The sequence below is a fragment of the Pseudarthrobacter sp. H2 genome (assembly GCF_050157045.1).
Classification (GTDB): Bacteria; Actinomycetota; Actinomycetes; order Actinomycetales; family Micrococcaceae; genus Arthrobacter.
Genome location: NZ_CP189594.1, coordinates 1,927,695 through 1,984,453, shown reverse-complemented (window position 1 = coordinate 1,984,453; position 56,759 = coordinate 1,927,695). Strand labels below are relative to the sequence as shown.

Sequence of the window (56,759 nt, the reverse complement as noted above, 5' to 3'; positions counted from 1 at the left end):
GAGCCCGCACGCCGGTACGCGGCCCTCTTTGCCATGGCCGTGGAAAGCATGGCTACGGTCACCGACGAAATCATCGATCTGCGCGGTCCGGATCATCGGCCGGCTCATCCGGACCGCGCAGAACAAACAAAACCGCCACACTCTGGCGTCCCGCTCCACCGTCGCAGCCATGATGCGCATTCACTCGAGGCTGGGTGATGTCCTCTTTGAGGCCAAGGAAAACGGTGAAGACCCCTTCGCTGCGAACGAAACAGCCATCGGCTGGGAATCACTGGCCGAAAGCATCGCCCAGGCCAAAGAACTGACCAGGCCGGCCTTCGAGGACCACCTCGCGCTGGTTAGTGCCCAATTCGGCACGCTGCGTCGCTACACCCCAGCCTTTCTTGCCGTCCTTGACCTGCATGCAGCCCCAGCAGCACAAGACCTGCTGGCCGCGATCAATGTCATCCGCGCCCTGAACACCACCGGCGCCCGGAAGGTCCCCGACGATGCACCGGTCTCTTTCATCCGGCCCCGGTGGAAACCACTGGTCTTCACCGAGAACGGCATGGACCGGGGGTTCTACGAGTTCTGTGCCCTCGCGGAACTCAGGAATGCGCTCCGGTCCGGAGACATATGGGTCACCGGATCGCGTCAGTTCCGCGACTTCGATGATTACCTCCTGGCCGGTGCCGACTTCTCCGGCATGAAAAACGCCGGGAAGCTGCCGCTGGTCACGACCGATGGAAGCACCCGATACCTCGAAGGCAGGCTCGCTCTCCTTCAGGAGCGGCTGAAGGAAGTCAACGATCTCGCCGCCCGCGATGAACTCCCCGGGGTGCTGGTCACCGACAAGGGCGTGAAAATCACCCCGCTCGAAACGATCGTCCCCGCGCACGCGCAACCCTTGATCGACCAGGCAAGCGCCATGTTCCCGCGGATCCGGATCACCGACCTGCTGATGGAAGTGGACACATGGACCGGATTCACCAACCACTTCACCAGCCTCAAATCCGGCCACCCCTCCAAGGACAAGCAACTCCTGCTCACCGGCATCCTTGCCGACGGAATCAACCTGGGACTGACGAAGATGGCCGAGTCCTGCACCGGCGTCACCTACGCCCAGCTGGACCGCCACCAGGCAGCGTACATCCGGGATGAAACATACAGCGCCGCCCTGGCGGAACTGGTAAACACCCAGCACGGTCACCCCTTCGCCGCACAGTGGGGCGACGGGACCACCTCTTCTTCTGATGGGCAGCGCTTCCGTGCCGGCAGCAAAGCCGAATCCACCGGGCACGTGAACCCCAAGTACGGCGTCGAGCCGGGCCGGCTGATCTACACGCACGTCTCCGACCAGTACTCGCCCTTCCACAGCAAACTCGTCAACGTTGGTGACCGCGACGCGACCTACGTTTTGGACGGGCTGCTCTATCACGAGTCCGACCTGGCGATCCAGGAGCACTACACCGACACGGCCGGATTCACCGACCATCTCTTCGCCCTCATGCACCTGCTCGCACCTCGGATCCGCAACATCGGCGACACCCTCCTCTACGCACCCACCAACGATCCAGGACTCCCGGCCTTGGCCCCGCTGATCGGCGGAACGATCAACACCGCAACGATTGGCCTGCACTGGGACGAGATCCTACGCCTTGCCACGTCCATCAAAACCGGCACCGTGACCGCCTCCGTGATGATGCGAAAGCTCAGCGCCTACCCCCGCCAGAACGGCCTCGCCCTCGCCCTGCGGGAACTGGGCAGAATGGAACGGACCCTCTTCCTGCTGGACTGGCTCCAAGACCCCGGCCTGCGCCGCAAAGTCACAGCAGGCCTGAACAAGGGCGAGGCCCGGAACACCCTCGCCCGGGCCGTGTTCTTCAACCGCCTCGGAGAAATCCGTGACAGGTCCTTCGAGCAGCAGCGCTACCTCGCCAGCGGGCTGAACCTGCTCACCGCAGCCATCGTTCTCTGGAACACCGTCTACCTTGACCGCACCGTCTCCGCCCTCAACAGCAACGGCGACATGATCACGGACCCGGGCCTCCTGCGGTTCCTCTCACCCCTTGGCTGGGAACACATCAACCTCACCGGCGACTACACCTGGCCACGCACCAACCACATCAAACCCGGCAAATACAGGCCACTACGACGCCCAACAAAACCTTAGCGTCGGATATTTCACTTTTTCACAAGCCACCCCATCATCACCCTCGTCCTGATCGCCGCAGGCACCCAGCAGGCCGGTTCCGGGCCCCAGTGGTGGGTCATCACGGCCTGCGCCCTCGCCATCGCCCTCGGCACCTACTCCGGCGGCTGGCGCATCATCCGCACCATGGGAGCAGGCCTGACCGACGTCAAGCCCGTCCAGGGCTTCGCCGCCGAGACCAGCACCGCCTCGGCCATCCTCGCCTCCTCGCACCTGGGCTTCGCCCTGTCCACCACACAGGTGGCCTCCGGCTCGGTGATCGGTTCCGGAATGGGACGCCGGGGCACCTCGGTGCGCTGGGGCACGGCCGGCCGGATCGCCGTCGGCTGGCTCTTCACGCTGCCGGCGGCCGGGATCGTGGGCGCGCTGACCGCCCTGCTCGTCAAGACCGGTGTCATCGGAGTCGCCATGGCGGCAATGGCCGGCACAGCTGCGGTCTGCTACATGTTTATCCACTCGCGGAAGTCCCATGTGGGCCACCACAACGCGGTCCAGGTAGAGGAAGCGGGCCACGCCGTGCAGTTCCGCAAGAAGAAACCGGCCGGCAAGCCGAGCAAGAAGAATAAGGATGTCCAGCGATGAAATGGTTGGAAATTGTCACCGTGGCCGGCGCGACCCTCGTGGCGGCGGTGACGGTCGTCGTCCTGTACTCGCTCGGCGTCCGGCTCACCGCCATTGCCGGCGACGTCCGGGAAAGCAACCCGGCCTGGGTCCGTCCGCTCGCCTACGCGTGCTTCGGCCTGTGCGGCGCTGCCGTCCTCTTCGGGCTCTACCTGATCATTCCGTGCTTCAGTAAATAGGCGCCTCGTCGACGGGACCGTCCCCGCACCGCGGCAGGATGGGCACGCAGGCCCGAAATAGGTAGGCTGGGGCCATGCCGAGCCTCCAATACTTCGTGGCCTCCTCCCTCGACGGATTCATCGCCACTGCCGATGACAGGCTGGACTGGCTGCTCCAGTTCGACGGCTTCGCCGGCGGCAAGGAAAGCTACGATGCGTTCATGGCCGACGTCGGCTGCATCGTCATGGGCGGCGAAACCTACGCGTGGCTGATGGAGCACGAACCCGGCAACTGGCCCTACCCGGGCACCCCGTGCTGGGTCTTCACCCATCACGAACTCTCCGCCCCGCAGGGCACGGACATCACCTTCGTCCGCGGGCCCGTCCGCGAATTCGCCGAGGACCTGAAGGACGCGGCGGCCGGCCGGAACGTCTGGATCGTCGGCGGGGGAGTCCTGGCCGCTCAGTTCGCCGACGCCGGCCTGCTGGATGAGCTGATCGTCTCGATCATCCCGGTGGTGCTCGGCGCCGGCAAGCCGGTGCTTCCGATGGACGGCCCGACGCCGCCACTGGAGTTGATCTCCTCCCACACTTTGGGACGCGGGATTGTCGAGTTGCACTACCGCTTTGGCGGCAGGCCCTAGCGCGGTTTCCGGGCCGGCCGCGGTGCCGGCCCGGCCCTACAGACGATACCGCCTTCTACCCCGCGTCGTCGCGGATCAGGTTGGTGATCCGGGCGGTGGAGAGCCGGCGCCCCTTCTCGTCCGTCATGACGATCTCGTGCGTGGTGAGCGTGCGCCCGAGGTGGATCGCGGTGCAGGTTCCGGTCACGGTGCCTTCCGCGATCGGGCGGTGATGGGTCGCGCCCACCTCGATGCCGAGGGCGTGCCGTCCCGGGCCGGCGTGCATCCCGGCCGCGAAGGAGCCGAGCGTTTCGGCGAGGACCACATGTGCCCCGCCATGCAGTATGCCGGCGACCTGGGTGTTGCCGGCCACCGGCATCGTTGCCACCGACCGTTCCGGGCCCATCTCGAGGAAATGGATCCCCATCTTCACCACGAGGGCACCGATACCCCTCCAGCCGAGCCAATCGAGCAGTTCGTCGGGCACTCCCGCGGCTGCCAGTTCGGCCGCGTAGGGGGCGGGCGTGAAATTGTCCATCATGGCAACTAGGCTGGCACCTGTGAGCGAAACTACCAAACCGGCCCCTTCCCCAGCTTCAGCAGATCCCGCAGCAGTGGCAGACAACGCGTCCGTACTGGTCGCTGAGCCCGTCGCGAAGCCCCGCGGCCGCGCGGACGTGTCCGCCACGGAGGCGCCCGTGGTTCCCATCACGGACCAGCCCCGGCTGATGGTCCTCGACGGCCATTCCATGGCCTTCCGTGCCTTCTTCGCCCTGCCGGCCGACAAGTTCTCCACTGCCAATGGGCAGCACACCAACGCGATCCATGGGTTTACCTCCATGCTGATCAACCTCATCAAGGAACAGAAGCCCACCCACGTTGCCGTGGCCTTCGACGTCTCGGATGACACCACGCACCGCAAGGCCGAGTACAGCGACTACAAGGGTGGCCGCAACGAAACCCCCCGGGAGATGAGCGGCCAGATCGACCTCATCGACAAGGTCATGGGCGCCTGGGGTATCAAGACCATCAAGATGCCCGGCTATGAAGCCGACGACATCCTGGCCACACTCGCCACCATGGGAGACAAGGCCGGTTTCGAGGTACTCCTGGTTTCGGGTGACCGTGATGCCTTCCAGCTCATTACGGACAACGTGTTCGTGCTGTACCCCAAGAAGGGCGTCAGCGACATTCCCCGGCTGGACGCGGCGGCCATCCAGGAGAAGTACTTCGTGAGCCCCGCCCAGTATTCGGACCTCGCCGCCCTGGTGGGGGAGTCCGCGGACAACCTCCCCGGCGTTCCCGGCGTCGGCCCCAAGACGGCGGCCAAATGGATCAACCTGTACGGCGGCCTCGAGGGGGTCCTGGAGAACCTGGATTCAATCGGCGGGAAAGTGGGGGACGCCCTCCGCGAAAACGTTGAGGACGTCAAACGCAACCGGCGGCTGAACCGGCTCCATACCGACCTCGACCTCCCGGTAACGCTGGACGATCTCGCGGAACCGCGGCCGGATCAGGCCGCCCTGGAGGAGTTGTTCGACGCCCTCGAATTCAAGACCATCCGCACCCGGCTCTTTGCCCTCTACGGCAGTGAGGTTCCCGAAGCGGAGCGGGAAAGCCTGGAAACCCCGGATTTCGTGACCCCCTCGGACGCTGCCGAGCTGGCCGCCTTCCTGGCGGGAGGTTCCGCCGGGCAGCGATCCGCCGTCGCGGTCGATCTGGTCCCGGGCCGGATCGGGGAGGATGCCGCCGCGCTGGCGATCGTCCGCGACGGCGCCGCCGCTTACATCGACCTGGCCGGCCAGGACGCCGGTTCCGAAAACGTCCTGGCGGCGTGGCTGCGGGATCCCGGATCGCCCAAGGTCATGCACGGTTACAAGGCGGCCCTGAAGGCACTGACCGCCCGCGGCCTGGAAATCGGGGGCGTGGTGGACGACACCTCGATTTCCGGGTACCTGATCCAGCCTGACCGCCGCAGCTATGAGCTCGCCGAACTGGCCCAGCACCACCTCAACATCAGCGTCTCGACCGAGGCCGCCAAGGCCGGCCAGCTGGAGCTGGCGTTCGACGGCGATGACGCCGCCGCTGCCGGCGCGCTGGTCCAGGTGGCCGCCGTCGTCCAGGCCCTGAGCCGTTACTTCGAAACGGAACTGAAGGAACGCAAAGCCCAGGACCTGCTGACCACCCTTGAGCTGCCTGTCAGCCGGGTTCTTGCCGACATGGAACTCGCAGGAATCGCCATCGACATGCCGCGCATGGACGAGCAGCTGGCGGATCTCGCCAAGGTGATCGACAACGCCCAGGAGCTTGCCTTCGCCGCGATCGGCCACGAAGTGAACCTGGGTTCGCCGAAGCAGCTGCAGACGGTGCTGTTCGAGGAACTGGGCCTGCCGAAGACCAAGAAAATCAAGTCCGGCTACACCACCGACGCCGCCTCGCTCAAGAACCTGCTGGAAAAGACCGGGCACGAATTCCTGGTCCAGCTGATGGCGCACCGCGAGTCGTCGAAGCTGAGCCAGATGCTGGAGTCGCTCAAGAAGTCCGTCACCGACGACGGCCGGATCCACACCACCTACGCGCAGAACGTGGCCGCGACGGGACGGATCTCGTCCAACAACCCGAACCTCCAGAACATCCCCATCCGCAGCGAGGAAGGCCGCCGTGTGCGCGGTATCTTTGTCGTCAGCGAGGGCTTCGAATGCCTGCTGTCGGCGGACTACTCGCAGATCGAAATGCGGATCATGGCGCACCTCTCCGGCGACCAGGGGCTGATCCAGGCCTACCAGGACGGCGAGGACCTGCACCGCTTCGTGGGCTCCAACATCTTCCACGTGCCCGTCGAGGAGGTCACCAGCGCCATGCGCTCCAAGGTCAAGGCGATGTCCTACGGCCTCGCCTACGGGCTGACCTCCTTCGGGCTCTCCAAGCAACTGGAGATTTCCGTGGACGAGGCACGTACCCTCATGAAGGAATACTTCGACAGGTTCGGCGCTGTCCGCGACTACCTGCGCGGCGTCGTGGACCAGGCCCGCATCGACGGCTACACGGCCACCATCGAAGGCCGCCGGCGCTACCTCCCGGACCTCACCAGCACGGACCGGCAGCTTCGCGAGAACGCGGAGCGCATCGCACTGAACTCACCCATCCAGGGATCGGCTGCGGACATCATCAAGCGCGCGATGCTCGGCGTGCACTCGGAGCTGGCCGCCCAGGGGCTCAAGTCGCGCATGCTGTTGCAGGTGCACGATGAACTGGTGCTCGAGGTCGCCACCGGCGAGCGGGAGGCCGTGGAGAAGCTGGTCACTGAACAGATGGGCGCCGCGGCCGACCTCAGCGTTCCGCTGGACGTCCAGATCGACGTCGGTCCCACCTGGTACGACGCCGGGCACTAGGTTTCCGGCCCGGGTCTGCCGGGCCGCAGGATCCATTGACGGGTCGTTGACGCATAGGGGCAGCACGTGGCAGAAAAGTATGAGGTCAGGCGGTTCCGGGCAGCCGAAAAAGACGCCGCCGGCTACGCCGACTACGCAGGCTGTGCCGCATGGGTCAGGGCGGTCGGGTTCGGGTTCCACGACGCTCGCCGCAGCGACGAGTTCGTGGACAAGGTGCTCGCGAACTACCGGGCCGACGACGGCGAATTGACGGGCGTCTACCAGGCCGGGGACGTGGCGCCGCATTCCCTGGCCGCGGATGTTCCCGTTGCCACCTTCGCGTCCCTACGCAAGGACCTCAACATCGGTTATGGCCGGCAGCTCCGGGCCCAGCTGGTCACCGCCGTGACCGTCCGGGGAACGCACCGGCGGCGGGGCCTCCTGCGCAGGATGATGACCGAGGACCTGGCCGCGTCGAAGGCGGACGGCCTGGCGGTGGCCGCCCTGACCGCGTCGGAGGCGTCGATCTACGGCCGGTTCGGCTTCGGCGTCGCAACCTTTGAGCGCAGCGTCAAGGTCGACGCCGGGCCGCGCTTCCGCCTGCGCCACGCAGCGGCGGGAACTGTGGAAATCGCGGACCGGAAGGTCCTGCTCGAACTGGCTCCGCAGGTGTTCGAACGGGTCCACCGGGCCACGCCCGGTTCCATCGTGCGCCAGGAGGCCTACCGGCAGCGGAGCTCCGGCTCCTTCGGCCGGGACGGCGGCGAAGACGAGGCGATCAGGTGCGCCCTGCACTATGACGCCGCCGGGACGGTGGACGGCTACGTCGCCTACAAGTTCGCCGGCTGGGACACCAAGCCGTACACGGTGGAAATAGTGGACCTTGTGGCGGCCACGGACGATGCCCACCTGGAGCTGTGGCAGTTTCTCGGCAGCATCGACCTGATCGAACGGATCAGCTGGCAGGACGCGCCGGTGGATGACCCGCTGGCGTGGGCCCTCGACGATCCCCGCTGCATCGAGTCCTCGGACCACCGGGACATGCTCTGGCTCCGGATCCTGGACACCGGCAAGGCGCTGGGCGCCCGCCGCTACCCGGTGGACGGCTCGCTGGTCCTGTCGGTGACCGACGGCCTCGGCTTCGCCGCCGGGACGTTCCTCCTGGAGGTCACGGAAGGGGAGGCTGCCGTGTCCGCCGCGCCTCCCGGCGCGGCTCCGGAGCTGACCCTCGACGTCGCCGAACTGGGCTCGATCTACCTGGGCGCCGTCTGCCCGGTGACGCTGACGGCGGCCGGGAAGATCACCGAACACGCCCCCGGGGCGGCGCTGAAGGCGCGGCTCATGTTCGCCGTCGAACGCGCACCGCACTGCCTGACGCACTTCTGATGGCTCACGCCCGGGGGCGCCGTCTCACCGCCGGATTGAGGGCCCTTGCATGGCGGTGGCACGCGTCCGCCCCCATCGCGTGGTGCCCCGCGGTTTGTACACCGAGAGTACGGTGGCGACCAGCAGGGCGATTACTGCGGCTCCGGCGTCGGCCACGAGCTGGCCTCGCATTCCGGTCATGGCGGCGGGGGACAGGTCGGAGGCCGAGGCTATCCCTGCCATGTGTGTGACGGGCTGCAGGTGGAGGAGCAGCAGGGCGCTGGCCAGGGCAGTGATCAGTAGTTTGATCAGTACCCAGTAGTGGCGGAAGAGTCCCCAGACGGTTCCCAGCGCCTGGACGATGCCGGACAGCAGTGATGCCAGGCTCAGCGGGAAGATGATGAACCACCCGATGAGGTCCATGGCCAGGTACGCTGCCCTGACCAGCTGGGGATTGGTGCTGGTCAGCCCCGCGACGGCCAGAACGAGGAAAGACACCACAGCGCCGAGCCAGCCGACCGAACTGAGGACATGGATGGTCAGGGCGAGCTTGCGCAGACCTGGTGCCATCACCTTCACGGTGTGTGGCTTCCCATTCCGCCCCCGGCAAGGTGGATGGCGGCGAACGCCAGGACGAGGATCACGGCCGCAATCATGAAGGCTTTGACCCAGCGGGGAGTGCCGGGCTCGGGGCCGCGGACAGGCTTCCGGCCGGAGCCCTCGTCACGCGCGTCGGTAGGCTGGGGCCGCTCGGTCATCGCCGGTTCTTCTCTCGCTTGGCTGCTCCCTGCTCGTTCACGCAGGTTTTATAAGACACTATGTCTTAGTACGTCAAAGTGTCCAGTGCGCGGCGGGTTGTATACTTCGATCATGCCGAAGCTTTGGAATGCGACCATCGAGACGCACCGCAGCGCCGTGCGGACAGCCATTCTGGACGCGACGGCTGCGCTGGTGGCCGGGCACGGACTGGCTTCGGTGACGATGTCGCAGATCGCCCAGACGGCAGGCATCGGACGAGCTACCCTGTACAAGTACTTTCCGGACGTGGACGCAATCCTCTCGGCATGGCACGAACGCCAGATCCAAGCCCATCTGGAAGAGCTGGCCCGGGTGCGGGACCGCACCTCGGGTCCGGCCCGGCAGCTTGAAGCGGTTCTGGAGGCTTACGCCCTGATGTCCCACTTCGGTCACGGCGGTGCCGACGCGGCACGGCTCCATCAGGGCGAGCATGTCGGACGGGCCCAGCAGCACCTCATGGAATTCGTGACGGATCTGCTCCGGGAGGGAGCGGAGGCCGGGGTCTTCCGCAGCGATGTCGCCCCGGTCGAGCTCTCAGGCTACTGCCTCCATGCCTTGGAAGCCGCGGGCGGGCTGAGGTCCCGCGACGCTGTGCATCGGCTCGTCAACCTCACCCTGACCGGGCTGCAACCACCGCCGCCCCCTGCCGGGGTGGCCGGGACGCGGCGCCCGGGGACCAGCGGCTAGGACCAGGTGGGCGCCGTCGCCTGAGCGCCAGGTCCCGCCGCCCTCCGGCCGTCCCCACGGGCGGAGGCTGGCGGGTCAGGCCACTGCGGCCAGCAGGGCAGTGCAGGTGGCTTCGCAGCGGCGGCAGGCCTCGGCGCAGATCCTGCAGTGCTCGTGCATGCCGGCGTGCCGCTCGCACTCCTGGGCACACGCGGCGCAGGCGGCCCGGCAGGCCTCCGGCACCGTGCGGGTGAGGCCGGCGTTGGTTCCGGTCTGGCGGGACAGGATGTTGCCGGTGGCGGCGCAGATGTCAGAGCAGTCCAGGTCGGTGCGGATGCAGGTGGTGAGGTCGGCGACCATGTCCTCGGCCAGGCAGGCGTCAGCGCACGCGGTACAGGTTTGGGCGCACTGGAAGCAGGCGGCAATGCATTCGGCGAGCTTGTCCTTCCCGAGCGTTCCCGCACCCTGGGGGTGGGCATCGAGCATCGCACTGATGTGGTGGGACATGATGCACTCCTTGTTGCTGTGATGTTGCGGCCGGACGTTTCCGGCCGTGACGCCCACCCTAGTCGGGCACGGGGAACGCCGTCAGCCCCGGACGCTCTCGAGGCCGGCCCGCGGCTTCTGGATTCCACGGGATGCCCTCTGGGCGGCGTTCTGTGTGGTTAACCGTTGGTTCCGCCAGCACAGGGGGCCCCTGGTTCGGGCGCGTTCGGGGACTGGGCGTAGACGCGGATGAAGGCCGGGATGCGGGAGTCATCGGCGTTCTGCAACGTCAGCTGCGTGCCCCAGGCGGTGGCGGTGACCGGGGCGCTCTGCTCTTTGTCCGGGCTGAGCAGGACGTAGGGCTTGTCTTTGGCCAGGGCGGTGAGTCCGGTGATGTCGGCTGCCGGCAGGGCGGGGCTGTAGGTGATCCACACGGCGCCGTGTTCCAGGGAATGGACGGCGCGTTGTTCGCTGACGGGCTCGGTGTAGACGCCGCAGTTCGTCCAGGCGGGCGCGTGGTCGCCTCCGACGCCGGGCTGCTGCGGGTAGGCGACGGCGTTCTGGACGTGGTTGCGCGACAGGTCGGCGAAGGTCTGGATCCCGTCGATGGGTTTCTTGGCCGCTTCGGCGGCTGCGTTCCGTTCCTGGACGGATCCGGCGACGACCAGGGCCACGGCCGTGATGATGGCGGCCAGGACCACGCCGAAGCTGCCGTAGAGGAGGATGTTGAACCGGCACTGTTTTGCCTGTTGCCGGGTGCGGAGGGCGGCGACGATGGCCTGGTGTTCTGCGCGTCGGTTTCTCGTGTTGCTCATGCGGGTGTTCCTTTGCTTGGCGCGTCGGATTCCTGGATTAGCTCAGGGGATAGGGGTTGCACGGCGGACCGGCGCCGGGACCTGAGCCGCTGGAAGAGGGCAATGCCGGCCAGGAAGAGAAGTCCGGAGACCCAGGTGTTCACGCGCAGGCCCAGGATCGTGTTGGCGGGGTCGGAGCGCATCAGTTCGAAGACGAAACGGCCGGCGGTGTAGAAGACGATGTAGAGGGCGAACACCGATCCGGCGCCGAGCTTGTAGCGGCGGTCCAGGAACATCAGCAGCGATGCTGCGGCGAAACACCAGAGGGACTCATACAGGAACGTGGGCTGGAAGTAGCCGAGGATTTCCGGTGTGCCGTCGGGGGCGGTCAGGGCCTGGCCGGTGGCCTGGTTCATGGCGTGGATCTGCAGTTTCCACGGCAGATCCGTGGGCTCCCCGTAGAGTTCGTTGTTGAACCAGTTGCCCCATCGGCCCAGGCCCTGCGCCAGCAGCAGCCCCGGGGCGGCCGCGTCCGCGAAGGCTGCGAAGGGGACGCCCGCGCGCCTGGCGCCGATGGCGGCGCCGACCAGTCCGAGGGCGACGGCACCCCAAATCCCGAGGCCGCCTTCCCAGATCCGCAGCGCACCCCATGGGTCCCGGCCCGGCCCGAAATAGAGCTGGTTGTCCGTGATGACGTGGTAAAGCCTCCCTCCGACGATGCCGAGGGGAACGGCCCAGACCACGATGTCCAAGGTCTGGGCGGTTGTGCCGCCGCGGGCGCGGAGCCGACGGGCCGTGAGCCAGACGCCGACCACGATGCCGGCCAGGATGCACAGGGCATAGAGCCGTATCAGAGGCCCCAATGCGAAGGCGCTGACCGTCGGCGAAGGGAAGAAGAAGTCCGTCACTGCTGAAGGTCGCATGATACCGGTCACTTAATGTAGGAGAAGAGGGCCATCATGCCCCGTTCTGCGTGGTAGGCGTTGTGGCAGTGCGCGAGCCATTGGCCGGGGTTGTCGGCGTCGAAGATGACGGTGACTGTCTGTTTTGGACGGACGATGACCGTGTCCTTGCGGGCTCCGCCGGCACCGACCTGGAAGGTATGGCCATGGAGGTGCATTGGGTGCCACATGTCGGTGTCGTTGACAAAATTTACCTCGACCCGTTCTCCGGCCCTGATGTCGAAGGTCTGCTCGAAGGGCTTGCTCATGTCGAAGCGGTGCCCGTTGATGCCCCAGTCGTACTTGTCCATTCCACCGGTGAGTTTGAGTTCGTGGATCCGGTCCGGGGTCTTGGCCGCGAGCGTGACGGTGGGGTCGGCCTTGAGCTGTCCGCCGTCCACGACGGTGCCTTCCAGTTTGCCCGGCAGCACCGCCGGCAGGGGCTTCTTGCCGGTGCCGGTACTGATGAAGCCCAGGGCCTTGCCGGTTTTCCCCTCCGGCAGCGCCATCACGGGGGTGAACCCTTCCCCGACGGTGAGGAGGGCGTCGATGCGTTCGCCCATGCCGACCACGACGGCGTCGACGTCCTGATGCTGGACGGGGAAGCCGTCGGTATGGGAGAGCGTGAGCTTCTGGCCGGGGATGCCGACACGGTAGGCGGTGTCCCCGGCGGCGTTGATGATCCGCAGCCGGATGACCTGCCCGGCCGTGGCCGCCAGGACCTCTGCTTCATCCGGAGCCTTTGAATTGAACAGATGGAACGGGTAGCTGACATCGCCGGCGTCCCCGCCGAGGAAATCGCTGCGCGAGCCCATGAGCATGTGCTTCATCCCCATGCTCATCGATCCCCCCGAGGGGGCGGGGGAGGATCCCATGGAACCGTGGTCCATGCCGGACATGGACATGCCGCCGGAGAGTTCTTTCAGGACATCGTCCGGAGTGCCGGTGATGCCGTCCATCCAGTCATCCAGGACGATCACCCAGTCCTTGTCGTATGCGAGGGGCTCCTGTGGGTCTTCCACAATCAGTGCCCCGTAGAGGGCGCGTTCGCGCTGCATGTCCATATGCGAGTGGTACCAGTACGTGCCGGGGTGGGCGAGACGGAAATCGTAGTTGAACCCGGCGCCGGCGGCGATCGGGTCCTGGGTGACATGCTGGACGCCGTCCTGGTCGTTGCGCAGGGCCAGGCCGTGCCAGTGGATGCCGGTCGGGTCCTTGAGGTTATTGGCCAGCGTCACCTGGAGCCGGTCCCCGGCCGTGGCCCGGAGTGCCGGGGCGGTGAGGTTGCCGTTGTAGCCCCAGGTGGTGACGGGCTTCCCGGCGACTGTTGCCTCCACGGACGCGGCGTCGAGGGTCTGGGCGACGGTTTTTCCGGTGAAGGCCCGCCGGGCCTCGTAGTCCGCGACCACGGGGTCCGTGGGCATGACCCGGACCGGGCCTGTGGCGGGGGCAGTGCTGTTGGTGCAAGCCGCGAGGGCCGCTGCGGCCGTAGCGGCGACGGACAGGCCTAAAAAGCGGCGGCGGCCCAGGTTGTGATCGGGTTGGTTATTCATTTGAAGTCCTTTTGACGTGGTCCAAGCGGACGCTCGTGACCAGTGCGTGTCAGATGGGGGTGAGGAAGGTGCCGGAGAGGTTCTGGAGCTGGTAGATCCACGTCACCCAGACCCCGGTGACCATGAGCACGCCAAGGAGGATGAGCATGGAGGCGCCGGCGATGTTGACGATGCGGATGTGGCGGCGGACGAAGGCCAGAGCGGCGCTGACCCAGTTCAGGCCCATGGCGGTCAGGGCGAAGGGGATGCCCAGGCCCAGGCAGTAGGCGAAGGCCAGCAGCGCCCCGCGGCCGGCGCTGCCGGTGGTGACGCTCAGGGACAGCACCGCGCTCAGCGTCGGCCCCATGCAGGGCGTCCAGCCGAGTCCGAAGACGATGCCCAGCAGGGGTGCGCCGGCCAGTCCGGTCCTGCGGCCGAGCGTGATTTTGCGGGTCTGCTGCAGCCAGGGGACCAGCCCGAGCAGGGCTGCGCCCATCAGGATCACCACGACGCCGAGGCCGCGCATCAGGGCATCCTGCCAGCGCAGGAGCCAGGACCCGATGGCGCCGAAGGCGGCCCCATAGAGGGTGAACACGGCGGCGAACCCCAGCACGAAGAGTCCGACGCCGGCGAGCACGCGGCGGCGGTTGTGCGGCTGCGTCGGGTCAGTCAGCCCGGAGACGAAGCCCAGATAGCCGGGCACCAAAGGAAGGATGCACGGCGACAAGAAGGACACCAGTCCCGCAACCATGGCCAACGGAATGGCGATGACCAGCGCGCCGGAGGTAACCATGGATGCGAAGTACCCGCCGATGTCCATCGGCTCAGGCGGCGTCGGAGGGCCGGAACGTGGCCCCGCCGTCCGTGGAGACCACCAGTCCGGTGGAGGTGGCTGCCCAGATCCAGGGGTTCCCGTCCGAGCCGTCCGTCGCGGCAACGGCCTGGACCGCGCCGCTGATCTGGCCCTTCCTGGTCCAGGTGGCTCCGCCGTCGGCGGAGTAGTGGACGGTGCCGCCGGGTTCGACACCGACGGCTGCCGTCGCGCTGGCAAACGCGGCGAACTGGATCACCGGGGCGGCCTTGTCCAGCGCCCAGGTGGCTCCGCCGTCGGCGGAGCGCTGCACGCCGTCGGGCGTGGTGGCAAGAACGGTGTCGCTGTAGGGGTTCCCCGCCAGGGCAGCCGGGGCGAAGTCCGCGGTGGCTGTTTTCCAGGTCTTCCCGTCCGGACTGGTGCGGAGTGTCCCGTCAAAGGCTACGATCCCGGACTTCGTCGCGGTGAGGGCGTGGAAGTCGGATTCGCCCTGCCGGGAGAGCTGCTCCCAGGTCCTGCCCCCGTCACTGGTTTTGACCAGCCCCAGTGGGCTGGGAAGCGTTGAGCCCTTCCCGGGGTGGCCGGAGGCATAAAAGACGCCTTGGTCCATCGCGGCGGTGAAGCCCATCAGGTCGTTGGAGGGTCCGATTTTGACGGCGGGCTGTTTGGACACGTCGAACAGGCCCTCGTGGGTGGCCAGGAGGACCTGGCCGGTTTCGCCGTTGACGCTCAGGCCGTGGATGTGGGCGCTGGGAAGGCCCGTGGCGGCACCGGCTGATGACGGAGCACCGGCCGCCGGGACGGAGGCCGGGGTGCAGGCGGTCAGGGACAGGACCAGGGCGGCTGCTGCGGCTGAGATTGCTGCTGGGCGGAGACGGGGGGTGGGTGGGAAGGGCACGGGGAACTCCAGGTATCGGGAGGAACTAAAGGGGGTGGGGCCGGTCCCGTGGCGGGACCGGCCCCCTTGGGGGCTGGCTAAAGGCTGGCCAGCAGGTCCTTCATCTCCTGCATTTCCGCTTCCTGGGAGGTGACGATGTCCTTGCTGAGCTGCACCGCGTCGGGATTCTTGCCGCCGGTCGTTTCGGTCTTGGCCATCGCCACGGCGCCTTCGTGGTGGGCGATCATCTGAGTCAGGAAGAGCTTCGCCGCCTCGGTTCCCTGCGCGGCGTCAAGCTTCTTCATGTCATCCTCGCCCATCATGCCGTCCATGCTGTGCGTGCCTGACATCGTGGTGGCTTCATTCCAGCTGGTGAGCCACCCGGTCATCTTCTGAATCTCGGGGCCCTGCTCCGCCTTGATCCTGGTGGCCAGGGTGGTCACCGGGGCAGGGACGCCCTGTTTCTTGAGTATCACGTCGCTCATCTCGACGGCCTGGGTGTGGTGGGGGATCATCATCTGGGCGAACATGGCGTCGGCCGCGTTGTGTTCCGCCGCGGCTGCTGTTGCGCTGCTCGACGGGGAGCTGGTGGAGGAAGCGCCGGAGCTGCCGTGGTCCATGCCCGGCATGCTGCCGCCGCCGGATCCGGAAGAGCAGCCGGCCAAGGCGATGGCAGCGGCGATGGCGGTCGCGGAAAGGGTCAGAAACTTCTTATTCATGGAAAATCAGAGTCCTTCAATACATCAACCGGCGCGTGGCGCCGTGGGCGACTTGTACGACGCGTGAGCCGGCAGGGACCGGACGGGCACGTCGGATAGCTGGAGTGCTGCGCGGGCAGGACACGGCGCAGCTCAGCTCTCTACGTCCGGCTGATGCAGAGTTGGCCCGGAGAAGGACTTCCGGGCAGGTATGCGTAAGTGGTGAAACCGGACGAAGACCTGGTGGCGTCGTCGGCCGGGAGCGGCGTAGTGCCCGGCAACGGCGCCGCCAGCGATGCGTTGCCCGGGGAAGGGATGCAGACCGCGTCCATGGCCGACATCGTCGCGCACCCGCCCTTGTCCGCGCACGACCGCCCTGACAAGGACGCCGCCCCCGGAATGCCCTGCACTGCTGCGGGACCCGGTGCGGGCTTGACCTCCGCAGATGGCTGCATGACCTGCGGCATGGCAGCACCGTGACCTGCCGCGGACGCTGGCATACCGGGGGAACCGGTCATGATGTGCATGCCCAGAATCCCGGCAATGATGGCCAGCATTCCGGCCAGCAGGGCCGCCCACTTGAGGAAGGCCACGGCGCGCCCGGATCCGGTTGCTGTCATGGTGTTCCTCCTTCCAAGGGGATTATGTTCGCTTAAGGGTACCGGCTTCGTTTAAGGGTACCGGCCCTGATCGGGCCGGGTGTCTGATGCTTCCCGGGTCAACGAACCTGTTCCGGGTTGAGTTTCACCCGGCGCAGCCGCTGGGCGTTCAGGGCCACCACGATCGTGGAGACGGACATCAGGACCCCTGCCGCGGCCGGTGAGATCGTCACGCCGGCGGAGGCCAGCACGCCCGCGGCGAGCGGGACGGCGACGGATGCTTCCGTCCGCGGGCGGCGGGCCCGGATCAGCGGGGGATCAGGCTGTATCCGGCGGAGGTGACAGCCTCACGGACCGCCGCATCACCGGCGGATCCGGAAATAACCAGACGCGAACGACCGCCCGGAACGAGCTCCACGGAGGCGGCTTCCACACCATCCACGGCAGCGACGGCCTTCCGGACAGTCTGCACGCAATGCCCGCAGGTCAGTCCTACAACCGCGTATTCAGCATCTCCGGTGGTCGTCACGGAGTCCTCGGGGGTCCCGGTCGAGCAGCAACCGCACCCCGACGCTGATGAGGCGAGGCGCAATTCTGTCCGGGTTTCTGTTCCACACATGTCAGTTCCATTCCTTGAAAAAAGGTGCGATGGGCGCTGGGGTTGAACGGCTGTGACGGCGATGCGGGGCACCGGCCTGGACATACCACTTCACTGACAACAGCGCCAAGCATACCCCTCCGGGGTATAAAGCACAAGGCGGGAAGGCGGTCTCCGGCGAAGCCCGGCCTCGGCCCCCGCGGACGAGGGTGCGCTAGTTGTCCGGCTTTGCCGAGGGCGCATCGGGGCGTTAGCTGGATGTGAACCCGTGCCGGTTTCTCCGAGAGCGGCACTCCCGGGCTGATTGCCTAACTCTGCCGCTGCCCGGGATCCGTTCGCAGAATTCGTCCGGCAGAGACGGGGAAGCCACGTTTCTGGCCTGTTTCAGGGAGAGGCTACTTTTTCATGTCCACACGCAGAACTTCGGGCCGCCACCGCGCGGTCACTGTCCAGGTCAGCCCCCTCGCGACGATCTCCAAGGCCGTTGCCGACAACGCCGGGGGAGTGGGCCGGCAGGCCGCCGCCATTGCCGCCGCGTCAGGAATGGTGTTGACCAGCGGGATCGCCGCCCAGGCCGCCGAGGCCCCGGTGCAGCGCGACACCGCATCCGCTTCGAACCTGGATGTGTCCAGCCAGGCACCGGCTCCGCTCAGTGCCGACTCCAGTGTCCGGATCGCGTTCGAACGCCCGGCCGTCACCACCGCCCCGGCACCGGTCATTGAGGCACCCAAGCCCGCTGTCAACGCACCGGCTCCTGCGGCCGTGGCCGCGCGGGCCACGGCCGCCCAGGCGCCGGCGCAGGCCCGCATGACTGTCCAGCCCCAGGCCGCGGCGCCCCCGCTGCCCAGGCGGCGGGCGGGGTGAACGCCACTATGGTTTCCGGCGCCTGCGCGCAGCTGGGCCTGAACCAGGACTGCACGCGTCTGGTGGAAAAGGCCCTGGGGTCTGCGGGCATTCCCGTCGGTGACCTTGCCCGTATGCAGTTCATGAACTACGGAAAGGTTGTCGGTGACGCGCAGCCCGGCGACATGGTTGTCCAGTCCGGCTACATCGGAATGTATGTCGGCAATGGCCAGGTCCTCAGCTCCGGCATGAACGGCAAGAACCAGACGGTGGTGCATCCGCTGTCGTGGCTGACCGCTACCGGCCCCGTCACGTTTGTCCGCGCCGGAGCCTAAGAGTCTGTCGACGGGCCGGGATCCGCTGCCTTGGGGGCTGCGGATCACCGGCCCTTGGCATGCCTGCTCCTGGCCGGTCTGCGGAACGGAAGCAGCCGTCCGTGGCGAGCATCGGGGGTCCCCTCGCCGCCCGCCACGGTGGGCACCCGCGTGTGGTCTCACGTCACACCGGTGTGGTCGCCGGCAGCCGGGGGATGGAAGCGTCGCCCCTGCCGGGTCTGCCGAAGCGGCGCAGACGGAGTGAGTTGCTCACAACCAGGACTGAGCTTGCGGCCATCGCAGCCCCGGCGATCATTGGGTTCAGCAGCCCCAGAGCGGCGACCGGTATGCCGACGGCATTGTAGAAAAAGGCCCAGAACAGGTTGGTCTTGATCGTGGCCAGCGTCCTGCGGGACAGTTCGATGGCCTGGGCCACCTGGCCCAGGTCGTTGCCCATGACCGTCAGGTCGGCGGCGGCGATGGCCACGTCCGTGCCGCTGCCCATCGCTATGCCCAGGTCTGCCTGCGCCAGCGCCGCGGCGTCGTTGACGCCGTCGCCGGCCATCGCCACGGTGGCTCCGGAAGCCTGAAGCTTCCGGACCGCCTCGACCTTGCCTTCCGGCAGGACCCCCGCCATGACATCTTCGGCCGGGATCCCCACCTCGGCGGCCACGACGGCAGCGACCGCGGCGTTGTCTCCGGTCAGCAGGACCGGGTGCAGCCCGAGGGCCTTGAGCCTGCTGATCGCGGCCGCGGAACCGGCTTTGACCGTGTCGGTGAGGCTGATGATACCGGCGGCCACGCCGTCGATGCCCACCCAGATGACCGTGGCGCCGGCATCCTCCTGGCCCTGCAGCGCCGTGTAGTGGCCGGCCTCCGGCTCGATGCCGTTGGCCTGCAGCCAGCCGGCGCGTCCGGCGACGATCTGCCTGCCGTTTACGGTTCCGCGGACTCCTCCGCCGGGTGCGCTGTCGAAGCCGGAAACCGGCAGCAGCGGCCCGTTGGCCTGGGCGGCGCGGGCGATGGCGCGGGCGATGGGGTGTTCGCTGGCCGATTCAACCGCGCCGGCGTAGGTCAGGATTTCATCCTGGCTGGCCGGAGTGAAGCTGTGGATTCCCGCGACGGAAAGCCGCCCGGTGGTCACCGTGCCGGTCTTGTCCAGCACAATAGTGTCAACCGTCCGGGTGTCTTCGAGGACCTGGGGGCCCTTGATCAGGATGCCCATCTGGGCGCCGCGGCCGGTTCCGGTCAGCAGGGCCGTCGGTGTGGCCAGGCCAAGGGCGCAGGGGCAGGCGATAACGAGGACCGCGACGGCGGCCGTGAAGGAGGACTGCAGGTCCCCGCCGGCGAGCATCCACACGGTGAAGGTGGCTGCGGCAATGGCCAGGACGACCGGGACGAAGACGGCGCTGATCCGGTCGGCCAGCCGGGCAATCGGCGCCTTGCCGCTTTGCGCCTGGCTGACCAGTCTCCCCATCTGGGCAAGCGTTGTCTCGCTGCCGACGCGGGTGGCCTTGACCAGCAGCCGGCCGTTGGTGTTGATCGTGGCACCGACCACGGTGTCATCGACGTCGACCTCCACCGGGAGCGACTCGCCGGTGATCAGGGACGTGTCGACCGCACTGTTCCCTTCCACCACGTACCCGTCGGTGGCAATTTTTTCGCCCGGGCGGACGAGGAAGACGTCGCCGGGCTGGAGCCGGTAGGCGGGTACCTGGACCTCGACGCCGTCACGGACGACAGTGGCTTCCTTGGCGCCGAGATTCAACAGCTCCTTCAGGGCATTGCCGGCGCGCTGTTTGGCGTTGGCCTCCAGGTACCTGCCCAGCAGCAGGAAGGTGGTGACCACGGCGGCGACTTCGAAGTACAGGGTATGGGTACTCATCGCCATGCCCGTATGGGCCGTCAGTGACGGGTCGGCGAACAGCTGCCAGCTGGAAAACAGGAAGGCTGCGCTCACACCGATGGACACCAGGGTGTCCATCGTGGAGGCAAGGTGCCGGGCATTGATGGCCGCGGCGCGGTGGAAGGGCCACGCCGCCCAGGTCACCACCGGCAAACTGAGGGCGAAGGCCCACCAGCCCCAATGCGGGAACTGCGCAGCCGGAATCATGGAAATGGTGACCACCGGCAGGGTGAGGGCAACCGCCAGCAGCAGCCGCCGGCGCAGTCCCGCCGACGCGGCAGATGCAGCTGACGCGTCATCAGACAGGTCAGGAGCTACTGTCTCGTCGCTGTCCTGGGCCAGCCGGTCTGCGCCGGGGGCGGCCTTGAGCCGCGCCGTATATCCGGTCGCCGTGACGGTGTCGATGATCTGCTGGTCGGTGACGGTATCCGGCACCGTCACCTGGGCGGATTCCAGGGGCAGGTTGACGCTCGCCTGGACGCCGTCGAGTTTTCCGAGCTTGCGCTCCACCCGGGCCACGCAGGAGGCGCACGTCATCCCCTGTATATCGAGCTCGAGGACACGGGTATTGGTCAGGGTGACTGACTCCACTTTCACGCTCCGGCGGCCACGACGACGTAACCGGCCTCCGCGACAGCCTCGCCGATATCCTTCGGATCAAGCTCCGCGGCGGAGGTGATGGTGGCAACGGAAATACCGTCCTTGTTCAGGTCCACAGTGACGTTTTCGACGCCGTCGAGTTCCTGCAGTTCCTCGGTGACCGAGGCAACGCAGTGGCTGCAGTCCATCCCCGAAATGTTGACAGTCGTATTGATGCTCATGGTGATTCTCCCTTGTTCCTAGCGCAGCAGGCGCGCGATGGCGTCTGATGCTTCCTTGACCTTCGCGCCGCCTGCTTCTGCGGATTCGGCAGCCGCATTGACCACGCAATGCCCGATGTGCTCTTCGAGCAGCCCGATGCTGACGGCGTGCAGTGCCTTGTTAACGGCCGCGACCTGGGTCAGGACATCGATGCAGTACGCGTCCTCATCGACCATCCGGGCAATACCCCGCACCTGACCCTCAATGCGCTTGAGCCGCCGCAGGTAGGCAGCCTTGTCCGCGGTGTACCCATGTTGCGCCGGGAGGGCGAGGCTGGACTCGGCAGTTTCGCTCATGGCTTCTCCTTCTGACATGAACTCATTTTATACCCCCATGGGGTATCTGACAAACGCTTGGCCCACGGTCGCGAAGGGCCCAGCAATATGGCAGACAGGCCAGAGAAGCAGGCGGATGAACGCGCCGGCTACTCAGGTAGCCGGGAAGGGCAGTTCGCCTGGCAGGGGAACTGTGCTGACCGGATCCGGTCTGGGCGTGACCGGCGTCGTTACCGGGGCAGATCGGGAGCCCCTTGGGTTGCCGAGCACCTTCGTTTGAGAAGCGGCTTCAGCCCTTAGGGGTCCGAGCGGGTTCGCCCTGCGGCGCGGAGAGATGTGCGTTCCGCTGGCGTGTCAAGGGGGCGCTTAACGGCAGTGCGTCGCTCTCCTCGGGCAGGGCCGCAGTGCTTGTATGCCGGGCACGGTTTGGTCCATTGGAGGTAGCAGGCTGGACGGAGCCCCGGGTACCGGTTGCCTTGACTACCAACACGGCGATGAGGGTGGTGACGGGGATACCAAGTACCAGCCCTACGGAGCCGACCAGGGTCCGAACCACCTCCTCCGACATTTCGGCACTGGTCAGTGCCTCCCCCAGGGGCCGGTCGTAGAGCATCACCATGATCATGATGGGTAAGGCGGCCCCCGCGTAGGCGAACGCGATCGTGTAGACAGTGGAGGCGATGTGATCGCGGCCGATCCGCATGGCAGACGCGAAGAGCTTGCGCGCGGAGGTTTCCGGAGCGAGTTCGTAGAGTTCCCACACGGAAGATGATTGCGCGATGGTGACGTCGTTCAGCACCCCGAGTCCGGAAATGATGAGCCCGCACAGGATGATGCCGGAGATGGAGATGTTGCCCGAAATGTTGGACAAGGTGGCGGCTTCGGAGCTCGCCGCACCCCAAAGATTCGCGGCATCCGTTGTCCAGGCGGCCAGCAGTGCAGTGATGCCCAGCCCGAACATGGTCCCCAGCAGGGCCGTGGACGTGCGGGCGGAGAACCCATGGGCGAAGTACAGCATGCCGATCATGATCACGGTGGATCCCACCAGTGCCAGCAGCAGCGGGGGTTTGCCTTCCACCAGACCAGGAAGCATGAATCCCGCCAGCACGGCAAATGCGCCCACCAGTCCGATCAGTGCCCGGAGCCCGCGCCAGCGGGCCACGGCGATCACCACAACGGAATACAGGATGGCCAGCAGGAGAATCGGCACGGTACGAACGAAGTCCACAAAGATGTATAGCGGTGTGGTTTGGCTGGCGGCGGCGCCCGGGGATGCGGTCAAATCCAGGTAACTGATGTTGTCTCCGGCTTTTACACCATGGGACTTCGCGACGTCCGGGTTGATGATCACTTTGACCGGGCTGCCGCCCTTGTCCGGCTCGGTAAACGCAAACACGCATTCTGAGCCCCTCTGCACCTGGGTATCCTGGTTGGCTCCCTGCGTGCAGCTTTCCTGAACTACGCGCTGGATCTTGCCGCTCGCGAAGGTCGCTCCGGGCGCACCGGCGTACGGGTTGGCAAGCGTGATACCGTCCTTGTTGCCCGAGGGCCACATCAGGATCATGGCGGCCAATGTGAGCAGAGTCAGTGGCGCCAGGACGGCGAAAAGCAGCCGGTTTGCCCGCCGCCGCACGGCCATCGCCTTAGGTGACGGATCAGGCTCGGCATGGGAGTGGGCATGTCCATGGTCCATCAGCAGTTCAACCTCATCCGTTGTACTTTACGGTGCACGGCTCCCTGGCGCTGACCCAACAAGTGTCCGGGCCGCCCTCATCGCCGAGCGGCAATGGAAGAGCTATTTGCCCTCGATGGTGAAGGCATCTGTGAAGGTGTAGCCGTCAGCCGGGACAAACCTGGCGGAGAGCCGGCCGGCCGTGGCGGTCACGTCCAGGGTGCCCAGGGCCGGATCACGGTTCCTGCCGGACCAGGAGGCGAAATACCGTGCTTCGGGATCATCGTCATTTACTTCGTAGAGACCGACTCCGCCCGTTCCCACCGTGACAAAAACGGTTCCGGCTCCTTGCTCCATGCCTGCATCTGGATCGGCGATGCAGCCTGTCGAAAAAGTATTCGGGACCAGGTTGGGACAAGGAATGCCAACTCCCAGCTGATGGGTCCGCTGATAAGTGTGGTCATGGCCCGTCAGCACCAGATCCACCTTCTTGTCCATCAGCATATTCGTGAACTCCCTGCCGGCCTGGCAGTCGTATCTGCCCACGCCCAAACAGGGCGTGTGCATGCCCACCACTGTCCAAGGAATCCCCTTGGGCCCTGCCCCGTCCAGGGCTTCCTCGGTCCACCGCCACCGCTCGCTGTTCTCCGAATAATCCAAGGGTTTCCCGTCATGGAAGTCGATTCCCGGAGACACCATGATGATCCGCACCAGGGGATTCTGCTCCGGGTAATCCACGTACCACTGCGTTCCGTAATCCCCCTGGAGTCCGGGCAGCCTGTTGGGCAGGCACTTGACGATGTTCGCGATGTCCCCGTCGTGGCCGTCGCTTTCATGGTTACCAGTGACCACCTGGTAGGGAAAGTCGGCCCCCAGCTTGCCCGTGACCATGTCGCAGAACTCCTGCTCGATGCCGGCCTTGTAACTGAAGTCGCCGAGCGCGAGATTCAGCTCGGGCCGGAGGCCTGCGATAGTGTCGAGAACCTTCCGGGCGCCAGTGCTGACGCCGATGTCGCCCTGGGCGGTGAAATGGACAGAGCGTCCCGCCGGCTCAGAGGGGCCGGGCGGGGGACTGGACGTCCCGGTCGGACTGGACGTTTCCGGCGGACCGGACGTCCCCGGAGGCGTAGACGGCGGGGGTTGCGGCGGTCCCGGCTGGCAGCCGGCCAGCAACAAAGCCAGGGTCAGGGCGGCGGCCGGAATCAGGCCTGCCTTCCTCCGCTGTTTCGACGGTTCGGTCATGGCCCTCTCATCGCTGTACGGAACCTGACGCCGCGGATCAGGCCGTGGCCAAAGGACAACTGACAGGCCCAGAGTAATGCCCGGCTGAAGGATAGGGCCAGAGCCTCAACCAAGATGGCGAGCCCCTGTTCGCGTAGGTGCTTCCTCACCCCACGCCGTGGTCGGCCAGGTCGTGGATGAGATTCAGGGTGTCCCGGACGGTGCGGCCCAGCCGGTCCCGGGTGTGCACGACGATCACATCCCCGTCGCGGGCCTGGTCGAGGCCTTCGTGGAGTCCCGGCTGGTTGGTGGTGGACCCGGATTTCTTATCCACGTAGATACATTTGGCAGGGGTGGACGTCGGCGAGGGCCACGCTACCGCCATGAACGCCGCCGAGGATTGCGTGCCGCACCGCCTGAGTCACTTCTGAACGCAAAGTCGCTGATTTCGAAGGTCAGCGCTTTGACCGGCGTTGCGGGATACGACTAGAATGAACGGGCGCGTACTACGTGCGCGCAGCTGGAATCCATAATTAATCCACAACCAGGATGACCTGGCCGATCGCCATTTGATCTGCCGTGTTCTTGGCCTGCATTCCATAATGCGGGCGATGCGGTTCTCCTGACCGACTTACTATCCACAACGGAGCCCCTACTACATGACCATCACCTCCACCGAGAAGCCCGGTACCCCCGTCGTCGCGATTAACGACATCGGTACCGCTGAGGACTTCCTCGCAGCAGTCGACGCCACCATCAAGTACTTCAACGACGGAGATCTCGTCGAAGGTACCGTCGTCAAGGTCGACCGCGACGAAGTCCTGCTCGACATCGGTTACAAAACCGAAGGTGTCATCCCCTCCCGCGAGCTTTCCATCAAGCACGACGTTGATCCCGGAGACGTCGTCTCCGTCGGTGATCTGGTCGAAGCCCTGGTGCTCACCAAGGAAGACAAAGAAGGCCGCCTGATCCTCTCCAAGAAGCGTGCTCAGTACGAGCGTGCCTGGGGCGACATCGAGAAGGTCAAGGAAGAGGACGGTGTCGTTACCGGTACCGTCATCGAGGTTGTCAAGGGTGGTCTTATCCTCGACATCGGTCTGCGCGGCTTCCTGCCCGCATCCCTCGTCGAGATGCGCCGTGTGCGCGACCTTGCTCCGTACATCGGTCAGAAGATCGAAGCCAAAATCATCGAGCTGGACAAGAACCGCAACAACGTTGTGCTGTCCCGCCGTGCCTGGCTCGAGCAGACCCAGTCCGAGGTCCGCTCCACGTTCCTCAACAAGCTGGAAAAGGGCCAGGTCCGTCCCGGCGTCGTTTCCTCCATCGTCAACTTCGGTGCCTTCGTGGACCTGGGCGGCGTAGACGGCCTGGTGCACGTTTCCGAGCTGTCCTGGAAGCACATCGACCACCCGTCCGAGGTTGTCGAAGTCGGCCAGGAAGTCACCGTCGAGGTTCTCGAGGTCGACCTGGACCGCGAGCGTGTTTCCCTGTCGCTCAAGGCCACGCAGGAAGATCCGTGGCAGACCTTCGCCCGCACCCACGCCCTCGGGCAGGTTGTTCCGGGTAAGGTCACCAAGCTGGTTCCGTTCGGCGCGTTCGTTCGCGTTGAAGACGGCATCGAAGGCCTGGTCCACATCTCCGAGCTCGCCGTCCGCCACGTTGAGCTGGCCGAGCAGGTTGTCTCCGTTGGCGACGAGCTGTTCGTCAAGGTCATCGACATCGACCTCGAGCGCCGCCGCATCTCCCTCTCCCTCAAGCAGGCCAACGAGGGTGTCGACGCCGACAGCACCGAATTCGATCCGGCTCTCTACGGCATGGCCGCCGAGTACGACGAAGAGGGCAACTACAAGTACCCGGAGGGCTTCGACCCGGAGTCCAACGAGTGGCTTGAAGGCTACGAGGCGCAGCGCGCCGCCTGGGAGCAGCAGTACGCCGACGCCCAGACCCGCTGGGAAGCCCACAAGAAGCAGGTTACCCAGCACGCCGCCGACGACGCTGCCGCTGCAACGTCCGGTGACGGCGATTCCGGCACCACCAGCTACTCCTCCGAGCCGGCCACGGCCGACGCCGGTGCAGGCACGCTTGCTTCCGACGAGGCTCTTGCAGCACTGCGCGAGAAGCTGACCGGCAACTGATTTGCCTGACCTTCTCCCGGAGTTCCGCTCCGTGAGATCAGGCGCTTAGTTCGCGGAACGCTCCGCACGCTGAAGGTGGCTGTCCCCGAGGGGGCGGCCACCTTTCGGTTGAGGATATTTCCTCAGGGCTGAGGGCATTGCCGGAAAGGCAACGCCCTCAGTGTGCCCCTCAATCACAGTTGGTCCCTGGGACGCGGGAACTACCGCTCAACTGCCCTGTGGCTGGCTGTGGTTAATGCCTCTACCGGTTCCAGTGCCAGCGACCGCCGTGGTCCTTCCAGCCGTCCCTGTTGTGCCAGCAGCCGTCGTCGCCGATCCACCAACCGCCGAAGTCGTCGTCCGAGCGCCAGTTGCCGTCGTTATCACGCCAACCATGGTCATCGTCCCGATCGTGCCAGCGCTTGTGGTTGTCAAACCAACCCTTCTTCCAGTCGTGGTTCCGCCAGGAGTCGCGGTCGTCACGGTCCTTGGATTTCTTGTGCTCCCACGACCTGTTGTTGTCCCTGGAGTCCTTCTTATGGCCCGAATTGCCGTTGCCCCAGGTGTTGTTATGGGCGACCGTGAGGGACCCTTGGCCCGTGTCTGCCGACGCTGCTCCCGCAGACACTGCGCCCCCGCCGACGGCCAGTCCTGTGACCAGCAGAGTGGAACCGACCAATCGAATCGACTTCTTCATGAGTTTGTCGTCGTTCATGAGTTTTCCTCGCTTGTGATTCATTCCTGATGGAAGTCACAGGCAGATCCGGGCATGCACCATCACGGTGGGAACCCGTTTTTTCGAGCACACGCGGGCACTCTGTGGCCGCGCATGCGGAACTGCGGGTTCCTGCCCAGTTGTCTGTCTGCGGTTATTGGCCCCAGCTTCGTGGGAACCTCCGCGCCCTGCCATTTTTGCCTTCACGGCCCCAGCCGTGCTGAGGGAACGGTGATTGAGTTGTGGGGGCGCCCCCGCGCCTGCCACAACGCCTACGGACCAGGTTCAGGAACGGTGATCCGTCGCCTGGCGTAGTGCCGGAACAACGCCCCGCCTCATCTCGCATCAACGGACTTCTACGGTGGGGCTTGCCCACACAAAACGATAGTCCGATGGTGCGAGCGAAAGAAGAGTCAGGGGTATATTTCGGCAAAAATTCAGGTAATCTCAAGTCGGGACGTGCTATGGGCATGGCTCCGCTGGCCATGTTCCGGGACCCGACAAAATCGGGCGGCCCGCACGCTTCAGCGCCGAAACAGGAACGTTTTGTTACGCGGGCCCGCGGATCAGCCCAGCCAAGGGGGACATGTCCAGTGCCCACGAGCAGGCCGGGGGGACATGTCCAGTCCTGGGCCCAGGCACTGGACACTTAGGGAATAAGTCCCGTGGCCGCGGGCAAGGCGGGGCATGTCCCGGGCGGGCGCCGGGCCTGCTCAGCTGCCGGGGACGTCGATCCATTCCGTTTCTCCGGGCAGCAGCGAGGCGCTCCCGGCCGACAGCGCCGCCAGCCGCTCCGCCGCCCCGGCCAGTCCCTCGGGGTCGTCAGGGAGGGCAAGCCGGAGGACCGTTGTCTGTGCCCCGTAGCTCGTTTCGGCCATGACAAAGCCGGCGGCGCGGAGATCATTCTCGAGCCGGCCCGCCGCCGCATGCGCCACAGCGACCGAACAGATGCGCAGGCGGCGGCGCTGCACGAGCGGTGCGCGGTCCAGGGCACCGGAAACCGACTCGGAATAGGCGCGCACCAGCCCGCCCGTGCCGAGCAGGATCCCGCCGAAATAGCGGACGACGACGGCGGTCACGTCACTGAGGTCCGCCAGCCCCGGGCCGGTTTCGCGTTTCAGCAGGGCCTCGAGCATCGGGATGCCGGCGGTTCCGGACGGCTCGCCGTCGTCATTGGAGCGCTGGACCTGACGGTCGGCCCCGAGTACGAAGGCCGAGCAGTGGTGCCGCGCGTCATGGAATTCCTTGCGGAGCCCGGCGACCACGGACCGGGCGCCGGCCTCGTCGCCGGTACGGGCGAGGACAGTAATGAACCGGGACCTCTTGATCTCGATCTCGTGCCGGAATGCGGGCCCGGCGGCCAGTGTGGTGTACACGGCGGCCCTGCTCCCGGGGGAAACCGCGTCTTCTGCCACCGGATCAGCTTAGTCTGGTGGAGTGTTGAAGATCGGGTTGACGGGCGGCATCGCCTCAGGGAAGTCAGTGGTGGCCTCGCGCCTGCGGGAACTCGGGGCGGTGCTCGTGGACGCGGACGCGCTGGCCCGGGAGGTCGTGGAGCCGGGGACGCCCGGACTGGCACGGGTGGTCGACGCGTTCGGCGCCGGGGTGCTGAGGGCGGACGGCAGCCTGGACCGGCCCCGGCTGGGGTCCGTGGTCTTCGGAAACCCGGAACGCCTGGCCGTACTGAACGGCATCATCCACCCGCTGGTCCGGGAGCGCGCCGCCGCGCTGGTCGCCGCCGCGCTGGTCGCCGCCGCGCAGGCCAGCCCTGCGCAGGCCACGCCCGCGCATGTCAGCCCCGCGCAGGCCACGCCCGCGCATGTCAGCCCCGCCGTTGGCGGAGCCGTCGTCGTCCAGGACATCCCGCTGCTGGTGGAGACCGGGCAGGGGAGCAGCTTCCATCTGGTCCTGGTGGTGGACGCGCCGGACGATGTGCGTGTGCAACGCATGGTGGAACACCGCAACATGACCGTCGGGGACGCCCGGTCCCGGATGGCCGCGCAGGCCACGCGCGAGGAACGCCTGGCCGCCGCCGACGTCGTCCTGGCGAACTCCGGCACCCGGGACGAGCTCCGGGCCGCCGTCGACACGCTGTGGGAACAGCGGCTGGCCCCGTTTGCCCTCAACCTGGCGCAGCAGCGGATCGCCGCCCGGCCGGGCGGGCCGGTGCTCAGCGCCGCCAGTCCGGAGTGGGCGGGCCAGGCCCGCCGGCTGGCCGCCCGGCTGCAGGCGGCTGCGCCGCAGGACATCCTCGCCGTGGACCATATCGGCTCCACCGCCGTCCCCGGGCTCGAGGCCAAGGACGTGATCGACCTCCAGCTCAGCGTGCGGGACCTCGGGACGGCGGACCGGATCGTGCCGCTCCTCGCCGCGGCCGGGTTTCCGCGCTGGCCCGGCATCATCTCCGACACCCCCCGGCCCCCACACCCGGACCCCGCGGACTGGGGCAAGCGGCTGCACGGCAGCGCGGACCCCGGCCGGCCGGTGAATATCCATCTGCGCGCCGCGGGTTCGCCGGGCTGGCGCTATGCCCTGTGCTTCCGGGACTGGCTCCGGGCCGATGCCGACGCCCGACGGGACTACGTGGCCGAGAAGTGGCGGGTTGCCGCGCTGCACGGGGAGGACAAGTCGACGGCGGGCTACGCGGCGGACAAGGAGGGCTGGCTCACCGGATACGCCGCCCCCAGGATGGAAGCCTGGGCGCAGCGTACCGGCTGGCAACCGCCGTCGTACGCGTGACCGGCGTCCCGCCGAAAGCGGAATCCCGCGTGGCTTCCGGCGGGCGGCGGTAGATTAGATGCATGAGTCTTGCCCAGGAAATCAACCGCGTCGTGGCGCCCTTCGAGGTCATCAGCGACTTCCAGCCGGCGGGTGACCAGCCCGCCGCGATCGCGGAACTCACCGAACGCATCAGGAACGGCGAAAAGGACGTCGTACTGCTCGGCGCCACCGGTACGGGCAAGAGTGCGACGACGGCGTGGCTGATCGAGCAGGTCCAGCGGCCCACCCTGGTGATGGTGCAGAACAAGACCCTCGCCGCGCAGCTGGCCAATGAGTTCCGCGAACTGCTGCCCAACAACGCGGTGGAGTACTTCGTCTCCTACTACGACTACTACCAGCCCGAGGCGTACGTGGCCCAGACGGACACCTTCATCGAGAAGGACTCCTCCGTCAATGAGGAAGTTGAACGGCTCCGCCACTCGGCCACCAACGCCCTGCTGACCCGCCGCGACGTCATCGTGGTCGCCACAGTGTCCTGCATCTACGGCCTGGGCACGCCGGAGGAATACATCGCCGGGATGGTGACGCTCCGCCGGGGCGCGGAAATGAACCGGGACGACCTCCTCCGCAAGTTCGTGGCCATGCAGTACACCCGCAATGACATGGACTTCCACCGCGGCACCTTCCGGGTCCGGGGCGACACCGTGGAAATCATCCCGATGTACGAGGAACTGGCGCTCCGGATCGAGTTCTTCGGGGACGAGATTGAGAACATCCATACTCTCCATCCGCTGACCGGCGAGCTGATCCGGGACGAGACGGAGATGTACGTCTTCCCGGCCTCGCACTATGTGGCCGGGCCCGAGCGGATGGCCCGGGCCATCAAGCGGATCGAGGATGAACTCGCCGAGCGGCTGCAGGTCCTGGAAAGCCAGAACAAGCTGGTGGAGGCCCAGCGGCTCCGGATGCGCACCAACTACGACCTTGAAATGATGCAGCAGATGGGCTTCTGCAACGGCATTGAGAACTACTCGTCACACATTGACGGCCGCGCCCGGGGGACCGCACCGCACTGCCTGATCGACTACTTCCCGGACGACTTCCTGCTGGTGATCGACGAATCCCACGTCACCGTGCCGCAGATCGGCGCCATGTACGAGGGCGACATGTCCCGCAAGCGGAACCTCGTGGACTTCGGCTTCCGCCTGCCGTCGGCCATGGACAACCGTCCGCTCAAATGGGACGAATTCCTCGACCGCGTGGGCCAGACCGTCTACCTGTCTGCTACGCCGGGCAAGTATGAGCTTGGCAAGGCTGACGGCTTTGTGCAGCAGATCATCCGGCCCACCGGCCTGATCGACCCCGAGGTGGTGGTCAAGCCCACCAAGGGCCAGATAGATGACCTGCTCGGCGAGATCCGCACCCGCACCGGGAAGAACGAACGCGTCCTGGTGACCACGCTGACCAAACGGATGGCCGAGGACCTCACCGACTACCTGCTGGGCCACGGCGTCAAGGTGGAGTACCTGCACTCGGACGTGGACACCCTCCGCCGGGTGGAACTCCTCCGCGAACTCCGGATGGGTGTCTTCGACGTGCTGGTGGGCATCAACCTGCTCCGTGAAGGCCTCGACCTGCCCGAGGTCTCCCTCGTCAGCATCCTGGATGCGGACAAGGAAGGCTTCCTGCGCTCGTCCACCTCGCTGATCCAGACGATCGGCCGGGCAGCCCGCAACGTCTCCGGCCAAGTCCACATGTACGCGGACCGGATCACGGACTCGATGGCCCACGCCATTGATGAGACCAACCGGCGCCGGGCCATCCAGGTGGCGTACAACACCGAGCGCGGGATTGACCCGCAGCCGCTGCGGAAGAAGATCGCCGACATCACGGACCAGCTGGCCAAGGAGGACGCGGACACCCGCGAGCTCCTGGCGTCCGCGGGCAGGAACCGCGGCAAGGGCAAGGGCGCCTCGACCATCCGGGCCGACGGGCTCGCCGCCGCCCCCGCCGAGGACCTCGTGGGGCTGATTGAGCAGCTCACCGAACAGATGCACGCCGCCGCCGGGGAACTCCAGTTCGAGCTGGCCGCAAGGCTCCGCGACGAGGTGGGCGAGCTGAAGAAGGAACTGCGGCAGATGCAGTCCGCCGGGCACGCCTAGGGTAAAGTAGTTCGAACGTAGGGGAGTATCCCAAACGCTACGATCGTCAACACGCACGGCGAAGTCGCCGTGCCGGGCGTAGCGGGCAGCCAGGCAGCACCAGGTACGCAGTACCGGACATGCGCGGGCAGTCGGAGAGACTTACACCGCTTAGCTGTACCCTGCGAAAGGTAGCTCCGTGCCTCCCCTTCCCCTCTGGTTCGAGATCGGCTCATTCGTCGTCCTCGGCATCATCCTCGCCATCGACCTGCTGCTGGTCCTCAAACGCCCGCACGAGCCTTCCATGAAGGAGGCCGGACTGTGGGTTTCCTTCTACGTGGCCCTGGCCCTGGTCTTTGCCGGCGCCATGTTCGCCTTCACCGGTCCGGAATACGGCGGGCAGTTCGTCGCCGGCTGGGTGACCGAATACAGCCTGAGCATCGACAACCTGTTCGTGTTCATCATCATCATGGCCCGCTTCTCGGTACCGCGTAAGTACCAGCAGGAAGTCCTCATGGTGGGCATCATGATCGCGCTCATCCTGCGCGGCATCTTCATCATGCTCGGCGCGATCGTCATCGAACAGTTCAGCTGGGTCTTCTACATCTTCGGCGCCTTCCTGCTCTGGACCGCCTGGAAGCAGGCGCAGGACGAGGGCGAGGACGAGGAAGACAAGGAAAACCCGCTGATCGCCCGGATCCGCCGGATCCTGCCGATGTCAGAGAAGTTCGACGGCGGCAAGCTGCGCACCGTCGTCGACGGCAAGAAGCTGTTCACGCCGATGCTGGTTGTCTTCGTGACGATCGGCATGACGGACCTGCTGTTCGCGGTGGATTCGATCCCTGCCATCTTCGGCCTGACGCAGAGCGCCTTCATCGTCTTCACCGCCAACATCTTCGCCCTGATGGGCCTGCGCCAGCTCTACTTCCTGCTCGGCGGCCTGATGAACCGGCTGATCTACCTGAAGCACGCACTGTCGGTCATCCTCGCGTTCATCGGCGTCAAGCTGGTCCTGCACGCGATGCACGTCAACGAACTGCCGTTCATCAACGGCGGCCGGCACATCGAGTGGGCCCCGGAGATCCCCACGTATCTCTCCCTCGCGGTGATCGTCGGCACGATCATCGTGGCCGTCATCGCAAGCCTGATCAGTTCCAAGGCCACCAAGTCCAAGCTGGACGCGCGGCTGGAAGAGGACGCGCGCACGAGCCTGAGCGACGCCGGATAGCAACGGGGCCGGCCGGCGTCCGGCGGCGCCCCCGGCACCTGCGAGGGGCTGGGGGCCGGGAGGCCGGTTTGGGCGTTGAAATGGCCATCTGGCGGTTAGCTGACGAAGGATCAGCCCTCTGCCGCTGGCGGACGGAGAGGCTAGTTTCCCTGCCGGCCGGGCAGGGAGCTTCCCTGGGGATGGCGCCGCCTGCGTTCTGGCCGACGAACTCGCCCAACAGCCCGGTATCGGCGGAGCCCTTGCCGGTTTTGAAACGCGGTGGCGTCCACAGGTGGAAGACCACCGGCGGTCCGGTACGGCACATGGACGGGCCAGCCGTTGGCGCACAGGCCGCGGCCGATCAGTGGACAGTGCCCGCCCACAGAGCTAATTTGACTCAATGTACAACAACAATAGTTCCTCCGGGCGCCGCATCGTCGATCTGGTGGCCGTGGCGGTGATCGGTGACGGGGCACTGGGACTGCTGGTGCCGGCCCAACACATGACGACGTGGATCTGCGGGCCGCAGCGGTGGCGCGATCTGGTCAAGTTTTTCGCTGGGCGGCCTGGGCTGACGCGCTTGGTCGGGGCTGTGGAGATTTGCTCCGCGTTCTGGTGGGTAAGCCGGTCCCTGAATGGGAGCACACAGGCTCCAGACCGTTAACGGGGGCTGAAGCTGCTCAGGCAAAGTGCTTCCGCTGTGGACGGTTACCGGGCCCTAAGGGCGCCACGTTGGCACCACACCCGAGGTGCCGTCACTCCTTGTCGGATCCGCCCTTGCCCTGGGGGCCCACGGTTCCGTCCGAACCATAGTCGCCCTCGGTATATTGGCCGATTTCCGTCCCTGCGGTTCGGCCTAGAGCCGTTCCGGCGGCACCGTAGTCGGCCTCCACAAAGCGTCCGGCTTCTTCCGTCTCTTTGTCAGTTGAAGCGGTCAAAGCTCCCTCGCTGCCGGCAGCACCATAGTCGCCTTCGGTGTACTGGCCTTCATCGTCGCCAGCCCGGCGCCCGGCCTCAGTGCCAGCCTCGCCGAAATTGCCTTCGACATAACGGCCGCGGACCTCTGCATCCCCTGAATCCTTCCCGCTACGCGGCTCGCCACCGCGCTCATCAAACTCGTTGCTTCGCGTCATGATCTTGCCTCCACGCAATTAGCGGAGCGGTCTTCCGGCTCTTCCAATTCTAGCGAGCGCAAGGGCACATATGTAGTTGCTGATGTGCGTCACGTTCCATGAGCACCCCTCACACGGGAAACTCCGGGCCTAGACTGTGGCTCGGAGGACAATCCGAGGAGGGGCGATGGCGCCATTGAGTATTCTTGACCGGTTCAGGCCCGTCGGCGCTCCGGGACCGGCGGGTCCGGCCGGCGTGCCGGCTGCTGATGACCAGGGCCCGGCCGCGGAACTGGCGCCGGTGTTCGCCGCGCTGGCCGGCGACGCCGCATCGTGCGCGGCACTCGTTGAGGAAGCACGCCTGAGCGCGGAAGGGGACGTGGCCCGGGCCCGCGCACAAGCGGCCGCGATCGTGTCCGCGGCCCGGCTTGAAGCCGGTGCCGAGCGCGCAAAGGCGGCCGCCCGGGTCGAACAGTCCGCCTCTGAGCGGGACATGCAACTGCTGGAACAGGCACGGCGTGAGGCCGCGGCGCTGGAAGAGTCCGGGCTGGCTCGCATCCCGGCCGTCGTCGGCAAGGTCATCGACACCCTGCTGGCTGCCCAGAGCACCGGTCCGAAATGAACGCAGACTGGGTCGCGGCGTCCGTTCGGGCCCGGTCCATGGCGCAGCGCCGCGTGGGCGCCGGGGCCAGCCGGGCGATGGCATCCCAGCCGACGCTGGACCGTGCGCTGTCCTTGCTGCAGGAATCAAGCTATGCGGAGCGTCTCAGCGGGGCGCCAGGACTGGCGGCCGCCGAACGCGCCCTTCAGGAGACCGTCCTGTGGCAACTGCGCGTGCTGGCAGGGTGGCTTCCGGCACCGGGCACCGCCCTCGCACGGGCCGCTGCGGGGATTTTCGAAATCGAGAACGTCATGGCCTTGGCCCGCCAGCTCGCCGGCGGGGCAAATGGCCCCGAGCCCTACCGCCTGGGTGCCCTGGCGACCGCATGGCCCCGGTTGCGCTCGGCCGGATCGAGCGAACAACTCGCCACGATCCTGCGCGCTACGGCCTGGGGTGATGTCGGCGCTGCCGGCCTGGGCCCGCTCCGGGACGCGCTGACCGTGGTTTGGGCGCGCCGCCTGGCTGATGTGGCACCCCCGGCGCGGCCGTGGTGTGGTGCGGTGTGTGTCCTTACCGCGGCCCGGATCCTGACTGTCGACGGCGTTGCCCCGTCGGAGCCGGTCCTTCACCTGTTGCGCCCAGTTCTCGGCCGCTCCTGGGAAGGCGCCACCAGTATCGCCGGGTTCTCTTCCGCGCTTCCGCCGTCCCTGCGGACGGTGGTTGTTGGCATTGCGTCACCGAAGGAGCTGTGGCGTGCGGAGGCCCGGATGTGCGCTGCGGTGGAGCAGGACGGTTTCCGGCTGCTCCGCGGTTCCATGCCCGGTCCGGACGTTGTGCTGGGCGCCATTGCGGTCCTGTCCATCGATGCGTGGCGGGTCCGGGCGGCGCTGACTGCCGCTGCTGCGGGCGCCGGGTCAAGCGAGGTGCTCGATGAAGCGGCGTGAATCCCTGGCTCCCGTCCGGATGGAGCGGGTGGCCCTGGTGGTGCCCGAGCAGGACCGGCGGCGCCTGCTCATCGAAGTGGCACGCAGCGCCCTCGTCGAACTGGACCTCCCGTACGAACCCGGTAACGGCGCCGAGGAACTGGACAAAGCGGTGGCGGCGGCTATCGTCTCCGGGCCGTCAGCGGCTCTGGTGGGGTGGATGCCCCGGCACGGGATTCCGTGGCTGACGGCAGCGCTCGCCCCGTTCGGGGCGGCGGTCGTCCCGCTGCCCCGGCCGAAGTGGATCCAACCTCCCACGATGCTCAGCGGCGGGGGCCGAACAAGCGTCTCCCGGACGCTCGTGGATACCTATGGAACCGTTCCCTACGCGGATCTGGATCCTTCGCGCCTCGCCGGGATCGCCTATGTCCTGATGTTCGGGATGATGTTCGGCGATGTCGGACACGGTGCGATCTTGCTGGCCGCCGGTCTGCTGTTGCGCGGCGGCCGCATCAAGAGACTGGCCAAACTCCAAAGAACCTGGCTTTTCGTGAGCGGAGCCGGGCTGACTGCCATGGTCTTCGGAGCGCTCTACGGGGAGGCCTTCGGCCCCACCGGGTTGGTGCCCGTGCTGTGGCTGGAGCCCTTGGCGAACCCGGTCCCGCTCCTGGTGGCCGGACTGGGGATCGGAGCGTTCCTGCTTGCCGGCGCCTATGCCATCGGCACTATCAACCGCGTCAGGGAGGGAGGCTGGGGATACGCCCTGTATGCCCGCTCCGGCATCGCCGGCTCCCTGCTATTCCTCGCCGTGGGGCTTCTCGTCTGGGGACTCGGCACAGGAACCGGGCTACTGACGGCGGCCGCCGTCATCGTCTCTCTCGCCGCGCTGGTCTTCATCTTCATCGGCCTCTTCGTTGCAGCCGGAGGAGGTGTCACCGCCGTCTTCCAGTCCATCATCGAACTCGTTGACACTGTGATCCGTCTGGGCTCGAACCTTGTCTCCTTTGCCCGCCTCGCTGCCTTCGGGCTGACCCACGCCGCGCTGCTGATGGTGGTCTGGAACGGGACGACGGCCTTGTGGGCACCGGATTGGCGCGCCGCCGCAGCCGTCCTGCTGTTCATTGTGGGCAATGCCGTAACCTTCGCGCTCGAAGCGCTGGTGGCAGGAATCCAGGCCCTGCGCCTTGAATACTACGAACTGTTTTCCCGCATCTTCCAGTCCGAGGGCCGCCCTTTCAAGCCGTGGTCACCCGAGCTCAGCACCGCCGGAGCCCCCGGCACCGATCCTTCGATTGTCCACTCCGGCACACCGGCTGAAAGGCAACTACCGTGAACCTCTGGTTCGGCACCATTCCCGTATTCCTCATCGCGGCAACAGGAGCCATCCTCCTCGTCAAGCGCTGGCGAAAGTCGGCATTCAAGATTCTGGCAGCCCTCAACGTCGCCGTGATGGGCGGATCCCTGGCCCTACTGGCCGGCGCGCTGAGTGCAGGCCCGGCGGCCGCATCGGGCGGGGTGGCTCCGGCTATCGCCGCAGCAGCCACGGAGACACCGGCCGGCGCCGGCGGCTCAGCGCTGATCGCGGCGGCGATCGCCGTGGCCGGTTCCTCTATCGGTGCGGCATTTGCCGTTGCCTACACCGGATCGGCGGCGCTGGCGGCCATGAGTGAACGCCCGGAAATCTTCGGCCGGGCGATGGTTGTGGTCGGTCTGGCGGAAGGGATCGCCATCTACGGCCTGATCATCGCCATCATCCTTATCGGCAAGGCGTGAGCGCGGGAGCTGGAACGATGCCCGAAACCATTGCCGCGATCGGTGAGGAGGCCCTTTTGGACGGGTTCCGTCTCGCCGGCGTCAGCGTCTTCGCAGGCTCCACCGATGAGGAAATCCTCCGCGCCTGGACGGCACTGCCCAAAAACACGGCAATCGTCATCCTCACGCCCCGCTCCGCGCGCGCACTGGACCCGGTTCTGGCCGATCCCCGCTCGCCCATGACCGTGGTGCTTCCCGCATGACCGGGCTGGCACGGGAATCCGACACCGCATTGGAGCCAGTGCGCACGGCACTCCGGGCGGCGGCCGAAAAGCAGGCCTCCGGGCTCCGCGACGACGCCAGCAGCCAGGCCAGCGCGTTGTTGGATGCCGCACGGGCCGAAGCCGCAGGGATGCTCGCCGCCGCGGCCACGGAGGGCGAGGCCGCCGCGGCCGCCGAGGCTGCACTGCGCTCAGCGCGGGCGCGCCGGCAGGCACACGAGCTGGTCCTGGCACAGCGCAGTTCCCTGCGGCTGGAACTCCACCGCCGGGTGCGGGAGGCTGCGGCGGGACTCACGTCAGATCCCCGGTACGCGGAGCTGGTGACTCGGCTGACGGACCAATGCCGCGAGCTGCTCGGGCCGGACGCCGTCGTCTCCGAGAGCTCCGAGGGCGGTGTCGTCGCGGAGGCCGGCTCGCGTCGGCTGGATCTTTCCCTTCCAATCCTGGCCGGGATGACGATGGATTCCATGCCTGAGGTGCGTGAGTTGTGGACCCGGTAGCAGTTCGGCGGGACGGCACCGTCGTGCGTGTGAACGGGCCGCTGGTCGAAATCGAGGGGGTGGAAGGGCTGTCCATGCTTGAGCTGATCGCCGTCGGCCCCCGGCGCATCAGCGCGGAGACCGTCGCCGTTGCCGGGACACGGGCAACGCTGCAGGCCTACGAATACACCGGCGGGCTGAAAGCCGGCGATGCTGCTGTCCCTACCGGCGGCGAGCTGTCTGGGCTGATGGGTCCGGGCCTGCTCGGGCAGGTCTTTGACGGGCTGATGCGGCCGCTGTCGTCGGCGCCGATGTGGCTGACCCCGGAACGCTCGGGATCCGCAGAGGACCCCACGGTCCTGGCCCGCGAATGGACCTTTAAACCGGAAGCCGTGGCCGGTGCCAGCGTCTCTCCCGGCGATATCCTTGGCATCGTGCCGGATTCCGGGTCAGTAGTGCACCGGGTCCTGGTGCCGGCGGGCGTGTCCGGTGAGCTGAGCTGGCTGGCGCCGGAGAGCCGGGTCCACGTGCTCGATACGGTAGCCGTGATCGGCGGCCACGCGGTGGCGCTCTCCGAACGCTGTCCGGTGCGCCGGCCCCGTCCTTTCCGGTCCCGACACAGCGGCACCGTGCCGCTGCACACCGGCCAGCGGGTCCTGGACCTGATGTTTCCGGTGGCGCGCGGGGCTGCTGCGGCGGTTCCGGGCGGATTCGGAACGGGCAAGACGATGATGCTGCAGCAGATTGCCAAGTGGAGCGATGCAGATGTCATCGTCTATGTGGGCTGCGGGGAACGGGGCAACGAAATGGCCGACGTCCTCGACGGGCTCTCGCAGTTGGAGGACGGACGCACGGAGGGCAAGCTGATCGACCGTACCGTCATCATCGCCAACACCTCCAATATGCCCATGATGGCTCGTGAGGCGAGCATCTTCACCGGGATCACGGTGGCGGAGTACTACCGCGATATGGGGTACGACGTCGTCGTGATCGCGGACTCGACCTCCCGCTGGGCCGAAGCGCTGCGTGAATTCGCCAACCGCAACGGGGACCTTCCTGCCGAGGAGGGATACCCTGCCAATCTTGCGTCCGAACTGGCCTCTTTCTACGAGCGGGCCGGCCGTGTCACGACGCTCGGTGGGAAGACTGCATCAGTGACAGTGATCGGGGCGGTTTCCCCGCCTGGTGGTGACATGACGGAGCCGGTCACCACGGACTCCCAGCGGTTCGTCCGGTCCCTGTGGATGCTGGACCGGGACCTGGCATACTCCCGTCATTATCCGGCCGTGAGCTGGACAGGCTCCTTTGCCCGCGATGCGGAAGCCCTCGGAATCTGGCATGCGGCCAACGGGGATCCGGGCTGGGCCGCCCGCCGGGCCAGGGCCGCCGCCCTGCTGGCCGAATCGGACCGGCTGTCCGAACTGGCGGAGATCATCGGGACCTCGTCGTTGCCGGGCCACGAACGGATGGTGCTGCTCGGCGGCCGCCTGCTCCGGGACGGCGTGCTGATGCAGAATGCGCTGAGCGCCAACGATGGGTTCTGTTCTGCGGGGAAAGGCGCCGCCTTGCTGGACCTCGTGCTCGACGTCGTCGATGCGTGCCAGAGACTCGTGGGAGGCGGCGTGGCAGCCACCACCATCGAGCAAGCCGATCTCGGTCCGGTCCTTCGGGCCCGTGAAGAAACGGGCCCCTCGGACGCGTCGGCTGTCAAAGCCCGCAGCGGCGAGGTGCTCAAGGCCTTGGAGGACCTGCAATGAACGATGTAATAGGCCCAGCGTCCGTCGTTGCCGGACCCGTGCCGCTGTCCCGGGGCATCGCCGCCCGGATCTCCCATGGAGACGTGCGGGAGCTCCGCGGGCCCCTGCTCATTGCGGGCGGGATCGAGGGGGTCGGCTGGGATGAATTTGCCACCGTTGACATGGACGGCGGCGAGCGCCGCCACGGCCTCGTCCTTGAAGTGGACCAGGACCTGGCCACCTTGCAGGTGCTCGAAAGCACCGACGGTATGTCGCTCGGAGGGATCCGGATCCGCTTTGAGGGCCGTCCCCTGCACATCCAGGTGGGAACGGAATGGCTCGGGCGGGTCTGCAACGGACGCGGCGAACCGCTCGACGGCGGACCGCCGGTGACTGGCACGGCAACCCTTCCGGTCAGCGGCTGGCCCCTGAACCCGGTCCACCGGGAACCCCCGCAGGAACCGGTTCTCACCGGCATTTCGGTCATCGATGGGTTGACCACCCTGGTCAGGGGGCAGAAACTGCCCATCTTTTCCGTACCTGGTCTCCCGCACCTGACGCTGGCGACCCAGATCGCGGCGCAGGCCACCTCCGGCGGCCAGCCGTTCCGGGTGGTGTTCGCTGCCATGGGTTTGACCCATGCGGACATTGCGTATGTCCGTGACCGTCTTGAAGAACGTTCGGCAGGGGGAGAGCTGGTTCTCCTCCTGAACGCCGCCGACGATCCGGTCATTGAACGGATCCTTACACCGCGGATCGCCCTGACCATCGCCGAGCACCTCGCCTACACCGAGGGCCACGACGTTCTGGTGATCATGTCGGATATGACGAGTTACGCCGAGGCGGTCCGCGAAGTGTCCGCGGCCCGGCGGGAAATCCCGGCCCGGCGGGGCTACCCAGGTTATCTGTACAGCGACCTCGCCACCCTCTACGAGCGCTGCGGGCGGGTCAAGGGCCACGCTGGCTCGGTAACGATCGTTCCGGTGCTGACGATGCCGGCCGGCGACATCACCCACCCGGTGCCGGACCTGACCGGCTACATCACCGAGGGCCAAATTGTCCTTGCACCCGAAATAGACGCCCGTGGCATCTACCCGCCGGTGGACGTCCTGTCCTCGCTGTCACGGCTGATGCGCAGCGGCGCGGGCAAGGACCGGACGCGTGAGGACCATCTCGACGTGGCAGCCCAGGTGCTGGCCGCCATGGCCCGCGCCCGGCAGGCCACTGAGCTGGCCGAACTGGTGGGCGCGGCGGCGCTGAGCGAAACCGACCGCAGCTACATCAGGTACCGGACACTGGTGGAGAACGGGCTCTTCAACCAGGGACGGGACGAAATCCGGTCCCTGGACGATACCCTGGTCCGGGCGTGGGCGGCGCTGGGTGCGCTGCCTGAACAGGAGCTGACCATGCTCTCGACCACGTTCCTGGACCGATACCTTCCCCACAGCGATGACCTGCCATGAGCGCCATGGGACGGGCCGCCAGGGTACGGGTCGAGCGCCGGTTGACGACGGCCCGCCACGGCGCCCGTCTGCTGGACCGTAAGCAGCACATTCTGGCGGACGAGCTGGAACGGCTTCAGCTCCGCGCGGAACTGGCCCGCTCGGAGTGGGAAGATCTCGCGAGGGACGCCGCGCTCTGGCTGCGCCGCTCTGCCGCACTGGACGGAAGCGGACACGCGGAGGCAGCGGCCCCGTCGGAGCCTGCCGGAGTCCAGCTGCGCTGGGGCAGCGCGATGGGCGTTCCGTATCCGGAGGATCCCCAGTGCAGGCTCCCGGCGGCGCCCCAGACAGGCGGGAGCTCAGCCCTGGCCTACACTGCCGTCGTTCATCGCGAGGCTCTCGAAGCCGGCGTGCGCTACGCCGCGGTCCAGCGTGCGGAACTGCTCCTGGCTGCCGAACTTGCTGCGACCCGGACCCGGCAGCGGGCGGTTGAAAACCGCTGGATTCCCAGGCTGGAAAATGAGCTGCTGGATATCAGGCGGCAGCTTGACGCGCAGGAACTCGAAGAAAGCCTGCGCCTGCGCTGGGCCGCTGACCGCAACTCCGGGAACGCAGGCAGGCCGGCGCAGGCTTCCGGCACGAAAGGGGTGTCATGAGCGATGTGATCCTGGTGGCCGTGAATGACTCCCGGGCAGCGTTCCGGGCCGCCGAAGTGGCGGTCGACTATGCGCGCAGGCTCGGCGCAAGTCTCAGGGTCGTGACGGTCAGGGAGCCCGGGGCGCTTGACAGGCATCCCGGCGCCATTGACCCGGCCACCCTGGCAAGACATGCCGATCTGGCAGCCGAAGCAGCGCTCAGCCACGTGGCCGCGCTGGGGGCCGCAGCGGGAGTTGACGTCTCGTTCAGCCAGCGCTCCGGCCGGGTTGCGGCCGAGATCCTGGCCGAGGCCCGTGCCGTTAAAGCGGCACTGGTCGTCGTTGCACTGGTGGACCGCCCCGGCAACGCGACGCCCTATATCGGCAGTCACACCCTCCGGGTTCTGGAGTTCTCAGGCGTCCCTGTGATGGTGGTACCGCTGCGCGGGGCATCCTGAGTACCCTGCCCGAACAGGGCCAGGGTCTGGCGTTCCTCAGGCGTTGGTCTGGTTCACACTGCGCCGCCTGCCGGAGCACGTTTCCGGTGCCGGACAAAGGCGAGTCGCAGGACGGAGACGGATGCCAGGGAAGCTCCGATCAGCAGCAAGGTGGCCTGGTCGTGGAGGATGAGCTGGATCACCAGGACGACCAGGGCGCCGAGGCAGGCCAGAAATCCGGTACCGCTGACCAGCCGTGGCCAGAACCCGATCAGGACGCGGGCTGCGAGAAGGTTTGCAGTTCCGAAGACGGCCAGGAAAACGGCCGATCCGAAGGTCAGCAGGGCGGTGATGTCCGGCAGCATGGCGAAGGCGGCACCGAACACCGCCAGGAAGACGAGTGCGGTGACGGGCAGCCCGGCCCGGCTTTTTGCGAACACGGCCGGCAGCTCGTGCGACAGCGCGATCTCGTGCATCTGGCGCGCCGTGGAGAACAGGGTGGCGTTGATCGCAGAGCTCGCCGCCAGAAGCGCCCCGAGGCTCGCGATCCAGTACCCCGCCGTCCCCAGGGCGGCCTGGCCGGCCGCGGCGAATGCCACTTCCTTCTGCGCGACAATGATGCCGTCGCTGACCAGCATTTGGGAGCCGATCGTCACGGTGACGTAGACCAGCGTTACGATCGCGACCGAGAGGTAAAGTGCCCGTGGCAGCGTCCAGCGTGGCCTTACGAGGTCATCGTAGTCGTAGGAGAGCAGCTCGAACCCCTCGTAGGCGACGAAGATGGATACCGATGCAACGATGACACCGGCCAGACCCTTGTCATCCAGCGGAGCCAGGCGCTCCGGGGAGAAGTGCGCGAACCCGATGGCGGAGATCAGGGCCAGAACAGCGACCTTGATCAGGACCACGAGGTCCTCGGACAGTGCCGATGCGCCCACGCCGCGCAGGTTGATCCCCAGAAACACCAGCAGGATCAGGACCGCGAAACCGTCCGCGAAAACCCAAGGCAAACCAAAAGCGTGGGCCGCGTAGTGGCCGAAGGTGAACCCATAGACCGCTAACGCGATCAGATAACCGAACATCAGCAACCACGAGATGTAGGAGCCGGCGCGCGGGTACCCGGCATTGTGCAGGTAGACGAAGAGGCCGCCGGAGCGTCCGGCCCGGGCCGAGAGCGCCGCGAAGGAATGCGCGGTCACCATGGCGATGGCCCCTCCGATGATGAAGCTTCCGACAGCCAGATGTCCGGCAAGCGCGACGGTGACACCCAGGACGCTGAAGATGCCCCCGCCGATCATGCCCCCGACCGCCATCGCCACAGCATCACGCAGGCGGAGCTTACCGAGTCCCTTGTCCCGGCGCGCGGCCGTCCGGGGATGGAACGCCGTCTTCGGTGTCGCAGGTCCCGCATTCATATTGTGCGCCCAATCTCTATGCCAGTGGCGGCTGGCTCCAGTGCCTGCGCCGACCGTAGCACTGACTTTGAACGGCGCGGGCACTTGAGGTCTAGGATGCTCATTGAGGCCAGTGAAGGGAAAGACAAATGACCAGTATCAGCGCATTCACGATTGTGGTGGGGTTTGACGGTTCCGAACATTCTCAGACAGCACTGAGCTGGGCCATGGATGAGGCCCGACAGCGCGACGGTCAGCTCCGCCTGGTCACTGCCTGGAACAAGGCGCCGATGGCCTGGTATCCGGCGGTGCTGGAAACGGCGGCGGGTGAAATCGCCGCCGAAGAGTCCCCGGAGCAGATCGCAGGGACGCTTCAGGCTGAGGCGCTGAAGTCCGCTGCAGATGAGGGCGTGACCGCCACCGGGCAGGTCGTTCCCAGTGATTCACCGGCTTCGGCAATACTCGACGCTGCCCAGGACGCGGATCTTGTCGTCGTTGGCTCCCGCGGGCACGGCGGATTTCCCGGTTTGCACCTGGGCTCGGTCACGACCCAGGTCATCAGCCACGCACCGTGCCCCGTCCTGGTCGTCCGGCCCAAGGCCACGTGAGGCGTGAACCGCCGGTAAACCACTACTGTGCCGGGGGAGGCTGGGCCTCGAATTGCCTCGCTACGACGACGTCGGTCGAGGAATGGGCCAGAATGGACAGCACAATGACCAGCGCCACGAGATGAAAGAGCTCATCCGAGCCTTTGCCCCCTGATTCGAGGACGAGAAGACCGTAGACGACCGAGGCGAAGCCTTTCGGGCCGAACCACATTGCTGCGAGCTGTTCCCTGGCCGGCAGCCGTGTGCCGAGGAAGGAAACGAGCAGGGCCACAGGGCGGGCCAGGACGATGGCCAGGACAGCGAAGACCCACCCGGTCCACTTGATCTCTCCGAACAGGAACGTCGGAGTGATCAGCGCGCCAAACACGAGGATGGCCGCCAGCTTAAGCAGCTCGGACACCAGTTCCCCGAATTGTTCGAATTCCTCCCGGAAGCCCGGGCCCGCGGTAGCAACCGTGATGCCGGCTGAGAACGCTGCGAGGAAGAGGTTGGCCCCGGTCACCAGGCAGATGGCAAGGACGAGCAGGCCGATGGATACCGCCACCAGCGGTTGCAAGCCCTTCGTTGCTTTCAAGAACGGCAGCCGCTCCAGCCAAATAACTACGAGCGGGACCAGGACGCCTACAAGCAGGCCCAGGGCGATTTCTTCGGCGAGCACCCCAAACCCGACATCCGTTCCGCCACCGAGGGCCAGCAGCACGAGGACTACGGGAAGGGCCAGCCCGTCATTGAGTCCTGACTCGACGTTGAGGAGGTGGCGTAAACGCCCGGGAACTTCCGGTCGCCCCACAATGGCGGCCGCGAACACGGGATCGGTCGGTGCCAGCACCGCACCGAGCAAGAAGCACGGAAGCCACGGCAGCCCGACAATGTAATGGGCCAGCAGGGCCGTCACAAGAAGCGTCAGTGGAAACCCGAGCAGCAGCGCCCGGCCGGGCAAACGCCACGCCCTCCGAAGATCGGATAACCCCACTTTCATTCCGTCGGTAAACAGGACTGAGAATAGGGCCAGTTGAGCCAGGACCCCGACGACGGGATCGCCGGGCGTTACGGGGACAACATCGAGTACGCCCTGTCCCAGGACGAAACCGCCCAGAAGAAACAACACCGCGGTGGAAAGAACCGTCCGGCTGGCGCGTTCAGAAATGAGAACACCCAACAGAAGCAGCACGGCAAAAGCCAGCGTCAGCATCGGGACCATCGACATCCCCCAATCGGCCCACGTGAGTCAGGATGCAGGAGCGGAGCCGCTCTGGCGCCCAGGGACCAGGTATGGCAGGCAGTGTCATTCTGTGCCCGTGGTGGGCGGGTGGTCAAGGCTGTCTTCGCTGCCGCCATGGGGACCACAGCGGCCTGCCGGATGGAAGGGGCCGGACGAGACCACGCGCTGGAAGTCAGCGGCAGGCGCCGCAAAATGCTTCTACGGCGACCTGACGGCGCAGGACACTAGTGTCCCGCGCCTGCGGCCCCGGCCGGGCGGGCCATCCCCAGCAACCGGGCAAAGATACCTTCGCCGTCGTCCGCGATGCCGTCATGGTGGAAGTCCGCAGACTCCCACACCTGCAGGCCGCGGACGGCGGCGGCGGTTTCGAGCGAGAGGTCCCGGTCCACGTAGATATCGTCGCTGTACACGGCGGCGGCCACCGGCACAGTGTTGCGGGCCAGCCGTTCGGGATCGTACAGCGGCTTCCAGTCGCTCTTCGCGGCCAGCAGCCGCGCCACGTCCCGCAGCGGACGGAGCGCCGCGTCCTGTTCGAAGTACCAGGGGTAGACCATCTCGCCGGTCAGCAGCGGCTCGGCCGCGTCCGGCCGGAACTCCGGGAAGTCTTCGAGGACCCGCCAGGCCGCCCAGTCCGTGGCCTGGCCCTGGCCGTAGATGGATTCATGCATGAGCGCGTACAGGGGGTTGGCCGCGCGGGACACGAGCCCGCGGACCTGCTCCAGGAAGGCATCCGAGAGGCGGATGCCGCCGGGTGCGCTGACGAAGGCGTCCTCCAGCAGGTGGTGCAGGGCATCGACCCGGGTGTTGCCGCCCAGGTGGGAGCCGGCCATCTGGAACCGCTCGACCGTGAGCCGGCCGCCGTCGGGCAGGAACTCCCGGGTGTCCCGGAGGTGCCGGGCGATCCGGGTGACCGTGGCGCGGTCCTCCGGATACCAGCCGAAGTATTCGGCGTTGCGGGCGGCGACGCGCCGGAAGGTGGCCTGGTAGACCCGGTCCGCCGGGCCCGTCAGCGGGGCGAGGCCTCCGGTGACCAGCGCCCGGCGGAGCCCCTCGGGCGCGAAGGAGAGGTAGCTGAGGGCGCAGAAGCCGCCGTAGCTCTGACCGTAGACGGTCCAGGGGCCGGAGCCGAGCGCCCTGCGGATGGCCTCGGCGTCGGCGACGATGGAGTCCGCCCGGAAATGCGACAGGTAGCCGGCCTGCGCGGCATCGTCCCCGTGCAGGGGCAGCGTGTGGCGGTCGATCGGGGAGGACAGGCCGGTGCCGCGCTGGTCCAGCATGAGGATCCGGAAGTCTTTGGCGGCGGCCTTGCTCCAGCCGCCGAGGGACGGGAACCTGTTGCCCCGGCCGCCGGGGCCGCCCTGCAGGTACAGCAGCCAGGGGAGCCGCGCCGTGTCGTCCTCGCTGTGGTCCGTGGAGACGTACTCGCGGGCGAAGACCGTGATGGTCCCGCCGCCGTCCCCGAAGTGGTCCAGCGGGACCTCGAAATAGTGCTCCGCCGTGCGCATCCCGCGGTATTCGTGCCGCGCCCGGACGGTGTGCGGGACGGTGCTCGCCCAGGTGCCGTCTGCCGGCGGCAGGTCCGCCGCGGGCGCGGTAACCGCCAGCTCAGCCACGGGCCTGCGCTGTGTCCGGGCTGCCGAACGCTTCCAGCGCTTCACCGGTGAGGCGGAACGTGGACCATTCCTGCATCGGGGCGGCGCCGAGGGCCTTGTAGAAGTTGATGGAGGGCTCGTTCCAGTCCAGCACGCTCCACTCGACCCGGGCGTAGCCGCGCTCGACGGCGGTGGCGGCCAGGTGCTGCAGGAGCGCCTTGCCGTGGCCCTCGCCGCGGGCCCCGGGCTGCACGTAGAGGTCCTCGAGGTAGATGCCGTGGACGCCTTCCCAGGTGGAGTAGTTCAGGAACCAGAGGGCGAACCCCCGCACGTCCCCGGACTCGTTTTCCGCCATCGCGGCGAAGATCCGGGGGTTCTCGCCGAACAGCGCGGCCTCGAGCATCGCGGGGGTGTTCCGGACCGCGTCCGGCTCCTTCTCATAGCTCGCCAGGTCGTGGATCATCTGCAGGATTGCGGGGACATCGTCCGCCGTCGCAGGCCGGATTACACTCATGATCCGAGTTTACTAGCGCCTACAGCCGGTTGACGTCCCTCACCCGGACGACGGCGGTGCCGGTCTCGTCCGAGGCCGCAAGGTCCACCTCGGCCGAGATGCCCCAGTCATGGTTGCCGGCGGGGTCGTCGAAGATCTGCCGCACCTTCCACACGCCCGGTTCCTCGGTGATGATCAGCAGGCCGGGTCCGCGCGCGTCGGGGCCGGTGCCGATGTCCTGGTGTTCGTCGAAGTAGTCGTCCAGCGCCTCTTCCCAGCGCCCGGCGTCCCAGCCGGAACCGCCGTCGAGCTCGCCGAGTACCGTGGCCGCCTCGTCGGCGAACAGCTCCACGCGGCGGAACAGCTCGTTGCGTACCATCACGCGGAAGGCCCGGATGTTGGACGTGAGCGACGGCGGCGGGGGCGGCGGCGCGTCGTGCGGCGTCGGCGCGGCACCGGAGGTGAGTTCCTCCCATTCGTCGAGCAGGCTCGAGTCGACCTGGCGGACCAGTTCCCCCAGCCAGGCGATGAGGTCCTCGAGGTCTTCGCGGAGGGCGTCCTGCGGGACGGTCTGGCGCAGTGCCTTGAAACCGTCCGCGAGGTAGCGCAGCACGATGCCCTCGGAACGGGCCAGGCCGTAGAACTGGACGAACTCGCCGAAGTTCATGGCGCGCTCGTACATGTCCCGGACGATCGACTTGGGCGCGAGCTCGAAGTCGCCGATCCACGGCGCGGCCCGGCGGTAGACCTCGAAGGCCTCGCCGAGGATCTCCGCGAGCGGCTTCGGGTAGCTGACCTCCTCGAGCATGGCCATCCGCTGGTCGTACTCGATGCCGTCGGCCTTCATCGCGGCAATGGCCTCGCCGCGGGCCTTTTTCTGCTGGGCGGACAGGATCTGCCGCGGTTTCTCCAGGGTCGACTCGATCACGGACACGACGTCCAGGGCGTACGACGGCGACTCCGGGTCCAGCAGTTCCAGCGCCGCGAGGGCGAAGGGGGACAGCGGCTGGTTCAGCGCGAAGTTGGCCTGCAGGTGGACGGTGAGCCGGACGGTGCGCCCGTCCGGTCCCTGCTCCGCCGGCGGGATCCGCTCGACGACGCCGGCCGCCAGCAGCTCCCGGTAGATGCCCAGGGACTTCTTCATCAGCTGCAGCTGCGAGGAGCGCGGCTCGTGGTTCTCCGTGAGCAGGCGCCGGGTGGCCTTGAACGGGTCGCCCGGGCGTTCCATCAGGTTCATCAGCATCGCGTGGGTCACGGTGAAGCTCGAGGTCAGCGGGTCGGGGACGGATTCGACCAGCCGCTTGTACGTCGGCTCGCCCCAGGACACGAAGCCCTCCGGCGGCTTCTTCCTGACCACCTGGCGCAGCTTCTTCTGGTCGTCGCCGAACTTCGCGGTGGCCTTGGCCATCGCCTTGACGTTTTCGGTGACGTGCTCCGGGGCCTGGACCACGACGGTCCCGGCCGTGTCATAGCCGGCCCGGCCGGCCCGGCCCGCTATCTGGTGGAACTCGCGGGAGTTCAGCAGCCGGGTGCGGACGCCGTCGTACTTGCTCAGCGCGGTGAGCAGCACGGTGCGGATGGGAACGTTGATGCCCACCCCGAGGGTGTCGGTGCCGCAGATGACCTTGAGCAGGCCGGCCTGGGCCAGCTGCTCCACGAGCCGCCGGTACTTCGGCAGCATCCCGGCGTGGTGGACCCCGATGCCGTGCCGCACGAGCCGGTTGAGGGTCTTGCCGAAGCCGGCGGCGAAGCGGAAACCGGCGATCAGCTCGGCGATCTTGTCCTTTTCCTCGCGCGTGCAGACGTTGACGCTCATCAGGTTCTGGGCGCGGTCGATGGCCTCCACCTGGCTGAAATGGACCACGTAGACCGGGACCTGCTTGGTGGCGAGGAGCTCCTCGAGCGTCTCGTGGACCGGGGTCTGCTCATAGTAGTAGTGCAGCGGAATGGGACGTTCGGCGGAACTGACCGTCGTCGTCGGGCGGCCGGTCAGCTCGGTGATTCCGGCTTCGAAGCGGCTGACGTCGCCGAGGGTGGCGGACATGAGCAGGAACTGGGCCTGGGGGAGTTCCAGCAGCGGGACCTGCCACGCCCAGCCGCGCTGCGGGTCGGCGTAGAAGTGGAACTCGTCCATGATGACGGCGCCAAGCTCCGCTTCCGGGCCTTCCCGCAGGGCAATATTGGCCAGGATTTCGGCGGTGCAGCAGATGATCGGGGCGTCCTGGTTGACGCCGGAGTCGCCCGTGATCATGCCGACGTTCTCGGCTCCGAAGATCTCGCACAAGGCAAAGAACTTCTCCGACACGAGGGCCTTGATCGGCGCCGTGTAGTAGCTGCGCTGCCCCCGGGACATGGCCTGGAAGTGCGCCGCGATCGCGACCAGCGATTTTCCGGACCCCGTGGGCGTCGCGAGGATGACGTTGGCGCCGGCGGCAAGCTCCATGACGGCTTCGTCCTGGGCGGCATAGAGGGCCAGTCCGCGGGTTTCGGTCCACTCGACAAACCGGGTATACAGCTCGTCCGGATCAAGGCCGGTCCTGCCGGGGACTCGGGCGGCCGGGACGGGGAGCTGATCAGCGAGTTTCATTGCTTCCCAGCTTAGTGCCCGTGCCTGCTTGGGCCTGGCTCCCGGCGGGGTTACGCTTCGAAAGGAGCCTGGAGGCCGGCGACTGGAGGAAAGGCGATCGGAGGAAACAGTGAAATGGGATCCCGCCAAGTACGTGCAGTTCGGGGACTACCGGGACAGACCCTACTTTGACCTGGCGGCCCGGGTCCGCGCCGATGCCCCCCGGCACGTCGTCGACCTCGGCTGCGGCCCCGGCAACCTGACGGCGACCCTGGCCGGGCGCTGGCCGGAGGCGGAGGTGCTGGGCCTGGACTCGTCGCCGGAGATGCTCGCGAAGGCCGCTGGCCATGCGGCCAAGGCAGCCAATCTCTCGTTCAGCCTGGCCGACATCGCCGGGTGGAGCCCGTCCCCGCGGACCGACGTCGTGCTCAGCAACGCCGGCCTGCAGTGGCTGCCCGGCCACCGCGGACTGCTGCCGCACTGGCTCGCCGCGCTCAAGCCCGGCGCGTGGTTCGCGCTGCAGGTGCCCGGCAACTTCAATTCCCCCTCGCACACGCTGATGCGCGGACTGGCCGGGTCCGCGGCCTGGGCGGGCCGGCTCGCCGGCGTCCTGCGCCACGATGACGCCGTGGGAGAGGGCGCGGAATACCTGCAGATCATGCTCGACGCCGGGTGCGACGCCGACGCCTGGGAAACCACCTATTTCCAGCTCCTCCCGGGCCCGGACCCGGTGCTGGAGTGGGTCCGGGGCACCGCGCTCCGGCCCGTCCTCGCCGCCCTCTCCGCCGGGGAAGCGCGCGAGTTCGAGGCCGAGTATTCAGCCCTGCTGGCTGAGGCCTACCCGGCGGGCCCGCATGGAACCGTTTTCCCGTTCCGGCGGATCTTTGCCGTGGCCCGCAAACGGGGTTGAGCGGCTGCGGGCGGTGCCACGGGGACCCACCCTGTGGCGGGGCTTAGAATGACGGGGCGGCATGGGGGCAGCCGGCATTCTGATCCTGGTTGGGGCTCTGGTCTAGCGATGGAGGTTCGGTGCTAATTCTGTGTTAATCGGACTGATGCGGCGTCTGCTGTCTGCCCATAAGATGACCGTGCTTGCGATCGTCCTCCTGCAGCTTGTCCAGACCACCGCAAACCTGCTTCTGCCGACCCTGAACGCCGCCATCATCGATGACGGCATCGTCGGCGGCGACACCCCGGTGATCCTGCACCTGGGCGCCTGGATGGCCGGAATCGCGGCCGCCCAGGTGGTGGCCGCCGTCGCCGCCGGCTACCTCGGCGCCGTCGTCGCCATGGATGCCGGACGCCAGCTGCGCGAGGAGCTGTTCGCCAAGGTGGCGTCGATGTCCTCGCAGGAAGTCGCGGCATTCGGCGCGCCCAGCCTCGTCACCCGGGCCACCAACGACGTCGCCCAGATCCAGAACCTCGCGGTGCTCGTCTTCACCATGCTCGTGGCGGCGCCGGCAATCTTCCTCGGCGGCATCGCCCTGGCCATCCACCAGGACATCGCACTGTCCGGCATCGTGGTGGCGGTGGTTCCCGTGCTCGCCGTCATCATGGCGGTGATCGTGCGGCGCCTGGTTCCCCTCTACCGGGAAGGCCAGGAGCTGATCGACCGGATCAGCCGGGTGCTGCGCGAGCAGATCATCGGCGCCAACGTCATCCGCGGCTTCGTCCGGCAGGGCCACGAAATGCGCCGCTTCGACGCGGCCAACAAGGACCTCACCCGGAACAACCAGCGCTCCGCGCTGCTCGTCGCCGGGATGATGCCGATGATCATGCTCGTGGTCAACCTCTCCTCCGTCGCGGTGGTCTGGTTCGGCGGGCACCGGATCCAGGCCGGCGAGATGCGCCTGGGGGCCCTGACGGCCTTCATCGCCTACATCCTGCAGATCCTGATTGCCATCATGATGGCCATGTACGTGTTCATGACGGCCCCGCGTGCGGCCGCCTGCGCCGAACGCATCCAGGCGGTGCTGGACACCGGACCGGCGCTCGCGGACCCCTGGGCGCCGCCCGGGAACACCGCTGCCGTCCCGGGCACCTCCGGGCCGCGCGGCAGCACCGTCGGCAGCAGCGCAGACAGCACCGTCGACAGCACCGCCGGCAGCACCGTCGAATTCCGCGGGGTCTCCTTCGCCTACCCCGGTGCCGAAGCACCCGTGCTCGACGGCATCACCTTCACGGCGGTCCCCGGGACCACGACGGCGGTCATCGGGGCCACCGGCAGCGGCAAGACCACCCTGCTGAACCTGCTGCCCCGTTTCCTGGACGCCACGGGCGGAGAGATCAGCATCGGCGGTCGCAATATCCGCGGGCTGGGGATCGAGGCGCTCCGCAGCCTCATCGCCATGGTCCCCCAGCAGTCCTTCCTCTTCTCCGGGACACTCGAGCAGAACCTCCGGATGGGTTCCCCCGAGGCGAGCGACGAGGAACTCTGGCAGGCGCTGAGGGCGGCCCAGGCCGAGGATTTCGTCCGTAAGCTGCCCCTCGGGCTGCAGTCGCCCGTGAGCCAGGGCGGCACCAACTTCTCCGGCGGCCAGCGGCAGCGGCTGTGCATCGGCCGGGCCCTGCTCCGGGGCGCCCCGGTCTACCTGTTCGACGACAGTTTCTCCGCCCTGGACTACGGCACGGACGCCAGGCTCCGCGGGGCCATCGAACCGCTGCTGCGCTCCGCGACCGTTCTGATCGTCGCCGAGCGGGTGGCGACGATCGTCGACGCCGGACTGATCCTCGTGCTCGAAGACGGCCGGCTCGTCGCGCAGGGAACCCACCAGGAACTCATGGAGTCCTCGCCGAGCTACCAGGAGATCGCGGCGTCCCAGCTTGTCCTGGAGGAAACGCCGTGAAGCCGGACAAGAACGCAGGCACAGGCACCGGCACAGGTGCCGGGTCCGCCCCGGCGGCCGCCGTCGCTGCCCGGGGCCACGGCCCGTCCCCGTGGCGGTCCTCCGCCCGGCTGCTGGGACTGCTCCGGCCCTCGAAGTGGCGGATGCTCGGCGCCATCGCGGCAACCTGCGGCTTTGCGGGGCTCAACGTGGCCGCACCCAAACTGCTGGGCGACGCCACCGACGTCGTGGTGGCCGCTGCGGTGGGAGGAGTCTTCCACGACGGGCAGCTCGCGGCATTGCTGCTGGCCGTCTCCCTCATGTACCTGGGGGCCTCGGTCTTCAGCTGGATCCAGGGGGCGCTGACCGCCACCGCGGTGCAGCGCCTCGGCTACGGGCTCCGCGCGTCCGTGGAGGAGAAGCTGCATGTGCTGCCGTCCAGCCACTTCGACGACCAACACCGCGGCGAGGTCCTCAGCCGGGCCACCAACGACGTCGACAACGTCTCGCAGGCACTGAACCAGCTGCTCAACCAGCTCATCATGTCCGTCCTGATGCTCTTCGGGGCACTGGCCATGATGCTGTGGCTCTCGCCGCTCCTGGCCCTGATCGCCCTGCTGACCGTGCCGGTCTCGACGCTGCTCACCGTGCTGGTGGCACGCAAGTCGCAGGCCCACTTCACCGAGCAGTGGTCCAGCACGGGGGAGCTGCACTCCCAGCTGGAGGAATTCTTCACCGGTCATGAGGTGATCAAGGCCTTCGGCCGGCACGAAGCATCCGCGGCGCGTTTCCGGGACAGCAACGCCAGGCTCAGCCGGGCCAGCGCCCGCGCCCAGTACGTGTCCGGCGCCGTTCAGCCGCTCATGGTCTTCGTCTCCAACCTCAACTACATCGCCGTCGCCGTGGTGGGCGCGCTCCAGGTCACGGCCGGCACCATGACGATCGGCGGCATCCAGGCGTTCATCCAGTTCAGCAGGCTCTTCAGCCAGCCGATGGGCCAGATCGGCGGCATGCTGACGCTCATGCAGTCCTGCCTGGCCTCGGCGGAGCGCGTCTTCGCCCTCCTGGACGCGCCGGAGATCCCGCCGGAGGCCCCGGCCATGGCTCCGGGGCAACGCCGGGGCCGGCAGCGGTCCCGTGATCCGGCCCGGAAGCCGGCGCATAAGCCGGCGCGCAAGCCGCCGCCGGAACCCGCCCGGAACCCGGGCGCCTCCCCGGCGCTGCCGGAAACGTCGGGCCGCGTGGCGTTCGAGCGGGTCACGTTCGGCTACAGCCCGGGCTACCCCGCCGTCAAGGACCTCACCTTCGCCGTCGAGCCCGGGCAGACGGTCGCGATCGTCGGGCACACGGGAGCGGGCAAGACCACCATCGTCAACCTGCTGATGCGGTTCTACGAACTGGAGTCCGGCCGGATCACCGTGGACGGTTCGGACATCGCTGCCATGCCCCGCGATGTCCTGCGGTCCGCCTTCGCCACGGTACTCCAGGACGCCTGGCTGTTCACCGGAACCATCCGGGACAACATCGAATACGGCCGGCCCGGCGCCACCGACGCCGAGATCGTCGCCGCGGCCCGCGCCAGCCACGTGGACCAGTTCGTCCGCGCCCTCCCGGGCGGCTACGCCACCATGCTGGGCAACGACGGCGGTTCGCTGAGCCGCGGGCAGCGCCAGCTCATCTCCATTGCCCGGGCGCAGCTGGCCGGCCGCCGCATCCTGGTGCTGGACGAGGCCACGAGCTCGGTGGACAGCCGCACGGAAGTGCAGATCCGCCAGGCGATGAACCGGCTCCGGCAGGGTCGTACCAGCTTCGTCGTTGCGCACCGCTTGTCCACCGTCCGGGACGCTGATCTAATTCTCGTCATGGACCACGGACGAATCGTTGAAAACGGGACCCATCAGCAGCTGATGGCCGGGGACGGGTTGTACACCGAGTTGTACGCGGCCCAGTTCGCGGGCCGCGAACAGCCGCAGGATGTCACGGAGGCAGAGCAGTGAGCTCCACAGGGAACGCGGCAGTGCGCTTCCCCGGGGCCTGGAAGCCGAACCCGGCCAGCTCCGTGCCGCTGTTCGAACAGCTCCGGCTCAACATCATCGAACGCGCCGACAACGGGACCCTCGCACCGGGCACCAGGCTGCCGGCGGTCCGCAGCCTCGCCGGTGAACTGGGCGTCGCGCCCCATACCGTGGCGCGGGCCTACAAGGAACTGGAAGCCGCGGGCGTCGTGGCGACGAGGGGCCGGAACGGGACGGTGGTCTGCGCCCGGGACGAGGCCTGGACTTCCCTGTCCGCCTCGGCCGCGGCCTTCGCCGCGGCCGCCAGGGCCCAGGGTGCCAGCTTCGCCGAGGCGGTGCAGTTGCTGGCCGCCGCCTACGACCGCGGCTAGCAGATCCGGCCGCCGGCGCCTGCCCAGAGACTCCGGCGGGAATAGAAGTTCGAAGAAGTTTTCGATTAGCATTGGTAGCGTGCCTAAAGCTGTAGCTGAAGATCCCGCCGTAGAAGTCCCGACCTCCGTTCCGATGGGCTCAGGTCCGGCGGGTTCCGCAAAACCGGGCCGCCCCGACGATTCCCGGCCCGAACTGAAACGTCCCGACCTGTCGCGGCTCGTCGTCAAGGGCGCCCGCGAACACAACCTGCGCAACGTGGACCTCGACCTGCCGCGCGACGCGATGATCGTCTTCACCGGGCTGTCCGGCTCCGGGAAGTCCTCCCTCGCCTTCGACACGATCTTCGCCGAGGGCCAGCGCCGCTACGTGGAATCGCTGTCCGCCTACGCCCGGCAGTTCCTCGGCCAGGTGGACAAGCCCGACGTCGACTTCATCGAGGGCCTCTCGCCCGCGGTCTCGATCGACCAGAAGTCCACGAGCAAGAACCCCCGTTCCACGGTGGGCACCATCACCGAGATCTACGACTACATGCGCCTGCTGTGGGCCCGTGTCGGCCGCCCGTACTGCCCCATCTGCGGGGAGCCCGTGGCGAAACAGACCCCCCAGCAGATCGTGGACCAGCTGCTCGAGCTCCCGGAAGGCACCCGCTTCCAGGTCCTCGCTCCCGTGGTCCGCGGCCGCAAGGGCGAATTCGTCGACCTGTTCAAGGAACTCACGGCCAAGGGTTACTCGCGGGCCCGCGTCGACGGCGAGCTGATCCAGCTCAGCGATCCGCCCAAGCTGGGCAAGCAGTTCAAGCACACCATCGAAGTGGTCGTGGACCGCCTCGTCGTCAAGGACGGCATCAGCCAGCGGCTCACCGATTCGGTCGAGACCGCGCTGGGGCTTGCCGAGGGCCGGGTGCTGTCCGAGTTCGTGGATCTGGCCGCGGACGACCCCGAACGGACCCGGGCGTTCTCCGAACACCTCGCGTGCCCGAACGAGCACCCCCTCGCCATCGACGAGATCGAGCCGCGGTCCTTCTCCTTCAACAACCCCTTCGGGGCCTGCTCCGCGTGCAGCGGCATCGGCACCAAACTGGAAGTCGATGAGGAACTCATCATCCCGAACCAGGAGCTGTCGCTCGCGGAAGGCGCCATCGCGCCTTGGTCCCTG

At 67.1% G+C, this 56,759-nt stretch carries 51 protein-coding genes and 3 pseudogenes (2 of these 54 cut by a window edge); 28 read left to right on the top strand and 26 right to left on the bottom strand.

All coding sequences use genetic code 11. From position 1 onward, the window contains the following. The 4 genes and pseudogenes from ACQCSZ_RS09380 to ACQCSZ_RS09365 all read left to right on the top strand — a co-directional run. A pseudogene (locus ACQCSZ_RS09380) lies at positions 1-2,152 on the top strand (Tn3 family transposase) (it extends 807 nt beyond the left edge of the window). A gap of 33 nt (positions 2,153-2,185) precedes the next feature. After that, positions 2,186-2,773 (top strand): annotated as a pseudogene (locus ACQCSZ_RS09375) (inorganic phosphate transporter); the annotation flags it as partial. After that, complete coding sequence (locus ACQCSZ_RS09370; RefSeq protein ID WP_427007735.1) at positions 2,770-2,991, top strand: hypothetical protein; 222 nt, start codon at positions 2,770-2,772, stop codon at positions 2,989-2,991. The pseudogene ACQCSZ_RS09375 and the gene ACQCSZ_RS09370, both read left to right, overlap by 4 nt. A gap of 74 nt (positions 2,992-3,065) precedes the next feature. Then, positions 3,066-3,614: a dihydrofolate reductase family protein gene (locus ACQCSZ_RS09365; RefSeq protein ID WP_427007734.1), complete on the top strand. Its 549-nt coding sequence runs from the start codon at positions 3,066-3,068 to the stop codon at positions 3,612-3,614. A gap of 55 nt (positions 3,615-3,669) precedes the next feature. On the opposite strand, the gene ACQCSZ_RS09360 is transcribed toward ACQCSZ_RS09365, so the two are convergent. Beyond that, positions 3,670-4,134 carry a hotdog fold thioesterase gene (locus tag ACQCSZ_RS09360; protein ID WP_427007733.1) on the bottom strand — a complete coding sequence of 155 codons (465 nt, stop codon included), beginning with the start codon at positions 4,132-4,134 and terminating at the stop codon, positions 3,670-3,672. A 19-nt stretch (positions 4,135-4,153) separates the two neighbouring features. On the opposite strand from ACQCSZ_RS09360, the gene polA reads away from it, so the two are divergent. Together polA and ACQCSZ_RS09350 are read left to right on the top strand one after the other, a co-directional pair. Next, on the top strand, positions 4,154-6,985 hold the full coding sequence (polA, locus tag ACQCSZ_RS09355) for a DNA polymerase I (RefSeq protein ID WP_427007732.1): 2,832 nt from the start codon (positions 4,154-4,156) through the stop codon (positions 6,983-6,985). A 66-nt stretch (positions 6,986-7,051) separates the two neighbouring features. Continuing rightward, complete coding sequence (locus ACQCSZ_RS09350) at positions 7,052-8,350, top strand: GNAT family N-acetyltransferase (RefSeq protein WP_427007731.1); 1,299 nt, start codon at positions 7,052-7,054, stop codon at positions 8,348-8,350. A gap of 24 nt (positions 8,351-8,374) precedes the next feature. Here ACQCSZ_RS09350 and ACQCSZ_RS09345 read toward each other — a convergent pair whose 3' ends face one another. Beyond that, positions 8,375-8,902, bottom strand: a complete 528-nt coding sequence (locus ACQCSZ_RS09345) for a DUF2269 domain-containing protein (RefSeq protein ID WP_427007730.1) — start codon at positions 8,900-8,902, stop codon at positions 8,375-8,377. A gap of 2 nt (positions 8,903-8,904) precedes the next feature. Then, entirely contained in the window at positions 8,905-9,087 is a 183-nt protein-coding gene (locus tag ACQCSZ_RS09340; protein WP_427007729.1) for a hypothetical protein, read from the bottom strand. Positions 9,088-9,199: 112 nt separating this feature from the next. Here ACQCSZ_RS09340 and ACQCSZ_RS09335 point away from each other — a divergent pair, with 112 nt between their 5' ends. Continuing rightward, the gene (locus tag ACQCSZ_RS09335; RefSeq protein WP_427007728.1) at positions 9,200-9,814 is read left to right on the top strand and encodes a TetR/AcrR family transcriptional regulator; all 615 of its coding nucleotides are present in this window, start codon (positions 9,200-9,202) and stop codon (positions 9,812-9,814) included. A gap of 75 nt (positions 9,815-9,889) precedes the next feature. Here the strand turns inward: ACQCSZ_RS09335 and ACQCSZ_RS09330 are convergent, their stop codons facing one another. From ACQCSZ_RS09330 to ACQCSZ_RS09290, 9 genes are all read right to left on the bottom strand, one after another. Further along, positions 9,890-10,300, bottom strand: a complete 411-nt coding sequence (locus ACQCSZ_RS09330) for a four-helix bundle copper-binding protein (RefSeq protein ID WP_427007727.1) — start codon at positions 10,298-10,300, stop codon at positions 9,890-9,892. Positions 10,301-10,458: 158 nt separating this feature from the next. After that, the gene (locus ACQCSZ_RS09325; protein ID WP_427007726.1) at positions 10,459-11,094 is read right to left on the bottom strand and encodes a DUF3105 domain-containing protein; all 636 of its coding nucleotides are present in this window, start codon (positions 11,092-11,094) and stop codon (positions 10,459-10,461) included. Then, positions 11,091-11,996 carry a prolipoprotein diacylglyceryl transferase gene (lgt, locus tag ACQCSZ_RS09320; RefSeq protein WP_427007725.1) on the bottom strand — a complete coding sequence of 302 codons (906 nt, stop codon included), beginning with the start codon at positions 11,994-11,996 and terminating at the stop codon, positions 11,091-11,093. The genes ACQCSZ_RS09325 and lgt overlap by 4 nt, the downstream gene beginning before the upstream one ends. An 8-nt stretch (positions 11,997-12,004) precedes the next feature. Next, complete coding sequence (locus ACQCSZ_RS09315; RefSeq protein ID WP_427007724.1) at positions 12,005-13,567, bottom strand: multicopper oxidase family protein; 1,563 nt, start codon at positions 13,565-13,567, stop codon at positions 12,005-12,007. Between the two features lie 49 nt (positions 13,568-13,616). Next, entirely contained in the window at positions 13,617-14,366 is a 750-nt protein-coding gene (locus tag ACQCSZ_RS09310; RefSeq protein WP_427007723.1) for a cytochrome c biogenesis CcdA family protein, read from the bottom strand. Between the two features lie 4 nt (positions 14,367-14,370). Continuing rightward, on the bottom strand, positions 14,371-15,255 hold the full coding sequence (locus ACQCSZ_RS09305) for a F510_1955 family glycosylhydrolase (RefSeq protein ID WP_427007722.1): 885 nt from the start codon (positions 15,253-15,255) through the stop codon (positions 14,371-14,373). Positions 15,256-15,332: 77 nt separating this feature from the next. Further along, complete coding sequence (locus ACQCSZ_RS09300; protein ID WP_427007721.1) at positions 15,333-15,953, bottom strand: DUF305 domain-containing protein; 621 nt, start codon at positions 15,951-15,953, stop codon at positions 15,333-15,335. A 140-nt stretch (positions 15,954-16,093) separates the two neighbouring features. Beyond that, positions 16,094-16,552 (bottom strand): DUF6153 family protein, encoded by a 459-nt coding sequence (locus ACQCSZ_RS09295; protein WP_427007720.1) that lies wholly within the window; start codon positions 16,550-16,552, stop codon positions 16,094-16,096. A 286-nt stretch (positions 16,553-16,838) separates the two neighbouring features. Then, entirely contained in the window at positions 16,839-17,060 is a 222-nt protein-coding gene (locus ACQCSZ_RS09290) for a heavy-metal-associated domain-containing protein (protein ID WP_427007719.1), read from the bottom strand. 474 nt (positions 17,061-17,534) lie between these two features. Here ACQCSZ_RS09290 and ACQCSZ_RS09285 point away from each other — a divergent pair. Beyond that, a pseudogene (locus tag ACQCSZ_RS09285) lies at positions 17,535-18,307 on the top strand (hypothetical protein). Between the two features lie 163 nt (positions 18,308-18,470). Here ACQCSZ_RS09285 and ACQCSZ_RS09280 read toward each other — a convergent pair. From ACQCSZ_RS09280 to ACQCSZ_RS09255, 6 genes are all read right to left on the bottom strand, one after another. After that, complete coding sequence (locus ACQCSZ_RS09280; RefSeq protein ID WP_427008296.1) at positions 18,471-20,729, bottom strand: heavy metal translocating P-type ATPase; 2,259 nt, start codon at positions 20,727-20,729, stop codon at positions 18,471-18,473. Positions 20,730-20,785: 56 nt separating this feature from the next. After that, the gene (locus ACQCSZ_RS09275; RefSeq protein ID WP_427007718.1) at positions 20,786-21,013 is read right to left on the bottom strand and encodes a heavy-metal-associated domain-containing protein; all 228 of its coding nucleotides are present in this window, start codon (positions 21,011-21,013) and stop codon (positions 20,786-20,788) included. Positions 21,014-21,031: 18 nt separating this feature from the next. Further along, positions 21,032-21,349, bottom strand: a complete 318-nt coding sequence (locus tag ACQCSZ_RS09270; protein WP_427007717.1) for a metal-sensitive transcriptional regulator — start codon at positions 21,347-21,349, stop codon at positions 21,032-21,034. 268 nt (positions 21,350-21,617) lie between these two features. Then, on the bottom strand, positions 21,618-22,967 hold the full coding sequence (locus ACQCSZ_RS09265) for a YibE/F family protein (RefSeq protein ID WP_427008295.1): 1,350 nt from the start codon (positions 22,965-22,967) through the stop codon (positions 21,618-21,620). Between the two features lie 156 nt (positions 22,968-23,123). Next, positions 23,124-24,242 carry a metallophosphoesterase gene (locus ACQCSZ_RS09260; RefSeq protein ID WP_427007716.1) on the bottom strand — a complete coding sequence of 373 codons (1,119 nt, stop codon included), beginning with the start codon at positions 24,240-24,242 and terminating at the stop codon, positions 23,124-23,126. A 145-nt stretch (positions 24,243-24,387) separates the two neighbouring features. Beyond that, complete coding sequence (locus ACQCSZ_RS09255; RefSeq protein WP_427007715.1) at positions 24,388-24,555, bottom strand: recombinase family protein; 168 nt, start codon at positions 24,553-24,555, stop codon at positions 24,388-24,390. Positions 24,556-24,880: 325 nt separating this feature from the next. On the opposite strand from ACQCSZ_RS09255, the gene rpsA reads away from it, so the two are divergent. Then, a complete protein-coding gene (gene rpsA / locus ACQCSZ_RS09250) occupies positions 24,881-26,356 on the top strand; it encodes a 30S ribosomal protein S1 (protein WP_427007714.1) in 1,476 nt (491 codons plus the stop codon). Between the two features lie 241 nt (positions 26,357-26,597). On the opposite strand, the gene ACQCSZ_RS09245 is transcribed toward rpsA, so the two are convergent. Beyond that, complete coding sequence (locus ACQCSZ_RS09245) at positions 26,598-27,050, bottom strand: hypothetical protein (RefSeq protein WP_427007713.1); 453 nt, start codon at positions 27,048-27,050, stop codon at positions 26,598-26,600. A 713-nt stretch (positions 27,051-27,763) separates the two neighbouring features. After that, positions 27,764-28,465: an IMPACT family protein gene (locus tag ACQCSZ_RS09240; protein ID WP_427007712.1), complete on the bottom strand. Its 702-nt coding sequence runs from the start codon at positions 28,463-28,465 to the stop codon at positions 27,764-27,766. 22 nt (positions 28,466-28,487) lie between these two features. Between ACQCSZ_RS09240 and coaE the strand changes: the two genes are divergently transcribed. The 3 genes from coaE (at position 28,488) to ACQCSZ_RS09225 (ending at position 33,140) form a co-directional block, all read left to right on the top strand. After that, positions 28,488-29,789 (top strand): dephospho-CoA kinase, encoded by a 1,302-nt coding sequence (gene coaE / locus ACQCSZ_RS09235; protein WP_427007711.1) that lies wholly within the window; start codon positions 28,488-28,490, stop codon positions 29,787-29,789. A 62-nt stretch (positions 29,790-29,851) separates the two neighbouring features. Then, positions 29,852-31,933 carry an excinuclease ABC subunit UvrB gene (uvrB, locus tag ACQCSZ_RS09230; protein ID WP_427007710.1) on the top strand — a complete coding sequence of 694 codons (2,082 nt, stop codon included), beginning with the start codon at positions 29,852-29,854 and terminating at the stop codon, positions 31,931-31,933. A gap of 178 nt (positions 31,934-32,111) precedes the next feature. Beyond that, positions 32,112-33,140 carry a TerC family protein gene (locus tag ACQCSZ_RS09225; protein WP_427007709.1) on the top strand — a complete coding sequence of 343 codons (1,029 nt, stop codon included), beginning with the start codon at positions 32,112-32,114 and terminating at the stop codon, positions 33,138-33,140. A gap of 734 nt (positions 33,141-33,874) precedes the next feature. Here ACQCSZ_RS09225 and ACQCSZ_RS09220 read toward each other — a convergent pair. Further along, on the bottom strand, positions 33,875-34,252 hold the full coding sequence (locus ACQCSZ_RS09220) for a hypothetical protein (RefSeq protein ID WP_427007708.1): 378 nt from the start codon (positions 34,250-34,252) through the stop codon (positions 33,875-33,877). A 166-nt stretch (positions 34,253-34,418) separates the two neighbouring features. Between ACQCSZ_RS09220 and ACQCSZ_RS09215 the strand changes: the two genes are divergently transcribed. From ACQCSZ_RS09215 to ACQCSZ_RS09170, 10 genes are read left to right on the top strand one after another with little or no spacing between them, the layout of a single operon-like run. After that, the gene (locus ACQCSZ_RS09215) at positions 34,419-34,853 is read left to right on the top strand and encodes a hypothetical protein (protein WP_427007707.1); all 435 of its coding nucleotides are present in this window, start codon (positions 34,419-34,421) and stop codon (positions 34,851-34,853) included. Then, the gene (locus tag ACQCSZ_RS09210; protein ID WP_427007706.1) at positions 34,850-35,776 is read left to right on the top strand and encodes a hypothetical protein; all 927 of its coding nucleotides are present in this window, start codon (positions 34,850-34,852) and stop codon (positions 35,774-35,776) included. The genes ACQCSZ_RS09215 and ACQCSZ_RS09210 overlap by 4 nt, the downstream gene beginning before the upstream one ends. Further along, positions 35,763-37,088, top strand: coding sequence for a V-type ATPase 116kDa subunit family protein (locus ACQCSZ_RS09205; protein WP_427007705.1), 1,326 nt, complete (start codon positions 35,763-35,765; stop codon positions 37,086-37,088). The genes ACQCSZ_RS09210 and ACQCSZ_RS09205 overlap by 14 nt, the downstream gene beginning before the upstream one ends. Beyond that, positions 37,085-37,528: an ATP synthase subunit C gene (locus ACQCSZ_RS09200; protein WP_427007704.1), complete on the top strand. Its 444-nt coding sequence runs from the start codon at positions 37,085-37,087 to the stop codon at positions 37,526-37,528. Before ACQCSZ_RS09205 ends, ACQCSZ_RS09200 begins: the two co-directional genes overlap by 4 nt. Before the next feature lie 17 nt (positions 37,529-37,545). Further along, complete coding sequence (locus ACQCSZ_RS09195) at positions 37,546-37,770, top strand: V-type ATP synthase subunit F (RefSeq protein WP_427007703.1); 225 nt, start codon at positions 37,546-37,548, stop codon at positions 37,768-37,770. After that, the gene (locus ACQCSZ_RS09190; protein ID WP_427007702.1) at positions 37,767-38,288 is read left to right on the top strand and encodes a hypothetical protein; all 522 of its coding nucleotides are present in this window, start codon (positions 37,767-37,769) and stop codon (positions 38,286-38,288) included. Before ACQCSZ_RS09195 ends, ACQCSZ_RS09190 begins: the two co-directional genes overlap by 4 nt. Beyond that, entirely contained in the window at positions 38,276-40,024 is a 1,749-nt protein-coding gene (locus tag ACQCSZ_RS09185; protein ID WP_427007701.1) for a V-type ATP synthase subunit A, read from the top strand. Before ACQCSZ_RS09190 ends, ACQCSZ_RS09185 begins: the two co-directional genes overlap by 13 nt. Further along, entirely contained in the window at positions 40,021-41,466 is a 1,446-nt protein-coding gene (locus ACQCSZ_RS09180) for a V-type ATP synthase subunit B (RefSeq protein WP_427007700.1), read from the top strand. Before ACQCSZ_RS09185 ends, ACQCSZ_RS09180 begins: the two co-directional genes overlap by 4 nt. Further along, positions 41,463-42,101 carry a V-type ATP synthase subunit D gene (locus tag ACQCSZ_RS09175; protein ID WP_427007699.1) on the top strand — a complete coding sequence of 213 codons (639 nt, stop codon included), beginning with the start codon at positions 41,463-41,465 and terminating at the stop codon, positions 42,099-42,101. The genes ACQCSZ_RS09180 and ACQCSZ_RS09175 overlap by 4 nt, the downstream gene beginning before the upstream one ends. After that, a complete protein-coding gene (locus ACQCSZ_RS09170; protein ID WP_427007698.1) occupies positions 42,098-42,538 on the top strand; it encodes a universal stress protein in 441 nt (146 codons plus the stop codon). Before ACQCSZ_RS09175 ends, ACQCSZ_RS09170 begins: the two co-directional genes overlap by 4 nt. A 53-nt stretch (positions 42,539-42,591) precedes the next feature. Here the strand turns inward: ACQCSZ_RS09170 and ACQCSZ_RS09165 are convergent, their stop codons facing one another. Beyond that, positions 42,592-43,932 carry an APC family permease gene (locus ACQCSZ_RS09165; RefSeq protein WP_427007697.1) on the bottom strand — a complete coding sequence of 447 codons (1,341 nt, stop codon included), beginning with the start codon at positions 43,930-43,932 and terminating at the stop codon, positions 42,592-42,594. A 128-nt stretch (positions 43,933-44,060) separates the two neighbouring features. Between ACQCSZ_RS09165 and ACQCSZ_RS09160 the strand changes: the two genes are divergently transcribed. After that, the gene (locus ACQCSZ_RS09160) at positions 44,061-44,519 is read left to right on the top strand and encodes a universal stress protein (RefSeq protein WP_427007696.1); all 459 of its coding nucleotides are present in this window, start codon (positions 44,061-44,063) and stop codon (positions 44,517-44,519) included. A 22-nt stretch (positions 44,520-44,541) separates the two neighbouring features. Here the strand turns inward: ACQCSZ_RS09160 and ACQCSZ_RS09155 are convergent, their stop codons facing one another. From ACQCSZ_RS09155 to ACQCSZ_RS09140, 4 genes are all read right to left on the bottom strand, one after another. Then, complete coding sequence (locus ACQCSZ_RS09155) at positions 44,542-45,726, bottom strand: cation:proton antiporter (protein ID WP_427007695.1); 1,185 nt, start codon at positions 45,724-45,726, stop codon at positions 44,542-44,544. Between the two features lie 239 nt (positions 45,727-45,965). Further along, complete coding sequence (locus tag ACQCSZ_RS09150; protein WP_427008294.1) at positions 45,966-47,246, bottom strand: alpha/beta fold hydrolase; 1,281 nt, start codon at positions 47,244-47,246, stop codon at positions 45,966-45,968. A gap of 100 nt (positions 47,247-47,346) precedes the next feature. Continuing rightward, positions 47,347-47,847: an N-acetyltransferase family protein gene (locus tag ACQCSZ_RS09145; protein ID WP_427007694.1), complete on the bottom strand. Its 501-nt coding sequence runs from the start codon at positions 47,845-47,847 to the stop codon at positions 47,347-47,349. A gap of 19 nt (positions 47,848-47,866) precedes the next feature. Beyond that, positions 47,867-50,413, bottom strand: a complete 2,547-nt coding sequence (locus ACQCSZ_RS09140; RefSeq protein WP_427007693.1) for a DEAD/DEAH box helicase — start codon at positions 50,411-50,413, stop codon at positions 47,867-47,869. Between the two features lie 109 nt (positions 50,414-50,522). On the opposite strand from ACQCSZ_RS09140, the gene ACQCSZ_RS09135 reads away from it, so the two are divergent. From ACQCSZ_RS09135 to uvrA, 5 genes are all read left to right on the top strand, one after another. Then, a complete protein-coding gene (locus tag ACQCSZ_RS09135) occupies positions 50,523-51,302 on the top strand; it encodes a trans-aconitate 2-methyltransferase (RefSeq protein WP_427007692.1) in 780 nt (259 codons plus the stop codon). Positions 51,303-51,474: 172 nt separating this feature from the next. After that, positions 51,475-53,238, top strand: coding sequence for an ABC transporter ATP-binding protein (locus ACQCSZ_RS09130; protein WP_427007691.1), 1,764 nt, complete (start codon positions 51,475-51,477; stop codon positions 53,236-53,238). A 143-nt stretch (positions 53,239-53,381) separates the two neighbouring features. Continuing rightward, positions 53,382-55,214, top strand: a complete 1,833-nt coding sequence (locus tag ACQCSZ_RS09125; protein ID WP_427008293.1) for an ABC transporter ATP-binding protein — start codon at positions 53,382-53,384, stop codon at positions 55,212-55,214. After that, positions 55,211-55,603 (top strand): GntR family transcriptional regulator, encoded by a 393-nt coding sequence (locus tag ACQCSZ_RS09120; RefSeq protein WP_427007690.1) that lies wholly within the window; start codon positions 55,211-55,213, stop codon positions 55,601-55,603. The genes ACQCSZ_RS09125 and ACQCSZ_RS09120 overlap by 4 nt, the downstream gene beginning before the upstream one ends. A gap of 133 nt (positions 55,604-55,736) precedes the next feature. Then, on the top strand, positions 55,737-56,759 hold the 5' end (the start) of the coding sequence (gene uvrA, locus ACQCSZ_RS09115) for an excinuclease ABC subunit UvrA (protein WP_427008292.1). Its footprint extends 1,893 nt past the window's final position; only the first 1,023 of its 2,916 coding nucleotides appear in the window; the start codon lies at positions 55,737-55,739; its stop codon lies beyond the right edge, outside the window.

Coding starts and splice junctions, on each gene's coding strand:
- ACQCSZ_RS09140 (WP_427007693.1), bottom strand. CDS start 50,413: ATGAAACTCGCTGATCAGCTCCCCGTCCCGGCCGCCCGAGTCCCCGGC.
- ACQCSZ_RS09260 (WP_427007716.1), bottom strand. CDS start 24,242: ATGACCGAACCGTCGAAACAGCGGAGGAAGGCAGGCCTGATTCCGGCC.
- ACQCSZ_RS09310 (WP_427007723.1), bottom strand. CDS start 14,366: ATGGACATCGGCGGGTACTTCGCATCCATGGTTACCTCCGGCGCGCTG.
- ACQCSZ_RS09150 (WP_427008294.1), bottom strand. CDS start 47,246: ATGCGCACGGCGGAGCACTATTTCGAGGTCCCGCTGGACCACTTCGGG.
- ACQCSZ_RS09215 (WP_427007707.1), top strand. CDS start 34,419: ATGGCGCCATTGAGTATTCTTGACCGGTTCAGGCCCGTCGGCGCTCCG.
- ACQCSZ_RS09365 (WP_427007734.1), top strand. CDS start 3,066: ATGCCGAGCCTCCAATACTTCGTGGCCTCCTCCCTCGACGGATTCATC.
- ACQCSZ_RS09220 (WP_427007708.1), bottom strand. CDS start 34,252: ATGACGCGAAGCAACGAGTTTGATGAGCGCGGTGGCGAGCCGCGTAGC.
- rpsA (WP_427007714.1), top strand. CDS start 24,881: ATGACCATCACCTCCACCGAGAAGCCCGGTACCCCCGTCGTCGCGATT.
- ACQCSZ_RS09160 (WP_427007696.1), top strand. CDS start 44,061: ATGACCAGTATCAGCGCATTCACGATTGTGGTGGGGTTTGACGGTTCC.
- ACQCSZ_RS09315 (WP_427007724.1), bottom strand. CDS start 13,567: ATGAATAACCAACCCGATCACAACCTGGGCCGCCGCCGCTTTTTAGGC.
- ACQCSZ_RS09190 (WP_427007702.1), top strand. CDS start 37,767: ATGACCGGGCTGGCACGGGAATCCGACACCGCATTGGAGCCAGTGCGC.
- ACQCSZ_RS09165 (WP_427007697.1), bottom strand. CDS start 43,932: ATGAATGCGGGACCTGCGACACCGAAGACGGCGTTCCATCCCCGGACG.
- ACQCSZ_RS09370 (WP_427007735.1), top strand. CDS start 2,770: ATGAAATGGTTGGAAATTGTCACCGTGGCCGGCGCGACCCTCGTGGCG.
- ACQCSZ_RS09275 (WP_427007718.1), bottom strand. CDS start 21,013: ATGAGCATCAATACGACTGTCAACATTTCGGGGATGGACTGCAGCCAC.
- ACQCSZ_RS09195 (WP_427007703.1), top strand. CDS start 37,546: ATGCCCGAAACCATTGCCGCGATCGGTGAGGAGGCCCTTTTGGACGGG.
- ACQCSZ_RS09170 (WP_427007698.1), top strand. CDS start 42,098: ATGAGCGATGTGATCCTGGTGGCCGTGAATGACTCCCGGGCAGCGTTC.
- ACQCSZ_RS09205 (WP_427007705.1), top strand. CDS start 35,763: ATGAAGCGGCGTGAATCCCTGGCTCCCGTCCGGATGGAGCGGGTGGCC.
- ACQCSZ_RS09340 (WP_427007729.1), bottom strand. CDS start 9,087: ATGACCGAGCGGCCCCAGCCTACCGACGCGCGTGACGAGGGCTCCGGC.
- ACQCSZ_RS09125 (WP_427008293.1), top strand. CDS start 53,382: ATGCTCGGCGCCATCGCGGCAACCTGCGGCTTTGCGGGGCTCAACGTG.
- ACQCSZ_RS09335 (WP_427007728.1), top strand. CDS start 9,200: ATGCCGAAGCTTTGGAATGCGACCATCGAGACGCACCGCAGCGCCGTG.
- ACQCSZ_RS09265 (WP_427008295.1), bottom strand. CDS start 22,967: ATGGCCGTGCGGCGGCGGGCAAACCGGCTGCTTTTCGCCGTCCTGGCG.
- ACQCSZ_RS09245 (WP_427007713.1), bottom strand. CDS start 27,050: ATGAACGACGACAAACTCATGAAGAAGTCGATTCGATTGGTCGGTTCC.
- ACQCSZ_RS09360 (WP_427007733.1), bottom strand. CDS start 4,134: ATGATGGACAATTTCACGCCCGCCCCCTACGCGGCCGAACTGGCAGCC.
- ACQCSZ_RS09270 (WP_427007717.1), bottom strand. CDS start 21,349: ATGAGCGAAACTGCCGAGTCCAGCCTCGCCCTCCCGGCGCAACATGGG.
- ACQCSZ_RS09325 (WP_427007726.1), bottom strand. CDS start 11,094: ATGAGCAACACGAGAAACCGACGCGCAGAACACCAGGCCATCGTCGCC.
- ACQCSZ_RS09180 (WP_427007700.1), top strand. CDS start 40,021: ATGAACGATGTAATAGGCCCAGCGTCCGTCGTTGCCGGACCCGTGCCG.
- ACQCSZ_RS09210 (WP_427007706.1), top strand. CDS start 34,850: ATGAACGCAGACTGGGTCGCGGCGTCCGTTCGGGCCCGGTCCATGGCG.
- ACQCSZ_RS09155 (WP_427007695.1), bottom strand. CDS start 45,726: ATGTCGATGGTCCCGATGCTGACGCTGGCTTTTGCCGTGCTGCTTCTG.
- ACQCSZ_RS09130 (WP_427007691.1), top strand. CDS start 51,475: ATGACCGTGCTTGCGATCGTCCTCCTGCAGCTTGTCCAGACCACCGCA.
- ACQCSZ_RS09175 (WP_427007699.1), top strand. CDS start 41,463: ATGAGCGCCATGGGACGGGCCGCCAGGGTACGGGTCGAGCGCCGGTTG.
- ACQCSZ_RS09300 (WP_427007721.1), bottom strand. CDS start 15,953: ATGAATAAGAAGTTTCTGACCCTTTCCGCGACCGCCATCGCCGCTGCC.
- uvrB (WP_427007710.1), top strand. CDS start 29,852: ATGAGTCTTGCCCAGGAAATCAACCGCGTCGTGGCGCCCTTCGAGGTC.
- ACQCSZ_RS09330 (WP_427007727.1), bottom strand. CDS start 10,300: ATGTCCCACCACATCAGTGCGATGCTCGATGCCCACCCCCAGGGTGCG.
- lgt (WP_427007725.1), bottom strand. CDS start 11,996: ATGCGACCTTCAGCAGTGACGGACTTCTTCTTCCCTTCGCCGACGGTC.
- ACQCSZ_RS09145 (WP_427007694.1), bottom strand. CDS start 47,847: ATGAGTGTAATCCGGCCTGCGACGGCGGACGATGTCCCCGCAATCCTG.
- ACQCSZ_RS09295 (WP_427007720.1), bottom strand. CDS start 16,552: ATGACAGCAACCGGATCCGGGCGCGCCGTGGCCTTCCTCAAGTGGGCG.
- ACQCSZ_RS09280 (WP_427008296.1), bottom strand. CDS start 20,729: ATGACGTGCGCCTCCTGCGTGGCCCGGGTGGAGCGCAAGCTCGGAAAA.